Raw genomic sequence first — 55,829 nt, 5'->3', positions numbered from 1 at the left:
TCGCGATCTCTTCGCCCAGCACGTCGCGGATCGCGGGGAGCAGGGCGTTGGCGACGTGCGGATAATGTTCGGGCCGGACGCCGGTTTCGATATGGCGGCTCACCATGCGGGAGACCGCGGGGCCGAGGTTCTGGAGCTTGTCGATATTCTTCGCATAGGCGAGGATCGCCGCGGCGAGCCGCTTCGGCTGTTCGCCGCTCGTCTGCGCGGCGCGGTCGAACATCGCTTCGATCTCTTCATTCCGGAACAGCCGGGCGTACATCGCCGTGGTGATCGCGAGGCCGTGCTTTTCGAGTGCCGGGGCGGTGGCCTTGACGATTTCCATCGCGTGGGCGGACGCAGTGCGCATGACTTTTGGATTCCTGTTCTGGAGGGGAGATGAAAAAAAAGGGGTGGGTTGTGGTTCAGGCGGCGCGGCGGCCGGCGGGGTCGTCGAGCCGGAAGAAGAGCGCCAGCTGGAGGCTTTCGGCGATGCGCGCCGCCTTCGCTTGCATCGCGGCGGCGGCGTCGGGCGCCATGATCTCGGTGGTCGTGTTGCCCCACAGGGCAAGCCAGCGGTCGAACATCGCGGGCGTGATCCGCGCCTTGTGCTTCAGGTGCGCGGCCATCGGGCTGCCCTTGTAGCGGCCGCTGGTCAGCATCACCGACGACCAGAAGGCGACGAGCTTTTCCAGGTGCAGCGGCCAGTCGTCGACCGTCTCGTTGAAGATCGGCCCCAGTTCCGGATCCTGGCGCACGCGCTCATAAAAAAGCGCGACGACGCGCGTAAGGCTGTCTTCGTCGATCTGTGCAGCGTGGGTCACGACTCGCTCCAATGATGTATTTACGGCGCATGTATGTGCGCGATTTGAAACATGCAACAAGAATACATATTATGTCCGCGCCCGACTTTCCAAAGGACTGCAATGCGCCTGACGCGCTACACCGACTATGCGATGCGCGTGCTCCTCTATGTGGGGGCGCGGGAAGACGGGCGGTTGACCCCGATCTCCGAGATTTCGCGCGCCTATGGCATTTCGCAGAACCATCTGATGAAGGTGGTCAACGATCTGGTGAACGCGGGCTATCTGGAGAGCGTGCGCGGCCGTTTCGGCGGGGTGCGCCTTGCACGGCCGGCCACCGCGATCAACGTCGGCGCGGTGGTGCGCCATACCGAAGAGGGCTTCGACCTCGTCGATTGCGGCGGCTGCATCGTCGCGCCCGCCTGCGGGCTGACGGGCGCGCTCGCCGAGGCGCTCGCGGCCTTCATGCAGGTGCTCGACGGTTACAGCCTCGACGATCTGCTGAAAAAGCGACGCGATTTTGCCGCGCTGTTCGGCGTGCCGGAAACTTCGGAAGGTTGAAAAGCATCCGGGGGGCGGGGCCTTTCGGCCGCTCCGCCCCCCGTCTGCGTCGGGGGCAAGTGGGGTTTTCCCGGGTGGGGGCAGGGGGCATCAGGGACCAGACCGATGCCCCCCACCGCTCCAGTTGAGCGGAACACTCGGGAACAGCGAATACCATACAAGCGCCGTGCCAGTTTCCGAGGCTCGCGGATTTTTGCGCGGGACGCTGGTTAGCGATTCCTTACCAGCGGCGGAGTGTGTCAAATATTCCGACAGATGTGATCCTCCCTGTGCCGAAGGCATGGGGAGGGCGCGCCCGCGTAGCGGGTGGTGGAGAGGCTGCGCCTTGGCCCCTCCGTCAGTGCTCCGCGCTGCCGCCTCCCCATCGCTGCGCGACAGGGAGAATCGACCAGCGTTCAGCTTCGTTCAGCAAGCGTTCAGCCGTTTGACTACATTTGTAGTCGTATCAGATCGACGCGCGCCAATGGGAGGGGTCCGCATGGCAGAACGAGCAAGCGATTCGGAGATGCAGGTGCTGGCGGCGCTGTGGGACGAAGCCCCGCAGACCGCCGCCGATCTTGCCCGGCGCATCGGCGCAGTCAACGGCTGGACGCAAGCGACGGTCAAAACGCTGCTCGCGCGGCTGGTCCAGAAGGGCGCGGTGACGGCCGAGGCCGACGGCCGGCGTTATCTCTACAGTCCCGCGATCGAGCGCGCCGAGGCCGTCGGCGAGGAATCGCAGCGGTTCGTCGATCGCCTGTTCGGCGGCCGCGTCAGTCCGCTGATCGCGCATCTCGCCGACCGCGAGGCGCTCTCCGACACCGACATCGCCGAGATCGAGGCGCTCCTGAAGAAGCTCAAGTCATGAGCGCCGCGATGCTGCTGCAGGCGTGGGGCGACACCATGCTCACCACGGCGGTGCTCGTCCTGCTGGTTCTGATCGTCCGCAAGCCCTTTGCGCGGCATTTCGGCCCGCGGTTGACCTATGCCTTGTGGGCGGTGCCCGCGCTGCGGCTGGTGCTGCCGCCGCTGCCGTTCGCCGATCCGGTGATCGTGACGCCCGCGGTCGAGGTCGCGGTGGTGGTGCCGGCCGACTTGCCGGTCGCGGCGCCCGCATCGGCCGCCGAACCGCTCTGGTCGCTCGCCGGGCTGACCCCGTTCCTTTTCGCCGTCTGGGCGGCCGGGATGGCTGCCGTGCTGGTCGCCGCGATCGTCTCGCATCGCCGCTTTCGGCGCGAAGTGCTGAGCGATGCCGTCGAGCTGGAGCCGATCGGAAAAATCCGGCTGATCATGTCCGATGCCGTCGATGGCCCGGTCGCCTTCGGCCTGTGGCAGCGCCATGTCGCGGTGCCGCACGATTTCTTCGCGCGTTATGTCGCCGAGGAGCGCGCGCTGGCGATCGACCACGAGCTGTCGCACCATCGCCACGGCGATCTCTGGGCGAACAGCGCGGCGCTCGTGCTGCTCGCCGCCCAATGGTTCAATCCCTTTGCCTGGCGCGCGATCCGTGCCTTTCGCTTCGACCAGGAGGCCGCGTGCGACGCGCGCGTGCTGAGAATGGGCGACCGGGAGGGGACCGATCGGGCGGCCAGCTACGCCACCGCGATCGTCAAGGCGGCGGTCGGCCCGCGCCTGTCGCTCGCCGCGCCGATGGCGGTGCATGACAATCTGCAGGAGAGGCTGACGATGTTGACGCAGCGAGATATTTCGAAAAAGCGCGGCCTCGCCGGCCGGCTGCTCGTCGGCGGCGCGACGCTGGCCGTGCTTGCGACGACCGCCACGCTCGTTCCGGCGGGGATCGTCGTGGCGAAGGCGCAGACCGCCGACGTGCCGGCGCCGCCGGCTCCCCCCGAAGCGCCGCTGCCGCCCGAAGCGCCCCCCGAAGTGCTCGATGCGCCGGGCGTCATGGTTTTCACCGAACACAACGAGAATGTCACGACCGGCGAGGGCGGCACGCAGCGCGAAGTGCATCGCATCGTAATCCGCGAGGACGGCGAAAAGGCGCCCGCCGCGATGTCCGCGCGCATCGATGGTAAGGACGAGGCGCGCCGCATCGAAATCCGCACGCCCGGCAGCCTGTCCCGCGACGACGTCCTCGCGACGCTCAAGGAGCAGGGCATTTCGGGCAAGCGCGCCGAAGCGATCGCCGACAGGCTGGAGGCGAAACGAAAGGAGCGCATTCGCACCGTCATGGCGCCGCTGCCCCCGATGCCGCCACTCCCGCCGATAGCGCATGGTGCGTGGACAGCGGACGGCAAGACCCGGATCATCAGCAAATGCGGTGACGGCAAGCCGGCGGCGCCGATCGTCAAGCGCGAGGAGGCCGACGGCAGCAAGCGCAGCAGCGTCTATATGTTCTCGTGCGGCGACACGGCGGCGAGCTTGGCGGCACATCTGTCGGCGCTCAAGAAGACGCGCGAGTCCTTCGCTCAAAGCAAATGGGCGCGCGCGATGTCCGAGGACATGCGCGCCAAGATCGCCGCCGACCTCGACAAGGCGATGGCCGATCTGGAGAAATCGGGCCACTAAATTCTCAACTTGGCCCGACCAGCTTCGACGCCGGCTTCTGCTCCCCGGTGGAGCCGGCGGCAGGGGCGGGGAAAGGGGGCGGCCCGTGCCGCTCCCTTTTTCGCGGATGGGGCTATGGAGGCGGCGCCCGCTTTTGGGGTGGATAGCGGACGTTGCGATCCATCAAGCCCCTCCCCTTCAGGGGAGGGGTTGGGGTGGGGGCCATCGGCCTTTGCGCGAGGCCGATAGCCCCCACCCCACGGCGACTAGGCAGCAAGCTGCCAAGTCTGCGTTGCCCCTCCCCTGAAGGGGAGGGGCTTGACTAGGAGAGGGCAACTACCGGTCGAAAGCTATCTTGCCGAAAAAAACTCAAATCCGTGCATTCCGGTGATCTTTCATCGCCACCTCTTTTCCTTCGCGGCGCGCGATGCCACATGAAGGGCATGAGCGAAGAAAAGCCCTGGCCCGACAGCATCCGCGCCGGCGAGTGCGAGCAGCACGAGCCGCTGGTGCGCCGTGTGCTCGCGCCGAACCCGTCGCCCTATACTTTCACCGGGACGCAGACGTGGATCGTCGGCGCGGGTAGCGACGTCGCGGTGATCGATCCGGGGCCGACCGGATCGGGACTCAGCATCGGCGATCCCGCCGACATCAACGGCGCGGGGCATGTCGATGCGATCCTGCGCGCGGTCGAGGGCCAGCGCGTCGCGGCGATCCTCTGCACGCACACCCACCGCGATCATTCGCCTGCCGCCGCGCCGCTCAAGGAAGCGACCGGCGCACCGATCATCGGCTGCGCGCCGCTGGCGCTCAACGACGATGGCCCGCGCGCCGATTCGGCTTTCGACGCCGACTATGCGCCCGACCGCATCCTGACCGACGGTGAGCGGATTTCGGGCGACGGCTGGACGATCGAGGCGGTCGCGACGCCGGGGCACACCTCGAACCACCTCTGTTTCGCGCTGGTCGAGACAGGGGCGCTGTTCACCGGCGATCATGTGATGGCCTGGTCGACCAGCGTCGTCAGCCCGCCCGACGGCGACATGGCGGCCTATATGGCGAGCCTGTCAAAACTCTACGACCGCGATGACCGCGTCTATTACCCCGCGCACGGCCCCGCGGTGACGCGGCCGCGGCAGCTGGTGCGCGGGATGCTCGGCCACCGCAAACAGCGCGAGCGGCAGATCTTGCGGGAACTCGAAAAGGGCACAAGCGTCATCCCCGAGATGGTGAAACATATGTACAAGGGGCTCGACCCGCGGCTGACGGGCGCCGCCGGCCGATCGGTGCTCGCGCATCTGATCGATCTCGAAAATCGCGGCCGCGTCGCGCGCGACGCCGAAAGCTGGCGGCTGGTGGCATGAGCAAGGGCCTGTTCCGCGCCGCGCTCGTTGCGATCCTCGCGCTCGCGCTGTTCTTCGGCTGGCGCGCCTGGCAGGACTGGCAGCGGGGCACTGACCCCGAAACCGTCGTCGCGGCGAGCCTGCAGGGATTGCAGGAACAGAATGTGCTGGTGCCTTTCACCGCGCGCTATGTTGCGGTGGTGACCTCGACGCAGAGCCGGCTCGGGCTCAGCGCGAAGAAGACGCTGATCATGCCGGGCACCGTCCGCTATGAACTCGACCTCGGCAAACTCGAACAGTCGGATCTCGACTGGAACGCGGCGGCGGGTGCGCTGACCGTCACGCTGCCGCCGCTGCGGCTCGCGGGTCCCGAGATCGATATCGATGCGATCAGCGAATATCGCGATGGCGAGATATTGCTGACGCTGACCGATGCCGAGCGGGTGCTCGACGCCGCCAACCGCAAGAATGCGCAGGAGGAATTGATCAAGCAGGCGAAAGGCGCGACGCCGATGCGCCTTGCCCAGGGCGCGGCGCGCACCGCGGTCGAGCAGAGCTTCGCCATGCCGCTCAAGGCCGCCGGCATCGATGCCAAGGTGACCGCGCGCTTCGCCGATCCTGAGTAAAAACCCGGCTTTTCGCGCTTTCGCGGCTGCGTTATCCTCGCGCCGGGTCGGGCAGGGGAAACGGGCATGGCTACAACGGCAGGGGGCGCCGCGCGCGCCGAGCTTTTCTGGCATCGCATGGCGATCGGCCTCGCGGTCTTCATCGTCTTCGGCTTTCTGCAATTCGCGCTCCGGGGCTTCGTCGATCCAGTCGCGGCGCCCTTTTGGGTTCATGTCCATGGCGCCGCGATGCTCGCCTGGCTGGCGCTGCTGATCGCGCAGCCGGTGCTGGTGTCGCGGGGCAATCGGGCGCGGCATCGTCAACTCGGGCGGATTGGCGGGCTGCTGGCGATCTTCATCACCGGCCTCGGCGTCTTCACCGGTGTCGCGTCACTGATGCTGAACCGTTTTCCGCCCTTCTTCACGCCGCCCTATTTCCTCGCGCTGACCGTGACCGAGTCGCTGGTCTTCGGCGCGATGGTCGCCTGGGCGCTCCGGCGGCGGCGCGCGACCGACTGGCACCGGCGGCTGATGATCGGCGCGACGATCGTCATCCTTGAACCCGCGCTGGGGCGGCTGCTCCCCATCCCGCTGATGGGACCCTGGGCGGAACCGGCGGTCGCGCTATGCCAGCTGGCCGCCGTCGCGGTCGTCGCGGCCTATGATCGGCGGACCCGCGGCGCGGTGCATCCGGCGACATGGGCGATCGCGGCGGTTGTCATCGCGACGCGCGTCGCCATATCGCTGCTGTCGATGACGCCCCCCGTCATCGCGCTCACGACGTGGCTGGCCGGCGGTTGAGCCGCGTTGCCCTGCCGCGGGGCAGGGTGTAGGGGGGCGCCAAGGCTAAGCCATATAAGGAAATGCCATGACTGCTCCCATCCGCGAGAATCTCTCGGGCCTCGACCTGCGCGCCGAAATCGAACGCCTCCGCAAGGAGCGCAACGCCGTCATTCTCGCGCATTATTATCAGAAGCCCGAAATTCAGGATCTCGCCGATTTCGTCGGCGATTCGCTCGAGCTGTCGCGCAAGGCGGCGGATACCGACGCCGACGTCATCGCCTTTTGCGGTGTCAAGTTCATGGCCGAGACCGCGAAAATATTGAGCCCCGAAAAGATCGTCGTCCTGCCCGACATGGACGCGGGATGCAGCCTCGAGGACAGCTGCCCGCCCGAACAGTTCAAACGCTTCCGCGAAGCGCATCCCGACCATATCGCGCTGACCTACATCAATTGCTCGGCCGCGGTGAAAGCCTTGAGCGACATCATCGTCACCTCGTCGAGCGCCGAGACGATCATCAGCCAGATTCCGGAAAGCCAGAAGATCATCTTCGGCCCCGACCGTCACCTCGGCGGCTATATGAACCGCAAGTTCGGGCGCGACATGCTGCTGTGGCCGGGCGTGTGCATCGTCCACGAGGCGTTCAGCGAGACCGAGCTGCTGAAGCTGAAGGCGCAGCATCCCGGCGCGCCGGTCGCGGCGCATCCCGAATGCCCGCCGCACATCGTCGACCATGCCGACTATGTCGGCTCGACGAGCGGCATATTGCAGTTCGCCAAGAGCTTCCCCGGCGACACGCTGATCGTCGCGACCGAGCCGCACATCATCCACCAGATGGAGCTCGCGCTGCCCGAGAAGACTTTCATCGGCGCGCCGGGGGCGGACGGCAACTGCAACTGCAACATCTGCCCCTATATGGCGCTCAACACGATGGAGAAGCTCTACCTCGCGCTGCGCGACCTCCAGCCGCGGATCGAGATGGACGAGGAACTTCGCCTCGCCGCGAGGAAGAGCCTCGACCGGATGCTCGACATGGCGTCGGGGACGGTGGGCAAGGGCGACCTGGGCAAGCGATAGGGCGGACGCCCGGGGCTGCGATATTGCATTTCCGGAAAATGATATAAGTTCCGGCTTCTAAGACGTGAGTCTCGCCCCCCGTGCGAGCGTCTGACGGCGAACCCTTGCGTCTGGCAGGAGGATAATCGCATGGCAGAAGATTGGCTGGCGGATGTCAGGAAATATGTCGCGGACGCCGACGAGGCGGTGGTGTCGGCGATCGTCAAATATCTCGGCATCGCGCTTCGGAACCGCGATTCCTCGCTCGTTTCCTTCAGCGACAAAAAGGAGACCGACCGGGTTCGCGAGAATTTCCTCAAAAAGAAGCTTGGATTGACCGACGATGACGCGACGCTCGATGCCGCGATCGCCGGTGTCGGCGAGCGGATGAAGGAAGACCGGACAAAGAACCGCGTCACCGTTTACTATCTTCTCGCGCAGCATTTCGGCCTGCTCGGCCTCTTTGGCGGTGCCGCTGGCGCCGCGGGTGTTGCCGGTGCGGCCGGATTGGCCGCCGCGGGTGGAGCCGGCGATGCCGGCACGAACGAAGGGGAGACCGCGCCCGTCGCGCCGCTCGCCGCAGCGGGCCTGGGGGCCGGCGGTGCGGTCGCCGCGAGTTCCGCGGCCGATCCTGCGCCCGCCGCGCCGCCACCTCCCCCTTCGGCGCCGCAAACCGCCTATTCGAGCGGCGATGATGAAAAGGCCGGTGGCGGCATGGGCTGGCTGGGCTGGCTCCTTCTCGCGCTGGTCCTTGCGGCGTTGATCTTCTTCGGGCTGCGCTATTGCTCGAAGCAGGAAGCCGCCGTGGCGCCGCCGACCGACGAAGCCGCCGTCAGCGAAACCGTCGCGCCGGCCGGCAGCGCGACGGGAACGGCCGCGACCGCCGCCATTCCGGAAGGCGCGGGCGTCGTCGCGGCGGATCGCGAGGGCAAGCCGATGCTGACGGTCTATTTCGACACCGGAAAGTCGGAAGTGTCGAACGACCTGTCCACCGCGGCGGCGGGGGTGAAGGCCTATCTCGACGGCAATCCGGCCGCGACGCTGGCCGTGTCGGGCTATAACGATCCGACGGGCAACGCGGCCGCCAATGCCGAACTGTCGAAGAACCGGGCGCAGAGCGTGAAGGCGGCGCTTGAGAAACTCGGCTTCGCACCGGAAAGGGTGGTGCTCGAGAAACCCGCCGAGGCGACGACCTCCGGCACCGACAATTCGGCGGCGCGCCGGGTCGAGGTGACCGTGAAAGGCTGATACATATTATGTGGCAATCATGGAGAGCGGGTCCTGCGGAGCCCGCTCTCTTTTTTCGCGGCGGGCGAGTCCCGTCCTGCTTCCGTCATCTGGCGCCCCGAGTCGGTTCGGCGAGGGGCTCCAGAAATGCTGCAATGTTGTTGCAATATTGCTGCAACGAATCCGCTTGTTGCTAATGCCGGACTTATCCACAAGCGCGGGCGGTTTCGGGCGGCTTTTGGCGCTTTTTTTGTTGGCGCTCCGAACGCTTCATGTCAGCTTCCAATCATCGGACGACAGAGACGTCGGACCACCGGGACATCAAGGGTAGTTGCAAGACTAGCCGGAAGAGAACGGACGGACGGACGAGGAAATCGACCGATAGCCTGATCACGGAACGTAGCGATTCCCACGAGTTGATACGAACCCGATCGGGTACGGGAAATGCAGTCCATCGCTTGGACAGCGACCGCTTCGGCGGACGCAAGAAGAGATGATGAAGGGCTTTCCAGGTGCGGCCGGCCCCCGAAAGGGGGCCGACCAAACCGTCGCCGGATTGCTCCGGCGGGCGCCGCGACGCATCGTTTTGCGGGCCGCTGATCGCAAGAGAAGCGGACCGGGATGAAGCGGGACGGAGCCGGCAGGGCAAAACCGGATAGTGGGGGTTGGCAGCGATGCCGGCCCCCATTTCGCATGCGCCGGGCGGGCGGGTGCCGGCCCGGCTGCCGCCGGGTGCTCTGGAGTTCGATGATCTTCATTGACGCGTTATCCCGGCCCTTCGACTGCCTTGCAGGCGCTCAGGATAAACTTCCGCCGAAGGCGGAAGGCCGGGATCCCATCGTCTCGTCCTGACGCACCGGCGAGGTCCCGGCCTTCGCCGGGATGACGACATAAGGGGACGGTGCTCCCGTCTGCGCCATCGCGCTATCTCGCGTGCATCCCCGCCTTCTGTCTTCCGGTCCCTCCTTCGCGCGCGCCAATTATTTTCGCGGCGGTGATTTTCGTCACACCAGCGTCAAACGCGGCTGCTTAGTGCCATCTTGCGACCCGGAGACGTTCCCGATCAGGAACCGATCCCCCTTTTCCCGGCCGCGCCCGGACGGGCCGGCCGGGAACCTTTCGAGCCCCGACCGCATTGTTTCGATATCGCTGAAGCGATGTCCGGGTACGACCGGACGTTTCGACAATCGCCGGCCCCCGGCGCGCGCCCGGCCGGTTCAGGGAAGGGAAAATCATGGGTTTGATCATCACATTGATCGTCGGCGGCATCATCGGCTGGCTGGCGAGCATCGTCATGCGCACCGATGCGCAACAGGGCATCATCCTGAATGTCGTCGTCGGGATCGTCGGCGCGTTCCTGGGCAATTTTCTCGGCAGTTTCTTCGGCATGGGGGCGAGCCTCGACACCTTCAGCCCGGTCGGGCTGCTCTGGGCCTTTATCGGCGCGGTGGTGCTGCTCGGGATCATCAACCTGATCCGGCGCGGCAGCGTCCGCTGATCGGAACGGCGGCGGATGGCCGCATTCCGCCGCCGCCATTCCGCTAGGCGATTTCAGATATTTGGGTTACCAAGGACAGGCCTGCAGGGTCAGGCGCCAATACGATCTTAGGGGGTCATATTATGCTTACGTGGATTATCGCAATCATCATGGGCGGCATCATCGGCTGGCTTGCCAGCATCGTGATGCGCACCGACGCGCAGCAGGGGATTTTCCTGAACATCGTCGTCGGCTGTATCGGGTCGATCCTCGGCCGCTTCCTGTTCGGCAGCTTCCTTGGCGGCGGCCATTTGCGCGGCGACGCCTTTGATCCGATGACCTTGCTCACCGCCTTTCTCGGCGCCGTGATCCTGCTCGGGATCGTCAACCTCGTGCGCCGCGGCCGCGTGCGCTGACCGCCGGACGGTCATAGTCGGCCGCATCGGCCGGCGCGAAGAAAAGGGCGGCCGCCGCAAGGGCGCGCCGCCCTTTTTCATGCCCGCAACCACTGGAAATCGCAGGACAAGGCGTCTATGGCGCGCGCTCCGGGGCGCATGGGGGTTGGCGAAGTTTCGCCTCTTGCCAGTGGTGATTTAATTAGGTAATACACCTCGACAGAGGATTGATCCTGTCGTGCGGGATCGAAGGGGGTGGGCGCTCGCGCCTTCCGCATCATGATGCCGCGCAAGGCAGGGAGGATTTTCGGCGTGAACTACGAGCGGAAAGTGGATTCGATGGACAGCCTGGCGGGCACGCAAAGCTTTTATGAAGACGCCGACGACAGCCGGCGCAAGCGCACGCGGCTGATCGTCGCGCTGGTGCTGATCGCGCTCGCGCTCGGCGCGGCCTATTACGCCTTCACCAGCGGCAAGGGCGCGGCTGACGCCGAAGGGGCGGCGGGCGCCGCGGCGGTTCCGAACGTCACCGTGGTCGTTCCCGGCCGCGTGTCGGTCGAGGCGGCGATCGCCGCCAACGGCACGATCGCGGCGCGCCGCGAAATGCCGGTCGGCGTCGCGGGCGAGGGCGGCGAGGTCGTTCGCGTCCTCGTCGAGCCCGGCCAGTGGGTCGGCGCCGGGCAGACGCTGGCGGTGATCGACCGTTCGGTGCAGACGCAGCAGGCGGCGAGCCTCGCGGCGTCGATCCGCGTCGCGCAGGCGGACGCCGAACTGGCGCAGGCCGAACTCGAACGCGCACAGGCGCTCGTCGGCCGCGGCTTCATCTCGAAGGCCGATATGGACCGCAAGCGCGCGACCCGCGACGCCGCCAATGCGCGCGTGCGCGTCGCGCAGGCGCAATATGCCGAGGCGAGAGCGCGCAACGACCGGCTCAACATCGTCGCGCCCGCGGCGGGGCTGGTGCTGACGCGACAGGTCGAGGTCGGCCAGATCGTCGGCGCGGGCAGCGGCGTATTGTTCCGTATGGCGCGCGGCGGCGAGATGGAAATGCTCGCGCAGATGGCCGAGGCCGATCTCGCGCGCATCAAGGTCGGCACGCGCGCGACCGTCACCCCGGTCGGCACCGACGTCCAGATCGCCGGCCAGGTGTGGCAGGTGTCGCCGGTCGTCGACATGGACACGCGCCAGGGCATGGTGCGCATCGCGGTTCCCTATTCGTCGGTGCTGCGTCCCGGCGGTTTCGCCGACGCGCGGCTCGTCTCGGGCACCGCCGAAGCGCCGCTGCTTCCCGAAAGCGCGGTGCAGAGCGGACCCGAAGGCAATTTCGTGCTGATCGTCGGCAAGGACGACAAGATCGAACGCAAGCCGGTCAAGGTCGGCACGGTCAGCGACGCCGGCGTGTCGATCGCCTCGGGCCTCACCGGCAACGAGCGGGTCGTGACCCTCGCCGGCGCCTTCCTCAACGTCGGCGACAAGGTGAAGCCGGTGATGCAGAAAACCCCGCAATGATCCGGTCATCGGCCTCGCATTCGCACAAGGGCGCCTGAGTCATGAGTTTCCGCAATATTTCCGCTTGGTGCATCCGCAATCCGGTGCCGCCGATCGTCCTGTTCATACTGCTGCTGCTCGCGGGGCTCGTCAGCTTCAACCGGATGGACGTCAACGACAATCCCGACGTCGAATTTCCGGCGGTGCAGGTGATCGTCGTGCAGCCGGGCGCCGCGCCGACCGAATTGGAAACGCAGGTCACCCAGCGCGTCGAAGCGGCGATCCGCGGCGTGAGCGGGGTCGACGAAATGTCGTCCTATGTCAGCGAAGGCAACAGCCGGACCTTCGTGCAATTCGCGATCGGTACGCCGATCGACCGCGCCTATAACGACGTCAATCAGGCGATTCAGCAAATCCGCAGCGACCTGCCCGACGGTATTCTCGAACCGCAGGTCGTGCGCGTCGACATCGCGGGCGGCCCGATCACCTATTTCGCGGTCGAGGCGACCGACATGACGCTCGAACAGCTGTCATGGTTCGTCGACAATACGGTCGCGAAGGAGCTGCTCTCGATCCCCGGGATGAGCCAGGTCAGCCGCTCGGGCGGCGTCGACCGCGAAATTCGCGTCATCCTCGATCCCGCGCGGATGCAAAGCTATGGCCTGACCGCGAGTCAGGTGAACCAGCAGTTGCGGCAGGTGAACGTCAACGCCGCGGGCGGGCGCACTGAGATCGCGGGCTCCGAACAAGCGGTGCGCGTGCTCGGCAATGCGGGCAGTGCCTATCAGCTCAGCGAGACGCGCATCTCGATCGGCAACGGCCGCACCATACGCCTCGCCGACGTCGCCAGGGTCACCGACGGCTATGCCGAGCAGCGCAACCTCGCGAAGATCGGCGGGCGTCAGGTGCTCAGCTTTTCGATCGAAAAGGCGAAGGGCGCGTCGGACGTAACGATCCACGACGAGACGATGAAGAAGCTGGAGCAGATCAAGAAGAACAACCCCAAGGTCGACTTCAAGATCCTGTTCACCCGCACCGAATATACCAAGGAACAATATCGCAGTTCGATGCTCGCGATGATCGAGGGCGCGGTGCTCGCGGTCGTCGTCGTCTTCCTGTTCCTGCGCGACTGGCGCGCGACGCTGATCAGCGCGCTCGCGATCCCGCTGTCGGCGATCCCGACCTTCTGGTTCATGGAGATGATGGGCTTTTCGCTGAACGGCCTGTCGCTGCTCGCGCTGAGCCTCGTCGCCGGGGTGCTCGTCGACGACGCGATCGTCGAGATCGAGAATATCGTCCGGCACATGCGCATGGGCAAGACCGCCTATCAGGCGTCGATCGACGCCGCCGACGAGATCGGCCTCGCGGTCGTCGCGACGACGATGTCGATCGTCGCGGTGTTCCTGCCGGTCGCGCTGATGCCCGGCGTGTCGGGGCAGTTCTTTATCCAGTTCGGCATGACCGTCGTCTTCGCGGTGCTGATGAGCCTTGCCGTCGCGCGCATGATCACGCCGATGATCGCGGCCTATTTCCTGTCGGCGCAGGGCGAACAGAGCCACGCCGAAGGGCCGTGGATCGACCGCTATGAACGCGTGCTCGCCTTCACGCTCGACAGCGCGAAGCAGAAGACGGTGAAGGCGCGCTACGAGGCGTTCCCGACGCGGCTGATCTTCTTCCTGGTGCCGTTCATTTTCGCGGGCATCGCGGTGCTTGCGCTGACCTTCCAATATTTCCAGCCGGTGCCGGCGGGACAGGATGCGCCCAACCCCGCGCTGCATTTCCTGCTGATGACGCCGCTGTCGGCGATCATGGTCCTGCTTTTGACCAGCCTGCTGATGATCGTGGGCGGAGCAATCGCACATGCCATGGGCATGCGCCGCTTTGCCTTCACCAATTGGGCGAAGTTCATGGTCCAGCGCGCCTATGCGCGTCTGTTCGACCATCGCGTGTGGATCGTCGGCATCGGCATCCTGGCCTTTCTCTCGAGCCTCGGTCTGTTCGGTATCCTGCCGCAGCAGTTCCAGCCGACCACCAACAGCGACTACAGCCAGATCCGCTATGAGCTGCCGCCGGGCACGACGCTCGCGCAGAGCGAGAAGATCGCCGACCAGATCAACGCGATCCTGCGCGACGATCCCATCGTCGAAAACGCCTTTTACGACGTCAATATCGCCGGCGGGAATGCCTTTCTGACGCTGAAGAAGGACCGGCCGGTCACCAGCGTCGAATGGGAGCGCGGCCTGCAGCCGAAGATGGCGGCGATTCCCGACGCGCGCGTATCGTTCCAGAGCCAGTCGGGCGGTTTTTCGGGCCGCGACATCACCTTCATCATCGGCGGCGACGATCCGGTGGCGCTCGAACGCCATGCGAACAAGATCGTCGGCGAGATGCGTGGGCTCAAGGAACTGCGCGCACCGCGTATCGAGGGCGACATTCCGCGTCCCGAGATCATCGTCAATCCGCGCATGGACCTCGCCGCCGAGCTTGGCGTGACGACCGCGGCGCTCAGCCAGACGATCCGCATCGCGACGCTGGGCGACATCGACCAGAATGCCGCGAAATTCTCGCTGTCCGATCGCCAGATTCCGATCCGCGTGCTGCTGTCCGAGGATTCGCGCCGCAGCCTCGCGACGATCGAGAATCTGCCGGTTCCGACGTCGAGCGGGACGACGGTGCCGCTGAAAGCCGTCGCGGAGATCGGCTTTGGCGCGGGCCCGACCGAGCTTCGCCGTTACAACCAGACGCGGCGTATCGTGATCGGCGCCGACCTCGCGCCGGGGCTGGTGACGGGCGACGCGCAGAAAAAGATCGACGCGCTGCCGTCGATCAAGAATATGCCGCAGGGCATCCGCAAGGTCATCCAGGGCGACGCCAAATGGCAGGCCGAGATGCTGACCAATTTCATGGTCGCGGTCGTTTCGGGCCTACTGCTGGTGTTCGCGACGCTGGTGCTGCTCTATCGCCGCTTCCTGTCGCCGCTCGTCAACATGTCGTCGCTGTTGCTCGCGCCGCTCGGAGGGCTGCTCGGTCTGCTCGTCACGGGCATGGAGGTGTCGATGCCCGTGTTCATCGGGCTGCTGATGCTGCTCGGCATCGTCGCCAAGAATTCGATCCTGCTCGTTGATTTCGCGATCGAGGAAATGGACAAGGGGATCGGCAAGACCGCGGCGCTGATGGATGCGGGCCGCAAGCGCGCGCAGCCGATCGTGATGACCACGGTCGCGATGGTCGCGGGCATGATCCCCACGGCGATCTCGCTGTCGGGCGACGGCGCGTGGCGCGCGCCGATGGGCGTGGTCGTGATCGGCGGGCTGATCCTGTCGACGCTGCTGACGCTGCTGATCGTGCCGGCGGGCTTCAGCCTCGCCGACAGCATCGAGAAGCGCCTCGGCCGCTTCTTCTCGACGAACCTGCTGACCTACAAGGCGGGCGACGACACGCGGCCGCACGCGGCGCCCGCGCCCGATCCGGCGGAGTGACATGAGGAGCGGCCGGCGCGGCGATCGACCGCGCCGGTTGCAACCTTTGCCCCGTTTCGCCATTTGGTTCGCATGACCGACATCGCTTCCAGCCGGCCGATGGGCGTCGCCATCGCGGCGAAAGGCTCCAATATCCGCGTCGTCGCGACCGGCATGCTGATCGTCATGGCGATCGTCTTCGTCGGCGCCAAAACTTATCAGGACGTCCATCCCGCGGTCGGCTTCGTCCGCGCCTTCGCCGAAGCGGCGATGGTCGGCGGGCTCGCCGACTGGTTCGCGGTCACCGCGCTGTTCCGCCACCCGATGGGGCTGCCGATCCCCCACACCGCCATCGTGCCGCGCAACAAGAACCGTATCGGCGACACGCTCGCGCGTTTCCTGCTCACCAATTTCCTGCTGCCGCGCCTGATCGCGCGCAAGATGCAGACGGTCGACGTCGCGGGCGCGGTCGGCAAATTCCTCTCCGAACCGGGCGAGGGCGGTGGGCGGTTGCGCCTCGGCGCGTCGCGGATCATCGCCGACGGGCTCGGCGCGCTCGACCAGCAGCGGCTCGGCGGCATGGTCAAGTCGGCGATCGCCGACCGGTTGCGCGAACTCGACGTCGCGCCGCTGCTCGGACAGGCGCTGCAGGCGGCGCTGGCCGAGGGGCGGCATCAACCCTTACTGGATGCGATGGTCAAATGGGGATCGAAGACGCTCGAACTCAACGAGCATCTGATCCACCAGATGGTCCACGACAATTCGAATGCGATCGTGCGTTTCACCGGGCTCGACGAGAGCATCTCGAACCGCATCGTCGCGGGGCTGTCGAAGCTGCTGAGCGAAATGGCGGTCGACGAGACGCATCCGCTGCGCATCCGCGTCGAGGAAGGGCTCGCCAAGATGGCGCTCGACCTCCAGCACGATCCCGAGGTCAAGGCCAAGGTCGCCAAGGTCCGCGACGAACTGCTCGAGAACAAGGCGGTCAAACGGTGGCTCGACGGCCTGTGGGAGCAGGGCCGCAGTGCGCTGCTCAAGGCGGCGCGCAATCCCGATACGATGCTTGCGGGGCGGATCGGCGAGCTCGTCACCCAGTTCGGCGCGATGCTCGGCGAGGACGCCGCGATCAAGCGCACGCTCAACCGCTATGCGCGCCGCGCGGTGGTCGGCATGGTCGACAGCTATGGCGAGACGGCGCTCAAGCTGGTGTCGGACACGATCCGCGGCTGGGATGCGAAGACGATCACCGACCGGCTGGAAAATGCCGTCGGCGACGACCTCCAATATATCCGCATCAACGGCACGCTCGTCGGCGGGCTGGTCGGTGTGCTGATCCACACGGTGGATGTACTGATCTAGCCCACCCAATTTTTTCCGTCATTCCCGCGAAAGCGGGAACCCAGTTGCAGCGTCTGCTCGCTGGGTTCCCGCTTTCGCGGGAATGACGAGATGGGGTCAGGTCAAACTCGCCAGACCCTCCCGAAACGACGGATAGCGCGGGGCCCAGCCGAGCAGCCGCTTCGCCTTGCCGTTCGCGACGCGGCGGTTTTCGGCGTAGAAGGCGCGCGCGGCGGGCGAGAGGCCGGCTTCGTCGAGCGTCCGGAGCGGCGGCAGCGGCGCGCCGAGCTTCGCGCAGCCCCATTCGACGAGCCGGTTCTGGTGGCACGGCTCGTCATCGGCGAGATTGTAGATGCCTGGCGGGCCCCGGAATGACGCGATCACGCCGCCCGCAATATCGTCGATATGGATGCGGCTGAAGACCTGATCCGGCAGGTCGATCCGGTGCGCGCGGGCTTCGCGGATGCGATCGAGGATCGAACGACCGGGGCCATAGATGCCAGGCAGGCGAAAGACGCGAACATCGCCGCGCAGCGCCTGCCACGCTGCATCGGCGGCGTTGCGATCCGCACGGCGGCCCTTGACCGGCGCGCTTTCATCGACCCACGCGCCGCCGGTATCGCCATAAACGCCGGTCGATGAAAGATAGCCGATCCATGTCGCGGGCGCGAGCGCGATGGCTTCGCCATAGCGCGCGAGCACGGGGTCGCCGCCGTCGGCTGGCGGGACCGACGAGAGGATATACGTCGCGCCGCGCAGCGCCGCATGTACCGCGCGCTCGTCGCTGAAAGCGATGCTGCCTGCACGCCCGCCCTGCGTCGTGCCCTCGACCTCCCACCCGCGCGCGCGCAGGCGCTCGGCGAGGCGGCTCGCGGCATAGCCCATTCCGAAAATCAGCATCTGTGCCATCGCGCGCCTTATTGCGCGTCGGCGGCGTCCTGCCTAGATCGATTGGATGACCGACCTCTCTTCCACCCCCGCCATTCCTGTCACCATCCATCGCGGCGATTATCGCCCGCCCGAATGGCAGGTTCCCGACATCGCGCTCGATTTCGCGCTGGGGCTCGAGGAAACAAAGGTCGCCGCGGCGCTGTCGGTCGTGCGCCATGCCGATGCGCCGACGCCGCTGATGCTGCGGGGCGACGGGCTGACCCCCGCCGCGGTGCGCGTCGACGGCGAGAGCTGGAACGACTGGCGCATGGACGGCGACGACCTGATCGTCGATCTCGGCGTGCCGGTGGAAAACATCTGGGTCCATCAGCACGGTGCGGCCCTCGTACACCACGCCCTCGATGTCGGTGACCCAGATGTTTTCCACCGGCCTGCCTGGACCTGATCGTCGATCTCGGCGAGCGGACCGCGGCGACGGTGGAAATCGAGACGGTCATCAACCCCGCGGCGAACACCCAGTTGATGGGGCTCTATGCGTCGAACGCCATGCTTTGCACCCAGTGCGAAGCCGAGGGCTTTCGCCGCATCACCTTCCACCCCGACCGGCCCGACGTGCTGAGCCGCTACAAGGTTCGCATGGAGGGTGACAAGGCGGCGTTCCCGATCCTGCTGTCGAACGGCAATTGCGTCGAGCGGGGAGAGGGCGAGGATGGCAAACATTGGGCGCTGTGGGAAGATCCGTGGCCGAAGCCTTCCTATCTCTTCGCGCTCGTCGCGGGCGACCTTGTCGTCAACCGGGACAGCTTCACTACCATGTCGGGACGCAAGGTCGAACTCGGCATCTGGGTGCGCGAGGGCGATCTCGATCGCACCGGCCACGCGATGGATGCGCTCAAGAACAGCATGAAATGGGACGAGGCGGTCTATGGCCGCGAATATGACCTCGACCTGTTCAACATCGTCGCGGTCGGCGATTTCAACATGGGGGCGATGGAGAACAAGGGGCTCAACATCTTCAACACCCGCTATATCCTCGCCGACCCGGACACCGCGACCGACCTCGACTATGACGGGGTTGAAGGCGTCGTTGCGCATGAATATTTCCATAACTGGTCGGGCAACCGCGTCACCTGCCGCGACTGGTTCCAGCTCAGTTTGAAGGAAGGCTTCACCGTCTTTCGCGACCAGAGCTTTTCGGCCGACATGGGATCGCCCGCGGTCAAGCGGATCGAGGATGTCCGCCTGCTCCGCGCGGCGCAATTCCCCGAGGATGCCGGGCCGCTGGCGCACCCGATCCGCCCCGACTCCTATCAGGAAATCTCGAATTTCTACACCGCCACCGTCTATAACAAGGGCGCCGAGATCATCCGCATGATGGCGACGATGGTCGGCCCCGAGCGGTTCCGCAAGGGCACCGACCTCTATTTCGAGCGCCACGACGGCGAGGCGGCGACCTGCGAGGATTTCGTCAAGGCGATCGAGGAGGGCGCGGGGCTGGACCTCACCCAGTTCCGCCTCTGGTACGGGCAGGCAGGCACGCCGCGTATCACCGCGCGGATCGACGTTGACGCGGCGACCGGCGATCACACGCTGCATCTGGCGCAGCTCGTCCCGCCGACGCCGGGGCAGCCCGACAAGGCGCCGATGCTGATCCCGCTGCGCATCAAGGCTTATGACCGGGCCGGCGGCGATGGCGAGGGCGAGCGGCTCGTGCTGCTCGACCGCGCCGAAATGGCGGTGCCGCTGGGGCGCTATCGGAGCCGGCCGATGCTTTCGATCAACCGCGGCTTTTCGGCGCCGGTGATCGTCGATTTCGCGCGCGAGGAGGGCGAACTCGCCTGGCTTGCCGCGCACGACGACGATCCCTTCGCCCGCTATGAAGCGTTGCAGCAGCTGATGCTCGACACGCTCGTCGCCGCGGTGTCGGGCAAGGCGGCCGATAATCGCGCCGTGATCGACGCCGTCGGGCAAACGCTTGGCAGCCGCGCGAATGACCCCGCCTTCGTCGCCGAGGCGGTGCTGCTTCCCAGCGAAGCCTTTATCGGCGACCAGATGGTGACGGTCGATCCCGATGCGATCCGCCGCGAGCGGCTGGCGTTGCAGGCGGCGATCGGCGCTGCGCTCGAAGCGGAATGGCGCGCGGTCCTTTCCGGCGATGCCCCGCCGGCGACCGACCTGTCGCCCGGCGCGAAGGGGGCGCGGCGGCTGCGCGGCGTCGCGCTCGCCTATCTGGCGGCGGCGGGTCTCGACGATGCCGCGGCGCTCGCCTTTGGCATTTTCTCCAGTGCCGACGGGATGACCGAGCGGCAGGCGGCGCTCGCGACGCTCGCGCATGGCGACAGCGAAGAGCGTGTCGCGGCGCTCGACATCTTCTATCAACGCTATCGCGACAATCCGCTGGTGCTCGACAAATGGTTCCAGGTGCAGGCCTGGTCACTGCGCCCCGATACGGTCGATGCGGTGAAGGAACTCGCGCGGCATCCCGACTTCACGCTCGCGAACCCTAACCGCGTGCGGTCGCTCTATGGCGCACTGACGGGCAACCAGGCGGCATTCCACCGCGCCGACGGCGCGGGCTATCGGCTGATCGCCGACCTCGTCATCGCGCTCGACCCGAAAAATCCGCAGACCGCGGCCAGGATGATCCCGCCGCTTGGCCGCTGGAAGCGGTTCGACGAGGGACGGCAGGCGCTCATGCGGGCCGAGCTGGAGCGGATATTGGCGCAGCCCGGGCTTTCGCGCGACGTCACCGAGCAGGCGTCGAAGAGTTTGATGGGGTGAGGCGGTTTTGGGGGTGGGGAGCCGAAGGGGTAGCATCCGGCCCTTGGCTGTGTTTCCCCGCTCAACTCGCTGAAAACAGCTTCGTCCCCACGACCCCGATAACGATCAGCGCCATGAAGCCGACTTGCACCGCGCTGACCTTCTCATTGAAGAAGACCATCCCGCCGACGATCACCCCGACCGCGCCCAGCCCGGTCCAGATCGCATAGGCGGTGCCGGCGGAAATGCCGCGCATCGCGAAGGCCAGCAGCGCCATGTTGAGGAAGCTCAGCGAAACGGGAAGGATCGAGGCCTGCCAGGTGCCGATCGTGGCGGCCCATTTGAGGCTGAGCGCCCAGCAGATTTCGGTGAAAACGGCGATCGTGAGGATGATCCATGCCATGGCATGATCCTTTCAAGTCTGCGGGCTCGAAAGGAATAGCGCAGCCGGAAACCCGAAAGAGGCTGCACGAATCGACAGAAAGGGTGTTGTGGGCGCGCGCCTTAGATCAGCTTGTCCGCGGCGGCAAGCACCTCATGCGCTTGCAAGGAACGCGAGCCGCAGGATTGCTATCCGCCCAGCCATCCCGCGACGTCCACCGCGACCCTGTTCGCGGCGCGGGTCAGCGCTTCGCCGACGGGCTTCGCTTCGACCTTGCCGCCGATCGGCTCGCGCACCTCGAAGCGGCGCTGGGTGACCGTCTTGCCCCCCGCCGCCACCAGCATAGCCTGATAGGCGACGACCGCCTCGTTCGTGCGCGCATCGACGCCGAATTCCATCAGCTGGCCCGCGAGCTGCTCGCCCGGCGCGGTCAGATATTGCCCTTCGTCGAGCACGACGCGCGACGTGCGCGCGGCGACGGTTTCGGACACCAGCCGCTGAAACAGGCGCGAGGGCGCCTCGACCCATTGCGCGTCCTTCACATAGGTCACGCTCGCACCGTCCTGTTGCACTGGGATGCGCGTCGTGCGCAATTTTTGCGGCGCGGTCGGGATCAGGATCGTCAGCGTCGCCGCCTCGGCCGCGGTGCGCGCGGCGCCCGCCTGCGGCGCGGTCTCGGGATCGAGCGTCAGCAGGAAGGGAGGCGTCTTGCCGCCGAGCCCGATGCAGCCCGACAGCGTCGCGGCGGCGGCAGCGGCAATCAGCGGGGCGCGAAGTCTACGCATCATGGGCATCCTCATTCCTTGTAATCGGGCAGTTTGCTGCCGCCGAGAATCGCGCCGGCGCCTTGCTGGTCGAGCTTGTCGGTCAGGCTCGACAGCGAGGCCGAAGTGCGGCGCAGATCGCGGATCAGCGCATTGGCTTCGGGGATCGTCGTTTCGCTGAAGGTCTTGAGGCCGGGCCGCGCATCGGCGATCGCCCCCTCGAGCGTCTTCATCGACTCGTTCGCGGAGGCGAGCGTATCGCGCAGGTTGCGCATCGCCGGGTCGACGTTGCGGTCGATCGTCCCCTGCGTCGCGGCGGCGAGGCTGCCGATCTGCTCGGCCGCCTGACCCGCCTGCTGCACCGCGATCCGCGTGTCGGCGAGCGCGCGTTCGAGCGCCGGGCCGTTGCGCGCGAGCGTCGCGGTCGTCGCTTCGATATTGTTCAATATATTGGCGAAGCTTTCCTGATTTTTGTCGTTCGCGAGTTCGGCGAGGCGCTCGCTGAGCGTCGAGAGGCGCTGGAGCAGCTGCGGTGCGGTGTTGAGCAGTTCGCCGAGCCCGCCGACGCGCGTCGGGATCACCGGCTTGCCCGCCGGCCCCTTGTCGGCGATCGGGGGTGCGCCCTTGACCGCGCCATCGAGCGAGATTTGCGACACACCCGTGAAGCCGACGCCTTCGAGCGCGGCAGTCGTGCCCTGGAGGATCGGGACATTCTCGTTGACCTCGATCCGCACGCGCACGAACTGCGGATCGTCGGGCCACAGCGCGATTTCGCGCACCTGTCCCGACGGGACGCCGGAGAACTGCACTTGCGCACCCTTGTTAAGCCCGTCGACCGACTGTTTGAAGAATATGTCATATTCGCGTTTGGCCCCGCCGCTGTCGTTGGCGAGCCATACGACAAAAAAGGCGAGCGCGGCGGTGAAAAGGAGGACGAAAGCGCCGACGAGCACATTGTTCGACCGTGTTTCCATCAGCTTTTCCTATCCTGCCGCCCGGTTGCGACGTTGCAGCCCGCGGCGGCACGGCCGCGCGGTCCGTTGAAATAATCCTGTATCCACGGATGCTCGGTGGCAAGCAGTTCGGGGATGGTTCCGACCGCGATCACCTTCTTTTCCGCAAGCACCGCGACACGGTCGCAAGTGGCGTAGAGCGTATCGAGATCGTGGGTGATGAGAAAGACCGTGAGACCCATCGTGTCGGCGAGTTCGCGGATCAGCTCGTCGAATTTGGCGGCACCGATCGGGTCGAGCCCCGCGGTCGGCTCGTCGAGGAAAAGCAGCGCGGGGTCGAGCGCGAGCGCGCGCGCGAGGCCTGCGCGCTTGACCATCCCGCCCGACAGCTCGGCCGGATATTTGGGTCCCGCGTCGGGCGGCAGGCCGACCATTTCGACCTTGTAGGCGGCGATCTCGTCGAGCAGTTGCTTGTCGAGCCGCGGATAATATTCGCGCAGCGGGACCTGGATATTCTCGGCGACGCTGAGCGTCGAAAACAGCGCGCCGCCCTGGAACATCACGCCCCAGCGCCGGCGCAGGTCGCGCGATTCCTCTTCGTCCGCGATCGTGTCGAGCGTCTTGCCATAGACCTCGATCTCGCCCGCGGTCGGCGTTTGCAGCCCGATGATCGAGCGCATCAGCACCGACTTGCCGGTACCCGATCCGCCGACGACGCCCAATATCTCGCCCGAGCGCACGTCGAGGTCGAGCCCGTCATGGATCACCGCGTCGCCGAACTGGTTCCTGAGGCCGCGGATACATATGGCGCGTTCGAACTTCTCGGGCCGCACCGCATCGGCGGCCGCCAGCTCCTCGCGGATTTCGTTGTCGGTCTCTTCGGCCATCAATTCCATCCGAGCGAAGAGAAGAAGACCGCGAAGAAGGCGTCGAGGACGATGACGAGGAAAATCGCGGCGACCACCGCCGAGGTTGTCCGCTGCCCGACCTCTTCGGCATTCTGGCGCACCTGCATCCCCTCATAGCATCCGGTGACGCCGATCAGGACGCCGAACACCGGCGCCTTGATCAGCATGATCCAGAAATCGGTCATCGGGATGATCTCTCGCAGCCGCTGGATATAGGTGAGCGGCGGGATGTCGAGCCCGACCCAAGAGAAGAGGCCGCCGCCCGCGATCGCGCACAGGCTGGCGTAAAAGCCGAGCAGCGGCATGGTGATCGTCGATGCGGCGACGCGCGGCAGCACGATCGCCTCCATGGGGGAGACCCCGATGGTGCGCATCGCATCGACCTCTTCGGTCAGCTTCATCGTGCCGATCTGCGCGGCAAAGGCCGACCCCGAGCGGCCCGCGACCATGATCGCGGTCATCAGCAGGCCGAGTTCGCGGATCGAGGCGCGGCCGACGAGGTTGATCGTGAACACCTCGAGCCCGAATTGCTCGAGCTGCACCGCGCCCTGCTGCGCGATGACGATGCCGATGAGGAAGCTCATCAGGCCGATGATGGGGAGCGCATCGACGCCGACGGTCTGGAAGCGCGTGACGATGGCGTTCCAGCGCAGGCGGCGGCGGGCGCGAATCTGGTTGAAGATGGCTACGATCATCGCGCCGAAAAAGCCGACGATGCCGAGCAGCTCGTTCCAGATCGCGACGCTCGCGTCGCCGACCTGTTCGAGCATGCGCATCCACGCCGGGCGGCGGTCGCGGTGGACGCGATATTCGCTCTTGTCGCTGGCGAGCGCGTCGAGCAGCCGTTCCGCCTCGGCGCTCGCGCCGATCACCTTCGATCCATGTTCCTTGGCGGTGCGCGTCACGATCCACGCGCCGACCGTGTCGATCCGGTCGATCGCCGACAGGTCGATCGTCGCGATCGGGCCGAGCGCGTCGAGCCGCGCGGGCACGTCGCCGAGGCGGGCGAGCGTCAGCCGGCCGGTGAAGCGGACTTCGGCGCCGCCGGCACCGTCGCTATGTTCGAAATCCGCCCTAGCCACCATCGTGCGGGCGACATTGTCTTATTTGCCCGATGACGGCAAGCGAATCCATGGTCCAGCTTGTCGGGTCTTGGCGGCGGTCAGCCCCCCAACTAAGGAAGAGGGATGGACGACCCGCCCGCCATTTCCGTTCCCGATTATGCGCATCGCGTCGCCATGTACGACATGGACCGGACGATAACGCGTTCAGGCACTTACAGCGGTTTCCTCATCCATGTTGCGCGCCGTCGCCAGCAATGGCGGCTCCTGCTCCTGCCGCTCGTCGGGCTGGCGGGGGCGGCCTATGGGCTGCGGCTGATCGACCGTTCGCGGCTGAAGGCGATCAACCTTCGGCTGCTGGTGGGAAAGCGTTTCCGCCGCGCCGAGATCGCGCCGCTCGCCGAAAGCTATGCCGACAAGGTGGTCGCACGGGGCTTGCATCCGGCGGCGCTCGAGCAGATCGCCGCCGATCGCGAGGCCGGATACCGGCTGCTGCTCGCGACCGCGTCTTTCCATCTTTATGTCGATGCGATCGCGCGGCGGCTGGGGATCGACGACGTGCTCGCGACGCGGCTCGACGAGCCCGATGGCGCGGACCATATCCATGCGCGCCTCGCCGGCGACAATTGCTATGGCGACGCGAAATTCGCGCGCATCTCGGACTGGCTGGCGGCGAACGACATCACGCGCGAGGCGACGCATGTCCGCGCCTATTCGGACCATGTCTCCGACCACCCGATGCTGCGCTTCGCCGACGAGGCGGTGGCGACGACGCCGTCGCGGGGGCTCAAGAAGCTGGCACCGACGATGGGGTGGCAGGTGGTGGATTGGCGGGGGAAGAATTAGAAGTCGTCATTGCGAGCGGAGCGAAGCAATCTCCAGCCATCGTTCCGCCTTGCCGATAGCTGGAGATTGCTTCGTCGCTTCGCTCCTCGCAATGACGAACGGGATCAAACCGCGTCCAGCGCCTGCGCGAAGTCGGCGATCAGGTCGTCCGCGTCCTCGATCCCGATCGACACGCGTACCAGATTGTCGGTGATGCCGAGCGCCTTCTTGCGCTCGTCGGGGACCGACAGGTGGGTCATCGCCGCGGGATGGCTCGCGAGCGTCTCGGTGCCGCCGAGGCTGACCGCGAGCTTCGCGATCTTGAGTGCGTCGAGGAAGCGGAAACTCTCCTCCTCGCCGCCCTTGATGAAGAGCGAGAAGGTCGATCCGGCGCCGGTGCAGTGGCGGTCGTAGATGTCCTTCTGCCGCGCGTCCTGAATAAAGCCGAGATAGCCGAGGCCTTCGACCTTGGGATGGTCGCGGAGGAACGTACAAACCTTCAGCGCATTTTCGCCCGCGCGGCTCATACGCAGTTCGAGCGTTTCGAGGCTGCGAAGCAGCATCCAGGCGGTGTTGGGATCGCAGATCGTACCGATCGTGTTGCGCATCGGGCGGATCGCATTGATCAGCGCCTGATCGCCCGACACGCCGCCCGCGACGAGGTCCGAATGGCCGCCGGCATATTTGGTGAGGCTGTAGACGACGAGTTCGGCGCCTTGTTTGAGCGGCTTCTGCCACAGCGGGCCGAGGAAGGTGTTGTCGATCGCGATCGCGGGTTTCTGATCGCCGGTGAAGGCGGCGTCGCGCGCGGCGCGGACCGCTTCGACATCGACGAGCGCGTTGGTCGGATTCGCCGGGCTTTCGAGATAGACGAGCGCGACCTTGCCGCCTTTTTTGTCCGCCAGCGCCTTCGCGCGGGCAAGGATCGCGTCGATTTCCTCGCGCGTCGCGCCCGCCGGGAAATCGACGAAGCCGATGCCGAAGCGCGACAGGACGCGCGCGATCAGCGTCTCGGTCGCGGCATAGAGCGGGCCCGAATGGACGATCACGTCATTCTGGCCGACGAGCGCGAGGAGCAGCGTGGCGATCGCCGACATGCCGCTTGAAAAGACGAGGCTGTCGTCGGCGCCGTCCCAGACCGCGAGGCGATCCTCGAGAATTTCCTGGTTGGGGCCGTTGAAGCGCGAATAGACGAGGCCGTCGGCGGGGCCTTCGCGCTTGCCGGTGATATGTTCGAAGAAACGCTTGCCCGCCGCCGCGCTTTCGAAAGCGAAGGTCGAGGTCAGGAAGATCGGTGGCTTCAGCGAACCTTCGGACAGCACCGGATCATAGCCGAGCCCCATCATCAGCGTGGCGGGGTTCAACTCCTTGTCGCCGATCTTCTTGCTGTTCGTCCTGGGTTTGCCGCGCATGACCATTGGGTGCTCCTTGAGTATCGCGGCCCTTATAGCGCCCCATGTTTCATTTGAAACTATATTGCGCGGCGTCAGGCGAAGGCGGCGATGGTCCAGATGATCCCGATCAGCAGCGGCGCGCCGATGATGTCGAGCGCGAGCCCCGCCTTCAGGATGCGCGGCAGCGCGATATGGCCCGTCGCCCATGCGAGCGCGTTGGGGCCGGTGCCCGACGGCAGCATGAAGCCCCAGCTCGCCGCCATCGCGACGGGAAGCGCGAGCAGCACCGGATCGACCCCGGTCGCCGCGATCAGCGCCGCGAGCACGGGCATGATCCCGCTCGCGGTCGCGACATTGCTCGCGAATTCGGTGATCAGGATGGTGAGCGCGACGATCGTCGCGGCGAGCAGGATCGTCGGCACGCTGCCGAGCGGCGCGAGCACCGCGCCGAGCCACGCGGCAAGCCCGCTCGCGGTGATCGCGGCGGCGAGCGCGAGCCCGCCGCCGAACATCATGATGACGCCCCACGGCGCGCGGTCCGCCTCTTTCCAGAGCAGCAGCGGGCGGCCGGTACCGTCGGGCAGGATGAAGAGCAGCAGGCTGCCCGCCACCGCGATCGTGCCGTCGGTGAGCGCGCCTTTGGGCAGCATCGGCTCGAGCCACGGCTGCGCGATCCATGCGACGAGGACGAGGAGGAAGATCGGGACGACGCGGCGCTCGGCGGCCGACCAGATCGCCTGATTGCCGAGCGCCGCCGCGGCTGCGGTTCCGTCGAAGGGATGGTCGGCAAGTCGCTGAACACGCGCGAGAATCGCCATCGCGATCGGGATCGACAGCAGCACGATCGGCACTCCGTAGATCGCCCAGTCGAGGAAGGAGATATGCAAGTCGAGCGCCTTTTCGATCAGCCCCGCCGCGATCGCGTTGGTCGGGCTGCCGACGAGGGTGCCGAGTCCGCCGAGCGAGGCGGCGAAGGCGATTCCCATCATCACCGCGCCCGCGAAGCCATCGGTCTCGCCCTCTTGCACGCCGCCGGCTCGAACGACGGCGAGCGCGATCGGGATCATGATCAGCGTCGTCGAGGTGTTCGAGATGAACATGCTGAGCAGCGCGGTCGCCGTCATGAAGGCGAAGAGTAGACCCGATGCGGTGGGGGAGGCGCGTTTGAGCAGTGCGAGCGCGAGGCGGCGGTGCAGCCCGACGCGCTCGATCGCGAGCGCGAGGAAGGCGCCGCCGAGGATCAGGAACAGGATCGGCGAATAATATTCCTTGGCGATGGCGTTGGCGTCCATCACGCCGAAAGCGGGCACGGTGAGGAAGGGGAGGAGCGCGGTGACGGTGAGCGGCAGCGCCTCGGTCATCCACCAGATCGCCATCAACACGGTCAGCGCCGCGACGCGCCACGCGGTGAGTTCCATGCCCGCGGGCGCGGGGAGCAGAAGCATGATGCAGAAGACGACGAGCCCGCCGATCAATCCCAGCCAGCGCGTCCTTGTCATCGCTCCCCCACTTCTCTTCTTCTCCGTCATCCCGGCGTAGGCCGGGATCTCGCCGGTGCGTCGTAACCCGAGGTCGAGATCCCGGCCTACGCCGGGATGACGATCCTTGACTGTCGGTCGTCAGGCGAGACCGATCACCGACAGCTGACGACCATAGGTATTCTCCCCTTTATGGCACGCGCGGCGATAGCTGAAATAGTCTTGGCGGTCGGCATAGGTGTCCTGCCCGCCGATGGCAATTCGCGTGACGCCCGCCGCGGCGAGCCGCGCGGCGACATAGGCGGCGATGTCGAACATCGCGTGGCCGGGCTTGCCCGCGGCGAAGAAGCGTTCGTTCGCGGGATCGTCGCCGACGAAGCGCTGCACGAAACCATCGTCGACCTCGTAGGAGGCGCGGCCGATGCACGGGCCGATCGCGGCGGCGATGTTGGCGCGGCTCGCGCCGAGGCTCTCCATCGCGTCCAGCGTCGCGTCGGTGATCCCCGCGAGCGCGCCTTTCCAGCCCGCATGCGCCGCGCCGGCGACCCCGGCCTCGCGGTCGGCGAACAGCACCGGGACGCAGTCGGCGGTCAATATGCCGAGCAGGATGCCGGGCGCGCGCGTCGCGAGCGCATCGGCCTCGGGCCGCGCGGCGAGGTCGGTGCTTGCATCGACGATGACGCAGCGATGGCCGTGGACCTGATACAGGCCGGCGAGCGTCGCGCCCGGCAAAACCGCCTCGGTGACGCGCCGCCGGTTCTCGGCGATCAGCGCGGGATCGTCGCCCGACCCGAGCCCGCAGTTGAGCGACGCGAGATCGCCTGCCGACACGCCGCCGTGGCGCCCGAAGAAGCCGTGCGCGGTGCCGTCCAGCGTCGGCGCGGTGACGAAGGGCGCGCTCACAGGTCGAGCCTGAAGAAGCGGTCCTCGTCGATATGGTTGCCGACGCGGAAGGCGTTGCGGCCCACGTCGTAAAAGCCATAGCGGCGGTAGAAGGCCTGCGCGCGGTCATTCTCGGTGAAGACGGTGAGGTAGAGGATCGACCCCCGCTCGCGCGCCCAGGCGATGCCCCAGTCCATCAGCGCCGCCGCGACGCCGGTGCCTTTGGCGGCTTCGGCCACATAGAGCTGGTGCAATTCGACCGCGCCACCGGTCGGCTGGTCGGCGGGCAGATCGAAATCGAGCGGACCCATCTTGATATAGCCGAGGATCGCGCCCGCGCCGTCGCGGACGAGCGCGATGTCATGCTCGTCGCTCGCGATCTGCGCGCGGACGCGGTCGGGCGGGTTCCAGCCGGCCAGGAAGGTCGCAAGATCGGCCGGGTCATAGATATGGCCGAAGGTGTGCGTGAACGATCCGTTGGCGAAGGCGGCGATCGCCTCCGCATCGGCCGGTGTTGCCAGTTGCACGGCGGTCATGCGGCGTCTCCTTCAAAGCCTGCGGGCGTGGGCCAGTGCGGTGCGGTGAAGGCCATCGCCTTGAACAGATCGCCCATCGCTTTCGGCTCGACGAGGCGGTCGCGCTGGCCTTGCAATTCGTCGGCGCGGTCGGGGGCGGTGGCGGCCAGCGATTGCAGCCGGGCGTCGATGCCGAGCCGTCGCAGCCACGCGCCCTGGGTCGCGAGCGCGCTCGCGGCCACGCCCGCCCGCCGTGCGACATCGGCGAGCGCGGCGAAATCGACATGCGCGGTCAGGTCGGCCTCGCCCGGATCGGCGAAGGGGTCGGCAAAGCGGTGCGCTTTGACCGCCTGCAGCGTGTCGCCCGCGGCGGGACCCGCATAACCATAGTCGATCGCCAGCATCGCGCCGCCCTGCCGCGCGAGGCGAAAGGCGCATCGCTGCATGATCGCGGCCGATGCCGGGGCGGTTTCGACGATCGTGCCCTCGGGCGTGCCACGGAGCGAAGCGGGCACGGATGTCTCGGCCGGAACCTCGCCCGCGACGGCCCCCAAGGCGCCCTCGCGGCGTTCGACCATGCGCTCGCGCCAGCCGCCCGCCGTGCGGACATATTGATGGACCGGCAGCGCGTCGAAAAACTCGTTCGCGACGATGATCAGCGGCAGGTCGTCGGGCAGCGCGTCGACCTCGTCATGATGTTCGGCGCCGGGCAGGCGCGCGCGCTGGGCTTGGCGCAGCGCCGGGCTCGTCTCGACGAGGTGGACCCCCTGCGGCGCGCAGCCGAAGCGCGCCATGACGCGCAGCGCATCGGCGGCGAGCGTGCCGCGGCCGGGGCCGAGTTCGATATAGCGAAACGCCGGGCTGCCCGCGCGCGACCATAAATCGGCGATCCAGACCCCGATCATCTCGCCGAACATCTGGCTGATCTCGGGCGCGGTGGTGAAGTCGCCGGCGGCGCCGAGCGGATCGCGCGTCGCATAATAATGCGCGTTCGCCGCCGCCATATAGTCGGCGACCGTCGCCGGCCGCGACGCCGCGATTTGGCTTATCAGTTTGTCCGGCGCCGGAGGTGCGTCACGCAACGGCATCGGGTCCGGCGATCGGCTCGACCCGCTGGCGGCGCCCCTTTGCGGTCGCCACGAGCCAGAAACCGGCGAGCAGCATCGGGATGGTCAGCGTCTGCCCCATCGTCAGTCCCCACGGCAAGGTGCCGAGCTGGACGTCGGGTTCGCGCACGAACTCGACCGCGAAACGGCTGAGGCCATAGATGATCGCCGCCATGCCGAAGAGGAAACCCGGCTTGTAGCGCGCGTCGGTGCGCCAGAAGAAGAAGGCGAGGATCGCCATCATCACGACGCCTTCGAGGCCGGCTTCGTAAAGCTGGCTCGGGTGGCGCGGGTCCAGCGTGCCGCTGCCCGGAAAGATGATCGCCCATGGCACGGTCGTCGCGCGGCCCCATAGCTCGCCGTTGACGAAATTGGCGAGGCGGCCGAAGAAAAGGCCGAAGGGGACGACGCAGGCGATATAGTCGCAAAAGCGCAGGAAGCTCAGCTTCTCCTTCCGCGTCACATACCAGATCGCGACCAGCACGCCGATCACCCCGCCGTGCAGCGACATGCCGCCGTCCCACAATTTGAAGATGTCGAGCGGCTTCTGGAGATAGTTGCCGAGATTGTAGAAGAGCACATAGCCGAGCCGCCCGCCAAGGATGATCCCGAGCATGGCATAGAAGATCATGTCGTCGGCGTGACGCCGCGCCATCGGCGCGCCGGGCTGCGCGATCAGCTTGAGCAGATACCAGTAACCGATGAAAATCCCGGCGAGATAGGCGAGCGCATACCAGCGGATGGGAAGGCCGAAGACGCTGAACGCGATCTCGCTGTTGGGCCCCATCAAATCCTGAAAGTTAAGATATTGCGTTGCTTCGGCTAAGGTTGCAAAAAGAAACATATCGTCGCGCTGTCCTTCCCCAGGAGAGGCCTCCCCATAAGGGGTAAGGCGAGCGAGACCAAGAGGAGAGATACACGATGCCATCTGCGCTCGATTTGCGCCTGGAAGCCGCCTATAATCTGATCACCGGTCCGGGCGGACCGATCCAGGTCGGGATCGTCGAACGCTTCGGCCGCGAGCTTCCCTTCATCACCAACGCGCCGACCAATATCGCCGACTATGTCGCCTTTTTCGCGGCGCAGCATGGCGATGCGGCCTTCCTGGTCGAAGGCGGCGAGCGGCTGTCGTTCAAACAGGTCCACGCCGCGGCGCGGCAGGTCGCGGCGGGGCTGGTCGAAGGGTTCGGCGTTCAGCGCGGCGACCGCGTGGGCCTCGCGATGCGCAACGCCAATGCGTGGTGCGTTACCTATCTCGGCATCTTGATGGCGGGCGGCTGCGCGACCTTGCTCAACGGCTGGTGGCAGGGCGGCGAACTCGCGGCCGGGATCGAGGACAGCGAAGCGAAGCTGGTCATCGCCGACGTTCAGCGCGCGGCAAGGCTCGCGGAGCCCGGCGTGCAGCACGGCGCGAAGGTCGTGACGCTCGACATCGCGCAGCCGATCGAGCAGGCGATCGCGCCGATCACCGGCGCGGGCGGCAGTGCCGAGACGGTGCTGCCCGCCCTGACCGGACAGGATCTCGCGACCATCCTCTTCACCTCCGGCTCGACCGGCCAGTCGAAGGGCGCCTATTCGCGCCACGAAGCGGTGTGCCAGGCGATCTTCAACTATGTCACGCAGACCGCGAGTATCGTCCATCTGCTGACCGAGGACGGGCAGATGTCGGACATCCAGCCCGCAACCCTGATCTGCACCCCGCTGTTCCACGTCACCGCGGAAATCCCGGTGTTCCTGCAAAGCTTCGCGCTCGGCCGCAAACTTGTGCTGATGCCGAAATGGAACGCCGAAGAGGCGATGCGGCTGATCCAGGACGAACAGGTCAATTATTTCGTCGGCGTCCCGCTGATGAGCTATGAAATCCTCGTCCACCCGAACCGCAAGAATTACGACCTGTCGACGTGCAAGAGCTACGCCGGCGGCGGCGCGCCGCGCCCGCCCGAGCATGTGAAGCGCCTCGCGACCGAGATGGGCGAGGGCAAGCCCCTGCTCGGCTATGGCCTTACCGAAACCAACGCGGTCGGCTGCGGCATCATCAACGAAAATTACCTCGCCAAGCCGCTGTCGACCGGGCCGGCGTCGAAGCCGCTCGTCGATCTCGCGATCCTCGACGACAACGGCAACGAAGTGGCGCAGGGCGGCGTCGGCGAAGTGTGTATCCGCTCGGTGTGCAATTTCGAGGGCTATTGGAACAATCCCGAAGCGACCAGGGCGGCCTTCTTCGACAATGGCTATTTCCGTTCGGGCGACCTCGGCTATCTCGACGAGGACGGCTATCTGTTCATCGTCGACCGCAAGAAGGACATCATCATCCGCGGCGGCGAGAATATCAGCTGCCAGGAGGTCGAGGCCGCGATCTACGAGCATCCCGACGCGAACGAATGCGCCGTGTTCGGGCTTCCCGACGAGCGGCTCGGCGAGTGCGTCGGCGCGGTGGTCTGGATGAAGCCCGGCAGCGGCGCGACCGCCGACGATCTGGCCGCCTTCCTCGGCGCGCGCCTCGCGCCCTATAAGGTGCCGTGCAAGATCTGGATGTCGAACGACGCGCTGCCCAAGCTCGGCAGCGAAAAGATCGACAAGGTCAGCTTGCGCACTCGTTATCGCGAAGAATATGCCGCACAGGTCGTCGCGTAACCAGACGGTGCCGGGCACCGAACCCTCTAAGCCCCTCCCCTGAAGAGGAGGGGCTTGAAGGGTGTGCCGGAAACGATGACCGATCTTGCTCCCGCGACGCCGCCAGCGCGTGTCTATCGCCACCGGCTGCCGGTGCGCATCTGGCATTGGGTGAATGCCGCCGCCTTGCTCGTCCTCCTGATGAGCGGGCTGATGATCTTCAATGCACACCCGCGCCTCTATTGGGGCGAATATGGCGCCAATTTCGATCGCGCCTGGCTGGCGATCGGGTCGACCGCCGATACGGGCTATCTGCGGGTCGGTAACTGGAAGGTCGACACGACGGGCGTGCTCGGCCGATGGACCGACGCGCAAGGGGCGACGAAGACCCGGGCGTTTCCGGGCTGGGCGACGATCCCGACGCGTTACAGCCTCGCCGACGGGCGGCGCTGGCACCTGCTGTTCGCATGGCTGTTGTCGGTGGGGCTGGCGCTCTACATGCTCTGGACGCTCTTCGGCGGGCATTTGCGCAAGGATCTGCACGTCCGCCGCGCCGAATGGTCGCCGCGCCACATCTGGCGCGACGTGAAGGATCATGCGCGGCTGCGCTTTCCGAAGGGCGAGGCCGCGGCGCGCTACGGCATATTGCAAAAGCTCAGCTATATCGGCGTCATCTTCGTCGCGTTGCCGCTGATGATCGCGACGGGCCTCACCATGTCGCCCGGGATGAACGCGGCCTGGCCGTGGCTCACCGACATTTTCGGCGGGCGCCAGTCGGCGCGCTCGATCCATTTCATCACCGCCTGGGCGCTGGTCGCCTTCTTTTTCGTCCACATCGCGATGGTGCTGCTCGCCGGGCCGGCCAACGAGCTGCGGTCGATGATCACCGGCTGGTTTCGCCTGCCGCCGGAGAAGGGCGCGCGCGCGTGAGTAGCCTCATCCTTCCGCGCCGCGAACTGATCGCACGCGCCGGCGGGCTCGTCGCCGCGGCGGGGGCGCTGCCGCTGCTTTCGGGCTGCGACGCGATCAACGAGGCGCCCGTAGTGCGCACAATCCTGTCGATGGGCGAGGAAATGAACCGCGCGAGCCAGCGCGCGCTGATCGACCGCGACGCGCTCGCGCGCGAATTCACCCGCGCCGACCTGTCGCCTTATTTCCGGCCGAACGGCACGCGCCTGCCCGCGGGCTCCGATTATGCCGCGCACGCCGCGAGCGGTTTCGTCGACTGGCGCGTCAAGGTCTCTGGCCTCGTCGCGCGGCCGCTGTCGCTGTCGCTGGCCGACATCCGCGCGATGCCGCAGCGCACGCAGATCACGCGCCACGACTGCGTCGAGGGCTGGAGCGCGATCGGCGGGTGGACCGGCGTGCAGCTTCGCCGGATCCTCGCAGCGGCCGGTGTCAAGGACAGCGCGCGCTATATCGTCTTCCGCTGCGCCGACCGGCTCGGCGACGCGCTCTATTATGAAAGCTGCGACATGGTCGATGCTTTGCATCCGCAGACGATCCTAGCCTGGGCGCTGGGCGATGCGGTGCTGCCCATCGCCAACGGCGCGCCGCTGCGCCTGGCTGACTTGAACCCGTATTTCGCTGGCGCTGCTGGTGTTCGGCGTGTACGGCAAGGTGCTGCCCAACCAGAACGGCGCGCCGCTGCGCCTGCGCATCGAGCGCCAGCTCGGCTACAAGCACGCCAAATATGTGAACGCGATCGAGGCGGTCGCGAGCCTCGACCATATCGGCGCGGGCAAGGGCGGCTATTGGGAGGACCGCGTCGATTATGAATGGTATGCGGGAATTTGATCGCAACCTTTTTCCGAGATAGATATTTGGTCGATAGAATGTCGATCCTGCGTCCATTTCTCTCCCGCGTCATCCATCAGGGGCGGCTCACGATCGTGGCGCCCGATGGCGCGCGCGAGGAATTCGGCCAGCCCGCGCCGGGTTTCCCAGAGGTTACCGTCCGCTTCACCAGCCGCAAGGGTATGCGCCGCATCATCCTCGACCCGCGTCTCGGCGCCGCCGAGGCGTTCATGGATGGCGAGATGGAGCTGGTCGAGGGCGACATCATGGAGCTTGTCGGCCTCATCCGCATGAACACGCCGTGGGATCGCGGCGCGACGCTCAAGGATAGGACATGGGCCGGCGAGCAGGTCGACTGGCTGAAAACGCGGATCGGATCGATCAACCGCCGGCGCCGGTCGCGCGCCAACGTCAAGCATCATTACGACATCGGCAACGCCCTCTACCGTCTCTTCCTCGACGAAGACATGCAATATAGCTGCGCTTACTGGCCGCGGCCCGGCATGACGCTGGAGGAAGCGCAGGCCGCGAAAAAGGCGCATATCGCGGCGAAGCTCGCGCTCGCGCCGGGACAGCGGGTGCTCGACATCGGTTGCGGCTGGGGCGGGATGGCGATCACGCTCGCGAAGCTCGAAAAGGTCGAAGTGCTCGGCATCACCCTGTCCGAGGAGCAGCTCGCGCTCGCGCGCGAGCGCGCCGCGGCGGCGGGAGTCGCCGACCGGGTGAAATTCGAGCTGATCGACTATCGCGACCTTGCCGCGCGCGACGCGGGGCGCTTCGACCGCATCGTTTCGGTGGGCATGTTCGAGCATGTCGGCGCGCCCAATTTCGAGACTTTCTTTCGCGCCGCCGCGAACCTGATGACCGCCGACGGCGTGATGCTGCTCCATACGATCGGCCGCTTCGGACGGCCAGGGTCGACCGACGCCTTCACCCGCAAATATATCTTCCCCGGCGGCTATATCCCGGCGCTCAGCGAGACGCTGGCGGCGAGCGAGAAGAGCCGGCTGATCGTGACGGATGTCGAGACGCTGCGGCTGCATTATGCGCTGACCCTGCGTCAATGGTATGCGCGGACGCTCGCGCATGAAGCGGAGATCGTCGCCATGATGGGCGATCGCTTCTTTCGCATGTGGTGCTTCTACCTCGCCGGCGCGACAGCGGCGTTCGAGAGCGGCGGGATGGGCAATTACCAGATCCAGTTCGCGCGCAGCCGCCACGCGCTGCCGCTGACGCGCGACTATATGGGTGATGCGGAGGGACGTTACGTCGGGTAACGCTCGTTCATCACGTCCCAGCTCAACCTGACGAGCTGTTCGAGTATATCCATATCCACGTCGGCAAGCTTGTTGATGTAAAGACAGGATTTGCCGTTCCTGTATTTGCCGAGCTTTTCGAGCAGCGCGTCGGCCTCGGGCTGGCGGTCGCAATAATGGCCCATCAGATAGAGTGTCATCGCGGCCTTGCGGGGCGAGAATCCGGCGCGGCACATGGTGCCCGACCGGCCGCTGTTATAACTATACTCATAGCTGCCATAGCCGATGATCGAGGGGCCCCACATCCTGGGCTCGAGGCCGGTGACCCGGCGGTGCATGGCGTCGACCACCGAGGCCTCGTCGCGGCGTCGCGCGTCGGGCACCGCGGCGATGAAGTCGGCGACCGGGAGGCCGGTTGCCTTGGTCTTGATTTCGGCTTTGGCTATGGCTTTTCTCCCGGCCGCCGACGATAGCCTGCGGGCGAACGCGCGCCAAGCCGGTTGCGCCTCGGGCGGCTCCCTGCTAGCCGCGCCCGCGTCTTTCCCTCGCCAAAGGTACAGCCATGTCCGAGTCCATCAAGCGCGTCGTCCTCGCCTATTCGGGCGGCCTCGATACCAGCGTCATTCTGAAGTGGCTGCAGGTCACCTATGGCTGCGAGGTGGTGACCTTCACCGCCGACCTCGGGCAGGGCGAGGAACTCGAGCCTGCGCGCGCCAAGGCCGAGCTGATGGGGATCAAGCCGGAGCACATCTATATCGACGATCTGCGCGAGGAGTTCGTGCGCGACTTCGTCTTCCCGATGATGCGCGCCAATGCCCGCTACGAGGGCGATTATCTGCTCGGCACCTCGATCGCGCGCCCGCTGATTTCGAAGCGGCTGGTCGAGATCGCGAAGGAAACGGGCGCCGACGCGGTCGCGCATGGCGCGACGGGCAAGGGCAATGACCAGGTGCGTTTCGAACTCTCGGCCTATGCGCTCAACCCCGACATCAAGGTGATCGCGCCGTGGCGCGAGTGGGAACTGACCAGCCGCACCGCGCTGATCGACTTCGCCGAGAAGAACCAGATTCCCGTGCCGAAGGACAAGCGCGGCGAAAGCCCGTTCAGCACCGACGCAAACCTCCTCCACACCTCGTCCGAGGGCAAGGTGCTCGAGGATCCGTGGGAAGAAACCCCCGACTATGTCTATTCGCGCACGGTCAATCCCGAAGACGCGCCCGACACGCCCGAATATATCACGATCGATTTCGAGCGCGGCGATGGTGTCGCGCTCAACGGTAATGCGATGTCGCCCGCGACCTTGCTCGCGGCCTTGAATGATCTCGGCCGCAAGCATGGCATCGGCCGCCTCGACCTTGTCGAGAACCGCTTTGTCGGCATGAAGTCGCGCGGCATGTACGAGACGCCGGGCGGCGAAATCTATGCGCGAGCTCATAGGGGAATCGAAAGCATCACGCTCGACCGCGGCGCGGCGCATCTCAAGGACGAGCTGATGCCGAAATATGCCGAGCTCATCTACAACGGCTTCTGGTTCGCGCCCGAGCGCGAGATGCTGCAGGCCGCGATCGACCACAGCCAGACGAACGTCACCGGCACCGTCCGCCTCAAGCTCTACAAGGGCAATGCCAGCGTCGTCGGCCGCAAGTCGCCGTTCAGCCTCTACAGCGAACGCCATGTGACCTTCGAGGACGATGCCGGCGCCTATGACCAGAAGGACGCGGCGGGCTTCATCAAGCTCAACGCCTTGCGCTTGAAATTGCTCGCGAAACAGGGTCAATAGAGCGGCCGGGCACGGGCCCGGCTTCGGCAGGAGCTTGGTCCATGTTCTCCCTTCTGCTGGCTGCCGCCAGCCTGACGCCCGCGTTCAACGATGCCTCCTACGCCGAGCTCGGCTATGCGAACCGCACCGTGGGCGAATGCACCGCGCGTTTCGGCGGCGGATCGATCGAGATTCGTCAGGCCTTCAACGAGGCCGACCGCACGATGATCAATGTCGCGGTGGTGACGGGCAAGCCGACGCGCGCGCTTCCCGTCGGCACGAAATTGTGGGTGAAGTCGAGCTATGGCCCCGCATGGCGCGCGCTGGTGATCGAATCGGCGCCGGATCGGCTGAGCTTCGCAGCGCATAACCGCTTCGTCGGCGACCTGTTCGTGGAGGATTCGCTGACCATCGCACTCCATGAGCGGATCGATGCGGGCTCGGTCGGCGATGCCGTGCTCGTCGACGTGGGGTCGGACGTTTCGGGCTTCCGCGAAAAGCTCGCTTCGGCCTTCGACTGCGCGGATTCGCTCGGCATTTGACGCCAACGAACCGCCGCGAAAATGAGGGGTTAGCAAGCGGCGCGCACCTGCGCTAAGGCGCGTCGATGACCGCGACCCGCTTCTTCTCCGACAATGCCGCAACCGTCCATCCGGCGGTGATGGAGGCGATGGCCGCGGCCAACCGGGTCGATACGGCCTATGACGGCGATGCGCTCAGCCAGTCGCTCGACGCGGCCTTTTCCGACCTGTTCGAGACGACATGCGAGGTCGTGTGGATTCCTACCGGGACCGCCGCGAACAGCATCATCCTCGCGCATTTCGTGCGGCCGTGGCAGGGCATTCTCTGCTATGAAGAGGCGCATATCGAGGTCGACGAATGCGGCGCGCCGAGCTTCTATTCGGGCGGCGCGAAGCTGATGCCGCTGCCGGGGCGCGGCGCGAAGATCGACGCTGCGGCGCTGAAGGCGCGGATCGCGGGAATCCGGCAGGATGTACATCAGGTCCAGCCGGCGGCGGTCAGCATCACCAACGCGACCGAATATGGCCTCGCGTGGCGCGCCGGCGAGATCGGCGAGATCAGCGAGATCGCGAAGGGCAAGGGGCTGAAGCTGCACATGGACGGCGCGCGCTTCGCCAACGCCGTCGCATTCCTCGGCTGCGCTCCCGCCGACGTGACGTGGCGCGCCGGGGTCGATGCGCTGTCGTTCGGCTTCACGAAAAATGGCGCGATGATGGCCGAGGCGATCGTCTTTTTCGGCGGCAGCGGCGGCGCCGGGGTGCGCGAACTCAAGAAGCGCGGCGGGCATCTGCTCAGCAAGGGGCGCTTCGTCGCGGCGCAAATCCGCGCGATGCTGAAGGACGATCTGTGGCTCGCCAACGCGCGCGCCGCCAATGCCGGCGCGGCGAAGCTCGCGGCGGCGTGCGGCGATCGGCTGATGTATCCGGTCGAGGCGAATGAATTGTTCGTCCGCCTGACCGCCGCGGAAGCCGCGAAGTTGCGCGCGGCCGGGTTCGATTTCTACGACTGGGGCGAGGGCGCGGCGCGCCTCGTCGTCAGCTGGGATCAGGACGCGGAAGCGGTCGCGCCGCTGGCCGCCGCGATCGGCGCGCTGTGAGCGGCGCGGCGCCGACGCTGCTCAGCCCGCGCGTCCTGCTGCCCTTCGCGCTGGTCACGCTGATATGGGGATCGACCTGGATCGTCATTAAGGGGCAGCTCGGCGTCGTTCCGCCGAGCTGGTCGGTGACCTATCGCTTCGCGGTCGCGGCGATCGCGATGTTCCTGTTCGCCGCGATGCGGCGCGAGCGGATATGGATCGGGCCGCGCGCGATGGCCTTTGCGGCGGTGCTCGGCATCGCGCAGTTCGCGCTCAACTTCAACTTCGTCTATCGCGCCGAGCAGCATATCACCTCGGGGCTGGTCGCGGTGCTGTTCGCGCTGCTGATCGTGCCCAATACTTTGCTGGGGCGGGCCTTTCTGAAGACACCGCTCGAGGGGCGCTTTCTCGCCGGGGCGGGCATCGCGATCATCGGCGTGGGGCTGATGATCCTCCACGAATATCGCGCGGCGGCGGTGGGCGCGCACGAAGTGCTGCTCGGCACCGCGTTGACGCTCGCGGGGGTGATGAGCGCATCGACCGCCAATGTCATGCAGGGGACGAAGATCGCGCGCGCGCAGTCGATGGTGGTGATGATCGCCTGGGCGATGGCGTTCGGCGCGCTCGCCGACGGTAGCTATGCGTGGATCACCACCGGCCCGCCGGCGATCGAGCCGACCGCCGTCTATCTGGGCGGCGTGCTCTACCTCGGCATCATCGCGAGCGCGGTGACCTTTCCGCTCTATTTCAATGTCATCCGCGCGGTCGGGCCGGGGCAGGCGGCCTGGTCGAGCGTGCTGATCCCGATCATCGCCATGGGCTTTTCGACCGCGTTCGAGGGCTATCGCTGGGCGATGCTGTCGGTTGCGGGCGGCGTCGTCGCGCTGACCGGACTGGTGATCGCGGTCGCGAAACGGCCCGAGCGGCCATCGGTCAGCGGGAATACGGTTTCGATGCCGGTGCGGTGCGAGGAAGAGTTGCCATAGCTGTATTGTCTATATAATACGGTAACATGAAGATATTCGCCAGCACGCTTTTGCTCCTCGCCGCGCTTCCGGGCGCACCCGCCCTCGCGCAGACCGCCTGTCAGCCCGGCACCTATGCCGCTCCCGACGGCGATTTCGTCGTGCTGGTCGTATCGCCTGCGGTTGCGGCGCCCGCGCTGCGCTATCAGTTCCGCGACGGGCGGCGCGGCGCGACGTCGGAAGCGGGGGCGCCGCTGGCCTGCGGCGGCGCTCAGGTAACGGTGAAGGGGGAGGCGTGGAGTCCGATCGCCTTCCGCGAAACGCCCGCGCGCTTCGACAGCGCGGGCACGCAGATGAACGGCATGCTGATCGAGCCCCCAGGCAATGATGCGAAGCGCCCGCTCGTCGTGATGGTGCATGGATCCGAACGCACGTCGCCGATCGGCGGCCTCTATGGCTATGCGATGGCGGCGCAGGGGATTTCGGTCTTCGTCTACGACAAGCGCGGCACCGGCGGATCGGAGGGCGAATATACGCAGAATTTCGAACTGCTCGCCGCCGATGCCGCGAAGGCGCTCGACACGGCGCGCGGGCTCGCGGCGGGCCGCCATGGCCGCGTCGGCTTTTTCGGCGGCAGCCAGGGCGGCTGGGTCGCCCCGCTCGCCGCGACGCGGACCAAGGCCGATTTCGTCGCGGTCGGCTTCGGCCTCGTCGCCTCGCCGATCGAGGAGGATCGCGAGCAGATGGTGTCCGAAGTGCGCGCGGCGGGACTGGGCAAGGATGCCGAGGCGCTGGTCACGCGCCTGTCGGCGGCGACTGCGGGGTTGCTGCTGTCCGATTTCCACACCGGCTATGACGCGCTCGACGCGGTGCGGCGCGACATGGCGGACAAGCCGTGGGCGGCGAAGATCGAGGGCGAATATAGCGGCGCGATCGCGCGCATGCCGAACGACGAACTCCGGCGGATCGGTCGCGCGCGTTTCGACAATCTCGAACTGATCTGGGATTATGACGCGGTCGCGGCGCTGCGGAAGCTCGACACGCCCTTGCTCTGGGTGCTGGCGGGCGAGGATCGCGAGGCGCCGATCGAAACGACGCGCGCCGCCTTGCGCGGCCTCCAGGCCGCGGGCAAGCCGATCGATACCTATCTGTTCCCCGGCACCGACCACGGCATGTGGGAATATGTCGATAAAGCCGACGGGACGCGCGATTATACCCGCCTCACCGACGGCTATCTCAAGCTGCTCGGCGACTGGATCAAGGGCGATGTGCGCGGGGCCTATGGCCGCGCGGAGAAGCTTACCCCGCGCTGATCCGTTCGATGTCGGCGCCGACGGCCTGGAGCTTTTCCTCGAGCCGTTCGTAACCGCGGTCGAGGTGATAGACGCGGTTGACCTCGGTCTGCCCCTCGGCGGCGAGCCCGGCGATGATCAGGCTCATCGAAGCGCGCAGGTCGGTCGCCATCACCGGCGCGCCGACCAGATGCTCGACGCCGCGGACGACCGCGGTACGGCCCTTGACCTGGATGTCGCAGCCCATGCGCGCCAGCTCGGGGACGTGCATGTAGCGGTTTTCGAAGATCGTCTCGGTGAACAGCGACGCGCCCTTGCCGAGCGTCGCCATCGCCATGAACTGCGCCTGCATGTCGGTCGCGAAGCCGGGATAGGGCGCGGTCGACAGCGTGACGGGTTCGGCGCGGCCCGACATGGCGACGCGAATGCCCGCCTTGGTCTCCTCGATCGTCGCGCCGGCTTCGCGCAGCGCGGCGAGCGTCGCGTCCATTTCGTCGGCCTTGGCGCCCACGAGTTCGACATCGCCCTGGGTGATGACCGCGGCGCAGGCGTAGCTGCCCGCCTCGATGCGGTCGGCCATGACGCGATAGGTCGCACCGTGCAGGCGTTGAGCGCCCTCGATCGTCAGCGTTTCGGTGCCGATGCCGTCGATATGCGCCCCCATCGCGACGAGGCAGTTGCACAGGTCGACGATCTCGGGTTCGCGCGCCGCGTTTTCGAGCACGCAGGTGCCGTTCGCGAGCACCGCCGCCATGACGGCGTTTTCGGTCGCGCCGACCGACACGACGGGGAAGGTGAACTTGCCGCCCTTGAGGCGTCCGCCCGGCGCGACGGCCTTCACATAGCCCGACGCCAGCTCGATCTCGGCGCCGAAGGCTTCGAGCGCCTTCAGGTGGAGGTCGATCGGGCGGTTGCCGATCGCGCAGCCGCCGGGCAGCGAGACGGTCGCCTCGCCCGCGCGCGCGAGCAGCGGGCCGAGGACGAGGATCGACGCGCGCATCTTGCGCACGATGTCATAGGGCGCGACGGCCGAGGTCAGCGTCGTCGTGCGCGCGGTCATCACGCGGCCGAAATCCTCGGGCCGCGATCCCTCGATCGTCGTCGAGCAGCCGAGCTGGTTCAAGAGGTGGCCGAACCCGTCGACGTCGGCGAGGCGCGGCAGGTTGCGCAAGGTCAGCGGCTCGTCGGTGAGCAGCGCGCACGGCAACAGGGTGAGCGCCGCATTCTTGGCACCGGATATGGGGATACGGCCCTTGAGTCGCTGGCCGCCGCGAATGACGATTTGATCCATCGGCTGTCTTTAGCGCATGCGCGATGCCACGCAAGCAGGCTGGTCGTGCCGGCGACCATGGTCGCCGGAGGGCGCCGCGATCATGGTTAAGGTTCGGCTGAACCGCGCGGCTTTGATCGTGGCTTTCCCAATGAGAATATGAGACTGTTCCTATCGGTATCGGGGCCAGCAAGCGGAACATTCACGTAAACGACTTTTCACAGGGGAGAAGGTCATGCGGAATCATGTCGTCACGATCGCAACCACCGCCGCGTTGATCGCCAGCCAGCTTGCCGTTCCCGCGATGCCGCAGGCCACGACCTTGCCCTATCCGCCGCCGGGCGGGCCGCAGATCCAGCCGCCGCGTCCCGGGTATGGCGACGGCTATGCCGGAACGATCCGCTGCGAATCGCGAAACAACAAGATCAAGCGTTGCAATGTCCGCACGAACAATCGCGTCGAATTGACGCGCGTCATCGGGGGACGCTGTTCGAAAGGGCGCGACTGGGGTTTCACCGCGACACAGATCTGGGTGTCGGGCGGATGCCGCGCCGAGTTTCGCTATGGTTACGCCAATAATGGCGGCAACCCGGTGCCGCTGCCGCAGCCGGTCGACGATTATGCGGGGACGATCCGCTGCGAGTCGCGCAGCAATCGCTATCAGCAGTGCAATGTCGCGACCAACGACCGCGTCGAACTGGTGCGCCGGCTCGGCGGCCGTTGCAACGCCGGGCGGCAATGGGGCTATACGTCGAGCTATGTCTGGGTGAACGACGGATGCCGCGCCGACTTCGGCTATGGCTATCGCAACGTCCGGCCGCCCGAAAAGGACAAGGACAAGGGGCCGAGTACCGGCCTCATCATCGGCGGCATCGTCGTCGCGGGCGGGCTGCTCGCCTTGCTCGCGAGCCAGAGCAAGAAGAAGAAGGCCGAAGCCGGCGAGCCGGTCCAGGACGACGCGGCAACGCCGACCTATCCCGCGGGGCCGCCGGCGACGCTGAGCGCCGATCTGTCGGCCTTGCCGAGCGCCGCGCGGCCATCAGTGCAGAATTGCATGAACGACGCGGCGCGCCAGATCGGAGTGACCGGCGGCACGCGGCTGTCCTACGACCGGCTGGTCCACCTCGAGAAGGGCAACGGCGGCTGGCGCATCCGCGCGGCGATGACCGCGGCCTATCCCGACGGCGCGCGTTCGATCGAGATGTATTGCCGCGCGACGCCGACGCAGATCATCCAGCTCGACTTCAGTTAAGGGGAGTCTTTCGTCTGGCGACGCGTGGGCCGCGATGCGTCGGTTTACGTCGGTTTTGGGGTGGGTAGCGGACACACCCAATATTCGTCATTCCCGCGAAAGCGGGAACCCAGTCTGGGGTCAGCCTACGCATGCTCTGGGTCCCCGCTTTCGCGGGGATGACGAAGTAAAAGGTGGGCGACGGCAGCTTCCGGCCGAAACCCGCCGCTTATGTCCTCCTTCCGATTGCATCTTTCGGCCAAGCCGTGAATGAGAGAGTCGGCGCGGTGCAAGCGGGACGGAATGATGAAAGACGGTGGCCCGTTCGCGGCGCTTTGGAAACGGGCTTATCCGCTGCTCACGGTGACGGCGCTGTTCTGGGCGGGCAATTCGATCGTCGGGCGTGCGGCGCGCGATCTCGTGCCGCCCGCGGCCCTGTCCTTCTGGCGCTGGACGTTCGCGCTTCTTCTTCTGCTGCCGCTCGCCTGGCCGCATCTGAAACGCGACTGGCCGGTGCTGCGCGCGAACTGGCAGATCGTCGCGTTGCTCGGCGCGCTCGCGATCGGGTCGTTCAACATCCTGCTCTATACGGGCCTGCAAAGCACCACCGCGCTCAATTCGATGCTGATCCAGTCGGCCCAGCCCACGCTTGTGCTGATCGCCGGAGCGCTGGTGATGGGCGATCGCACCAGCCTACGGCAGATTGCGGGGGTGCTGATCTCGCTCGCCGGCGTGCTCGCGATCATCGGGCGCGGCGATCCTGCGATGCTATGGGGCCTCCGGCTCAATATCGGGGATGCGATCATCAGTGTGGCGGTCCTGCTCTGGGCGCTTTATTCGGTGCTGCTCCGCCGCCGCCCCGCGGTGCATCCGCTAAGCTTTCTCGCGGCGTCGATCGTCGTCGGCATCGCGGTGATCGCGCCCTTCTACGCTCACGAACTCTGGTCGGGGCGGCTGATCGTCCCGGTAATGGGGAGCGCGCTCGCGATCGCTTATGTCTCGATCTTTCCGTCCTTCCTCGCCTATCTCTTCTTCAATCGCGGGGTGGAACTGATCGGCTCGGCGGCGACCGGGCAATATATGAATGTGATGCCGCTGATGGGCGCGGGGCTCGCGATGCTGTTCCTCGGTGAGGCGCTGCACCTGTTTCATGTTGCCGGGCTGGCGCTGATCGTCGCGGGCATCTTCGTTGCGGGTCGTCCGCCGGCTGCGGCGCAAGCCTAGGCAAGCGCCTCCTCGACCTGTGCCAGGCGGTCCTTGCCGAAGAACATCTCGCTGCCGACGAAGAAGGTCGGGATGCCGAACACGCCGCGCGCGACCGCGGCTTCGGTGTTTTGGACCAGCTTCGCCTTGATCTCGGGTTCCTGCGTGCGCGCGAGCAGCGCGGGGCCGTCGAAACCGTTCGCCGAGAGGAAGGGTGCGATCACCTCGGGATCGTCCATCTTGAGGCCATCCTCCCACATCGCGCGGTTCACCGCGTCGACATAATCGTCGAGATTGCCCTCATCCTCGGCGACGATCGCGCCGCGCATGATGAGCAGCGTGTTGACCGGAAAATGCGGGTTGATACGGAACTTGACGAGGCCGTGCTTCGCGATGAAGCGGCGCATTTCGAGATTCTCATAAGCGAGCTTCGCCGGCGCATCGGCATATTGGATCATCGGCGCCTTGTTGCCCGTCGCCTTGAAGATCCCGCCCAAAAGACACGGCGTGATGACGAGATCGGCGCCCGTGCGATCGAGCAGATCGGGGAGCGCCTTCATCGAGAGATAGGCGTTGGGACTACCGAAATCGAAGATGAGTTCGAGCGTTTTGGTCACCATTTTTCTCCCCACGGGCGAAGGTCGAGTTCGTGCGTCCACGCGCTCCTGGGCTGTTTGTGGAGCATCACATAATTGGCGGCGATGGCATCGGGATTGAGGATCAGGTCCCGCGCCTTCGCATTGTCGAAATCGGGGTGGCGGCCCTTGATGAATTCGGTGTCGATCGCGCCGTCGATGATCGTGTGCGCGACATGGATGCCCCGCGGCCCGAGCTCGCGCGCCATCGACTGCGCCAGCATGCGCAAGCTCGCTTTGGCGCCGGAGAAGGCCGAAAAGCCCGATCCGCCGCGCAAGGAGGCCGTGGCGCCGGTGAAGATGATCGTGCCGCGGCCGCGCGGTGCCATGCGTTTCGCCGCCTCGCGGCCCATCAGGAAGCCGCCGAGGCACGCCATTTCCCAGACCTTGGTATAGACGCGCACCGTCGTCTCGGCGATCGGGAAGTGGACGTTGGCGCCGATGTTGAACACCGCGACCTCGACCGGACCGACTTCGGCCTCGACCCGGTCGAACAGCGCGATCATCGCTTCTTCCTCGCGCGCGTCGGCGGGGAAGGCGCGCGCCTGATGCCCGTCGTCGCGGATCGACTGCGCGAGGGCTTCCAGCTGCTCGGCGTTGCGTTCGCGGCGGTTGACGCAGGCGGTGAGGCCCTCGGCGGCAAAGGCGCGGGCGATCGCGCCGCCGGTGGCGTCGCCGGCTCCGATGATGACGGCTGCGGGGTTGGGCATCGGCGATTCTCCTCTTGCGCCACATCGTAACTATGATAATCATAGTGACAAGAGGGAAATTCATTCGTCATTCCCGCGAAAGCGGGAACCCAGCGAACCAGCGCCGGAACTGGGTTCCCGCTTTCGCGGGAATGACGAGGAAGGGGAAGTGCTGGAACAATGCCCAAACGCGCGGATTTGTCGGATACGTTCTGCCCCGTCGGCCGGTCGGCGGAATTGCTCGGCGACCGCGCGGTGCTGCTGATCCTGCGCGATCTGTTCTTCGGGCGGCGGCGCTTCGAGGCCATCGCGGCGCACACCGGGCTCGGCCCGCAACTCGTCTCGGCGCGGCTCAAGCTGATGGAAAAGGAGGGGGTGGTCGCGCGCCATGCCTATCAGGCGCGCCCGCCACGCCATGAATATCGCCTGACCGCGAAAGGCAAGGATCTGTTCGACGTCCTCTATGCGATGCGCAACTGGGCCGAACGCTGGGCTTATGAGGAGGGGGAGAAGGGCGCGGGTCCGGCGATGCGCTACACCCACCGCGCTTGCGGCGCCGACGTCGGCACTGCGACCGTTTGCCCCGGGTGCGGCGAGCTATTGCGCTATGGCGATCTGAAAGGGGAGCCGTCGGCGGCGCTCAAAGCCGAGCAGGCGGCCAAGGCTGGCTGATCAGGCCTTTTCCAGCGTGCATTGCAGCGGGTGCTGGTTCTGCCGCGCGGCGTCCATCACCTGGTTCACCTTGGTCTCGGCGACCTCGTAGCTGAACACGCCGCACACGCCGACGCCCTGCTGGTGGACGTGCAGCATCACCTGCGTCGCCTGTTCGATATCCATGTTGAAGAAACGCTGGAGCACCATCACGACGAATTCCATCGGCGTATAATCGTCGTTGAGCAGCAGCACCTTGTACATCGAGGGCTTTTTCGCCTTGGCGCGGGTGCGCGTCGCGATGCCGACGCCGGGGCTGCCGGGCGAGCCGTCGTCCTTGTCCGCCATGGCGCGGACATTCTTTGACTCCGCCATGGCGCGGACCGGCTGGATGGTCGAAACTGGAAACATCATCGCAGGAATATCGCAAGCCGCGGCCGAAGCGCAAGGGGCGCGGTCGCGGATTTTAACCTCTTGTTCGCCAGCGGGCGGCGCCAAAACAAGAACCGCCCGCTTCCGGGGAAGCGAGCGGCCCTGAGGTGTCGGCGCAGGCGGGGAGAGGGAGGGGAGTTGCCCGCGCCAACGATGGAAGAGAGGGCGCTTAGGCGGCCTTCATCTTCGAAGTGATGACCGAAACGCGGTTCGAGATCGGCGCGAAGCTGTCGTTCGTCAGCTTGACGACGAGTTCGCTGGTCTTCGAGGTCTGCGCAACGGCGGCGTCGAACGCCTTCTTGCTGTTTTCGGCGTAGAGCTTGAAGAAGTCGGCCGGGGTCTTGACGGCGGTATAGCCCTTCAGCGCGGCGGTCGTGTCTTCGAAGCTCTTGCGGGCGAAGCTCACGCCTTCCTGGCCGAGCGTTTCGATGCCCTTGGCAGCGATCTTGCCCGATTCGACGAGGGCTTCGACGTTCGCCTTGTTGAACTCGACGGCTTCTTCGGCGAGCTTGCTCGACTTCGCGAACGCTTCCTTGGCCTTCTCGTTGAAGTCGGCGGTCAGGGCTTCGGCGCGGGTCTTCGCTTCGTCGGCGAACTTCTTGACGGTGTCGTTCATGGTCTTCAGTCCTTTGGTGGCGAGAGCGGCCGGCTTCGGCGCGGCTTTCGCGGGCTTGGGGGCAATGGTCTTCGCAGCCGCCTTCTTGGGGGCGACCTTTTTGGCTGCCGGCTTTGCGGCTTTCTTTTGGACCGGCTTGGCCTTCGCCGCGACAGTCTTGGTTTTCACGGGCGCCGGGACCGGCGCTGCGGGCGCAGCCTCGACCGGAACGGCGGGAGCAGCCGGCTTGGCGGCGGTTTCCAGCGTCGCGGCTTCGAAAGCCTTTTCGGCACTATCCATCTTGGTAGCCATCGGACAACTCCTTTATGTTGCACTGCACAATATAGGAGCGGATCGGCGATTTCAAGCAAAAATTTGTGCAATGCACAAAAATTGCTGCAAGGCCGGTCCGATGCGAGTATATTTCCCCGATATTACCGCTGTTTGACGTAACGGCCGGGCGCGTCCTCGATCGCCTTTTTCTTGCCCTTTCCGGGGATGCGTGCGCCTTTGGCGGCGGTTTTCGCGTCATCCTGCTGTGCGATCCAGCCAATCCAGTGCGGCCACCAGCTGCCCTTGGTCTCGGTCGCGCCCGCAACGAAATCGTCGAGCGTCGCGGCCGCATCGTCGCCGGTCCAATATTGATATTTGCCCGCAGCGGGCGGGTTGACCACGCCAGCGATATGTCCCGACCCCGCGAGGACAAAGGTTTTGCGGCCCGACAGATGATCCATCAGCCGCCAGACGCTGGCGAGCGGCGCGATATGGTCCTCGCGCCCGGCCTGGATATAGGCGGGGGTCTCGATCTTCCTGAGGTCGATCGGCGTCCCCATCACCGACAGGCTGTTCGGGATCACCAGCCGGTTGTCGCGATAGAGATCGACCAGATATTGCCGGTGCCATTTCGCGGGCAGATTGGTGACGTCGCCGTTCCAATAGAGGAGGTCGAAGGGCGGATAGTCGTTGCCGAGCAGATAATTGCTGACGACATAATTCCAGATGAGGTCGCGCCCGCGCAGGCTGTTGAAGGTCGCCGCCATATAGCGCCCGTCGAGGAAGCCGCCGGCCGACAGCTGCTGGAGCAAAGTCAGATAGCTGTCGTCGACGAACATCTTGAGGTCGCCCGCCAGCTCGAAATCGACCTGCGCGGTGAAAAAGGTCACCGACTTGACCTTGCCCGCCTCTTCGCGCGCCGCGAGCATCGCCAGCGTGGCGGCGAGCGTGGTACCGGCGACGCAATAGCCGATCGTGTGGACGTGCGGCACGTCCAGCAACTCGCGCACCGTATCGATCGCATCGACCTGCGCCGCGACATAATCGTCCCACACGACCTCGCTCATCGACGCGTCGGCCGACTTCCACGACACCATGAAGACCGAAAGGCCTTGTTCGACCGCCCAGGCGACGAAGCTTTTCGCTGGATTGAGGTCGAGGATGTAGAAGCGGTTGATCCACGGCGGGAAGATGACGAGCGGGACGGCGAACACCTCCTTCGTCGCCGGCGCGTAGTGGATCAGCTGATAGAGATCGGTCTCGTGGATCACCTTGCCCGGCGTCGTCGCGATATTGACCCCGACCTCGAAGGCGTCGGGATCGACATGCGAAAGCTGCCCGCGCGACAGGTCGGCGAGCATATGCTTGAGGCCTTTTAGCAGGCTTTCGCCGCGCGTCTCGACCGCGCGCTTGATTACTTCGGGATTGGTGATCGCGAGGTTCGAGGGCGAGAGCGCCTCGGTCATGCTCTTCGCCGCGAATTCCATCTTCGCGCGCGCGTTCTCGTCGAGCCCCTGCATCGTGCGGGTGGTCGTGAGCAATTGTTCGGCGAGCAGTCCATAGGTCTGACGGATCAGCGCGAAGACGGGGTTTTCCGTCCAGTCGGGATCGGCAAAACGCTTGTCTTTCCGCGGGTCGGCATCGGGCGCGAAAGAGGGCTGGATCGTCGCGAGCGAGGTCCAGAAGGCGACGCCCTGCTCCCACAGTTTCGACGATTGCTCGGCCCACGCTTGCGTCGTCGGATTCTGCAGCCAGTGCGCGGGGTCGAACAGGCTCGCCGCGGCACTGTTGCCATCGTTCGCCTGGCCCAGCGCATATTCGAGCATCATCTGCTGCGCGCGGCCCATCACGCTCGCCCAATGCTGGATGTCGTCGGGCGACGGCATGAAGGGATTCGGCGCTTCTCTCGTGTCGTTCTTGGCCGTGTCGCTCATGCTCGTTCCTGCTGGTCAGTGCGGATATAATGCCTATAACAAGCCGCGACGCGGCTGGCGAGATTGCCGCTCGCGTCAATCAAACGCACACGAAAAGGAGTTGTTCTAGTTTCCCATGTCCGAAGATGAATTCTATCGCATCAAGCGCCTGCCGCCCTACGTCATCGCCGAAGTGAATGCGATGCGTGCGGCCGCCCGCGCCGCGGGAGAGGACATCATCGACCTGGGGATGGGCAACCCCGACCTGCCGCCGCCCGCGCATGTGATCGAGAAGCTCTGCGAAGTCGCGATGAAGCCCGACGCGCACGGCTATTCGCAGTCGAAGGGCATTCCGGGCCTCCGCCGCGCGCAGGCCAATTATTACGGCCGCCGCTTCAACGTCGACCTCGATCCCGAGAGCGAGGTCGTGGTGACGATGGGGTCGAAGGAAGGGCTCGCCAGCCTCGCGACCGCGATCACCGGCCCCGGCGACGTCGTGCTCGCGCCGAACCCCAGCTATCCGATCCACACCTTCGGCTTCATCATCGCCGGCGCGACGATCCGCAGCGTTCCGACGACCCCCGACGAGAATTACTGGCGCGCGCTCGACCGCGCGATGGCCTTCACCGTGCCGCGACCGTCGATCCTCGTCGTCAACTATCCGTCGAACCCGACCGCCGAGGCGGTAGACCTTGCCTTTTATGAGCGGCTCGTCGCCTGGGCGAAGGAGAATAAGGTCTGGGTGCTGTCGGACCTCGCCTATTCGGAGCTTTATTACGACGGCAATCCGACCCCCTCGATCCTGCAGGTTCCGGGCGCGAAGGACGTCGCGGTCGAATTCACCTCGATGTCGAAGACCTATTCGATGGCGGGCTGGCGCATGGGTTTCGCGGTCGGCAACAAGCGGCTGATCGCGGCGATGACGCGCGTCAAATCCTATCTCGACTATGGCGCCTTCACCCCGATCCAGGCCGCGGCCTGCGCGGCGCTCAACGGCCCGCAGGACATCGTCGCCAGGAACCGCGAGCTTTACCAGAAGCGCCGCGACGTGATGGTCGAAAGCTTCGGCCGCGCGGGCTGGGAGATTCCGAGCCCGCCCGCGTCGATGTTCGCCTGGGCGCCGCTGCCCCCCGCACTCAAGGACATGGGAAGCCTCGAATTTTCGAAGCAGCTTCTGACCCATGCCAAGGTCGCGGTCGCGCCGGGCGTCGGCTATGGCGAGGACGGCGAAGGCTATGTCCGCATCGCGATGGTCGAGAATGAGCAGCGCATCCGCCAGGCGGCGCGCAACGTGCGCAAATTCCTGGCGATGCATGGCGTGAACACGCCGTCGGTCGCGACGGGGGGATGATGGACCTCGACGCCGGCGCGATTGCGCAGACGATCCAGCTGTCGGTCACGCCGGTGTTCCTGCTGGTGGCGACCGGCAGCCTGCTCAACGTCATCGCGGGGCGGCTGGCGCGCGTCGTCGATCGCTCGCGCCATCTGATGCAACGCTGGGCCGATACCGAAGGCGTCGAGCATGAGCGCATCGTCGCCGAACTGCGCATCGCCGACCGGCGGATGAAGATCATCAACAATTCGATCCTCTCCGCCGTGGCGTGCGGGATCGTCGTCTGCCTGCTCGTCGCCTTGCTGTTCACCCAAGCCTTTACAGGCGCCAATCTGGGCGTCGCGGCGTCCTGGGCCTTTGCCGTTGCAATGCTGTTGCTGCTCGTCTCGCTGATCCTCTTTCTCGTCGAGGTGCGGCTTGCGGTGCGCGCGATCCACGTGCCGATGGAATTGCTCGAGCTGGAAGACAGGGACTGGAAGCAGCGGCGCGACCGGCGCTGACCAGCCGAAAATTTTTTCCATGCGTCGCGCGGCGGTGGCCGTAGCGGCAATTGGCCGCGCGCATTTTCGGCGCGCTCGAACGGCGTTGACACCTCTCCCTCTGGTCTGCTCCCTTGGCGGCGGGAGATAGGAATGACCGATAAAGCCGCCTTGTCGCAGGGCCTTGCCGCGCCGGCCACCGGCGTTTCCGCGCAGACGCGGACGATGCTGTGGATTCTGCTGATCGTCTATATCTTCAATTTCCTCGATCGGCAGATCGTCAACATCCTCGCCGAGCCGATAAAGGCCGATCTCGGGCTTTCGGACACCCAGCTCGGCCTGCTCGCCGGTCCCGCGTTCGCCGTCTTCTATGCGCTGCTCGGCATCCCGATCGCGCGCTACGCCGACAAGGAGGGGACGAACCGCGTGCGGCTGATCGCGCTCGCGCTCGCCATCTGGTCGGCGATGACCGCGGTGTGCGGGCTCGCGCAGAATTTCGTCCAACTGCTGTTCGCGCGCATCGGCGTCGGCGTCGGCGAAGCAGGGTGTACTCCTTCGGCGCACTCGTTGATCTCGGACAGCGTCGCGCCCGAAAAACGCTCGTCGGCGATCGCCTTCTACGGGCTCGGCGTGCCGATCGGCTCGCTGCTCGGGCTGATCATCGGCGGGATCGTCAACGACCTCTATGGCTGGCGCATCGCGCTGATGCTCGTCGGGGCACCGGGGTTGCTGCTCGCGCTCGTCGTGCTGTTCGCGATGCGCGAGCCGCGGCACAGCCGCCCTGCCGCAACCGCGGCCGATGGGGCACCCGCGGCGCGGCTTTCGACCGGCGAGGCGATGCGCGAAATCTTCGCCTCGCGCGCGTTCGTCTATATATTGATCGCCTCGTCGGTCGTCGCTTTCCTCGGTTACGGCAAGGCGCTGTGGACGATCAGCTTCTTCATCCGCAGCCACGGGCTGTCGACGACCGAGGCGGGGCTGTCGATGGCGGTCGTGCTGGGGTTGGCGGGCGTGTTCGGCACCTGGCTCGGCGGCAAGGCGGCGGACAGGTTCGGGCCGCGCGACAAGAAGCATATATTGACCTTGCCCGCCTATGGCATGGCGCTTGCGGCGCCGGTGCTGTTCCTCGGCTATTATATGGACAATTGGATGATCGCCGTCGCGCTGCTGATCGTCCCGACGATTCTCAACTCGGCCTATTACGGGCCCGCCTATGGCTGTGTGCAGGGGCTGGTGCGACCGCAGGCGCGCGCCGTGGCGGCTTCGATCATGCTGTTCGGCCAGAATCTGATCGGGCTGGGGTTCGGGCCGTTCCTGTTCGGCGTCCTTTCGGATGCGCTGGCGCCGGCCTATGGACAGGAAAGCGTGCGCTACGTCCTCTATGGCGCGGCGTGGCTAGGCCTTATCCCCGCCTTCTTCTTCTGGCGCGCCAGCCTCCGGCTCAGCCGCGAACTCAAGTCGGGTTAATAGGGCGGGGCGACCTTCGCGCGCTGCGCCCTCGCGGCGTCGATCCACCAGTTGAGGTCGTCGGCGAAGCGCGGGAATAGCCGTTCGAGTTGCTTGCCTTCGTCGCCCGTGGGCTGGCCTTCGGCATCGAAGGTCTTGCCGATGCGCGCGACGGGCAGGATCGACGAAATCACCGCCATGCCCATTTCGCCCAATATGTCGCGCCACCCCATCATCGAACGCACTCCGGCGAAGGATCCCGCCGAGTAGCAGGCGATCGCCGCGGGGCGCCAGAACCATTCCTCAAGAAAATGATCGGTGAGATTCTTGAGCCCCGGTTGCGGCCCCCAATTATATTCGCCGGTGACGAACAGAAATCCGTCGGCGGCGCGGATTTTACCGGCAAGTTCCTCCATCGCCGCCGGCGCCTCGCCCTTCGGATATTCCTTGTACATCCGGTCGAGCATCGGCAGGCCGACCGCCTTCGCATCGATCAGTTCGGCGCTGTCCCCGCGCGCCGCGATGGCCTCGACGAGCCAGCGCGCGAGCTTGATGCCCTGCCGGTCGCGGCGATAGCTGCCGTAGAAGACGAGAATGTTTCGGGCCATGCCGCTAGGTGGCACGGCTTGCACCGAAACGGAAGTGTCCTAAGCTATCGCGGGAAAAACCTTGGGGGAGGGATTTATGCGCGTCTATCGCACGCCGGACGACTATTTTTCGGAACTGCCGGACTGGCCCTATGCGCCGAAATATGTCGAGGTCGCGGACGGGCTTCGCGTCCATTATGTCGATGAGGGCGCGGCCGGGGACCAGCCGGTGTTGATGCTGCACGGCGAACCGACCTGGGCCTATCTCTATCGCAAGATGATCGGCCCGGCGGTTGCAGCGGGGTTTCGCGTCGTCGCGCCCGATCTGATCGGGTTCGGCCGGTCGGACAAGCCGCTTGACCGTGACGCTTACAGCTATGCGGCGCAGGTCGCATGGATGCGGCAATGGATCGAGGCGCTCGACCTCAAGGATATGATCCTCGCCTGTCAGGATTGGGGTTCGCTGATCGGCTTGCGCCTCGTCGCGGAAATGCCCGAACGCTTTGCCGGGGTGGCGCTGTCGAACGGGGGATTGCCCGAGGGGCAGCCGGCGCCGCGCGCCTTTGCGATCTGGCGTGCTTTTTCGCGCTATAGTCCGCTCTTTCCGATCGGGCGGATCGTCAATGCCGGGGCGCAAAAGCGGCTGACACCGGCGGAAATCGCGGCCTATGACGCGCCCTTCCCGACGCGCGCCTCCAAGGTTGCGGCGCGGGTGTTCCCGTCCTTCGTCCCGCTGGGCGACAATGTCGCGGTGCCCGACCAGAAGCGCGCCTGGGCGGCGCTCGAGGCGTTCGACAAGCCCTTCCTCTGTTGCTTCACCGACGGCGACCCGATCACGCGCGGCGGCGATGCGCTGTTCACGAGCCGCGTTCCCGGCGCGCGCGGCATGGCGCATC

53 protein-coding genes and 1 pseudogene (2 of these 54 only partly in view) are annotated in these 55,829 nt (G+C 66.1%); 32 read left to right on the top strand and 22 right to left on the bottom strand.

Features of this window, described 5'->3' with window-relative positions; translation table 11 throughout:
• Positions 1–349: the 5' portion of a globin domain-containing protein gene (locus tag QZL87_RS13115; RefSeq protein WP_295320086.1), read on the bottom strand. The gene continues 101 nt to the left of window position 1, outside the view; the window shows 349 of its 450 coding nt (coding positions 1–349); it begins with the start codon at positions 347–349; its stop codon lies beyond the left edge, outside the window.
• Between the two features lie 55 nt (positions 350–404).
• Positions 405–803: a group III truncated hemoglobin gene (locus QZL87_RS13110; protein WP_295320085.1), complete on the bottom strand. Its 399-nt coding sequence runs from the start codon at positions 801–803 to the stop codon at positions 405–407.
• Between the two features lie 102 nt (positions 804–905).
• Between QZL87_RS13110 and QZL87_RS13105 the strand changes: the two genes are divergently transcribed.
• The 13 genes from QZL87_RS13105 to QZL87_RS13045 all read left to right on the top strand — a co-directional run bounded on the left by QZL87_RS13105 (position 906) and on the right by QZL87_RS13045 (position 17,019).
• Positions 906–1,343 (top strand): Rrf2 family transcriptional regulator, encoded by a 438-nt coding sequence (locus QZL87_RS13105; RefSeq protein ID WP_295320083.1) that lies wholly within the window; start codon positions 906–908, stop codon positions 1,341–1,343.
• 478 nt (positions 1,344–1,821) lie between these two features.
• The gene (locus tag QZL87_RS13100) at positions 1,822–2,190 is read left to right on the top strand and encodes a BlaI/MecI/CopY family transcriptional regulator (protein ID WP_295320081.1); all 369 of its coding nucleotides are present in this window, start codon (positions 1,822–1,824) and stop codon (positions 2,188–2,190) included.
• Positions 2,187–3,851: a M56 family metallopeptidase gene (locus tag QZL87_RS13095; RefSeq protein ID WP_295320079.1), complete on the top strand. Its 1,665-nt coding sequence runs from the start codon at positions 2,187–2,189 to the stop codon at positions 3,849–3,851. Before QZL87_RS13100 ends, QZL87_RS13095 begins: the two co-directional genes overlap by 4 nt.
• A gap of 422 nt (positions 3,852–4,273) precedes the next feature.
• Positions 4,274–5,194, top strand: a complete 921-nt coding sequence (locus QZL87_RS13090; protein ID WP_295320077.1) for an MBL fold metallo-hydrolase — start codon at positions 4,274–4,276, stop codon at positions 5,192–5,194.
• A complete protein-coding gene (locus tag QZL87_RS13085; RefSeq protein ID WP_295320075.1) occupies positions 5,191–5,799 on the top strand; it encodes a DUF4230 domain-containing protein in 609 nt (202 codons plus the stop codon). The genes QZL87_RS13090 and QZL87_RS13085 overlap by 4 nt, the downstream gene beginning before the upstream one ends.
• Positions 5,800–5,865: 66 nt before the next feature.
• Complete coding sequence (locus QZL87_RS13080) at positions 5,866–6,579, top strand: adenylate cyclase (protein WP_295320073.1); 714 nt, start codon at positions 5,866–5,868, stop codon at positions 6,577–6,579.
• 67 nt (positions 6,580–6,646) lie between these two features.
• Entirely contained in the window at positions 6,647–7,636 is a 990-nt protein-coding gene (gene nadA, locus QZL87_RS13075; RefSeq protein ID WP_295320071.1) for a quinolinate synthase NadA, read from the top strand.
• Between the two features lie 129 nt (positions 7,637–7,765).
• A complete protein-coding gene (locus QZL87_RS13070; RefSeq protein ID WP_295320069.1) occupies positions 7,766–8,863 on the top strand; it encodes a DUF2853 family protein in 1,098 nt (365 codons plus the stop codon).
• A gap of 1,213 nt (positions 8,864–10,076) precedes the next feature.
• Positions 10,077–10,340, top strand: coding sequence for a GlsB/YeaQ/YmgE family stress response membrane protein (locus QZL87_RS13065; protein ID WP_037555527.1), 264 nt, complete (start codon positions 10,077–10,079; stop codon positions 10,338–10,340).
• 122 nt (positions 10,341–10,462) lie between these two features.
• Positions 10,463–10,735, top strand: coding sequence for a GlsB/YeaQ/YmgE family stress response membrane protein (locus QZL87_RS13060; protein ID WP_295320067.1), 273 nt, complete (start codon positions 10,463–10,465; stop codon positions 10,733–10,735).
• Positions 10,736–11,053: 318 nt separating this feature from the next.
• Positions 11,054–12,223: an efflux RND transporter periplasmic adaptor subunit gene (locus tag QZL87_RS13055; protein WP_295320064.1), complete on the top strand. Its 1,170-nt coding sequence runs from the start codon at positions 11,054–11,056 to the stop codon at positions 12,221–12,223.
• 41 nt (positions 12,224–12,264) lie between these two features.
• Positions 12,265–15,681, top strand: coding sequence for an efflux RND transporter permease subunit (locus tag QZL87_RS13050; RefSeq protein WP_295320062.1), 3,417 nt, complete (start codon positions 12,265–12,267; stop codon positions 15,679–15,681).
• A gap of 72 nt (positions 15,682–15,753) precedes the next feature.
• Positions 15,754–17,019: a DUF445 domain-containing protein gene (locus QZL87_RS13045; protein ID WP_295320059.1), complete on the top strand. Its 1,266-nt coding sequence runs from the start codon at positions 15,754–15,756 to the stop codon at positions 17,017–17,019.
• A 96-nt stretch (positions 17,020–17,115) separates the two neighbouring features.
• Here QZL87_RS13045 and QZL87_RS13040 read toward each other — a convergent pair whose 3' ends face one another.
• Positions 17,116–17,907, bottom strand: coding sequence for an SDR family NAD(P)-dependent oxidoreductase (locus QZL87_RS13040; RefSeq protein ID WP_295320056.1), 792 nt, complete (start codon positions 17,905–17,907; stop codon positions 17,116–17,118).
• 46 nt (positions 17,908–17,953) lie between these two features.
• Between QZL87_RS13040 and QZL87_RS13035 the strand changes: the two genes are divergently transcribed.
• Together QZL87_RS13035 and pepN are read left to right on the top strand one after the other, a co-directional pair.
• Complete coding sequence (locus QZL87_RS13035; RefSeq protein ID WP_295320054.1) at positions 17,954–18,334, top strand: hypothetical protein; 381 nt, start codon at positions 17,954–17,956, stop codon at positions 18,332–18,334.
• A complete protein-coding gene (pepN, locus tag QZL87_RS13030) occupies positions 18,325–20,670 on the top strand; it encodes an aminopeptidase N (protein WP_295326886.1) in 2,346 nt (781 codons plus the stop codon). Before QZL87_RS13035 ends, pepN begins: the two co-directional genes overlap by 10 nt.
• Positions 20,671–20,731: 61 nt before the next feature.
• On the opposite strand, the gene QZL87_RS13025 is transcribed toward pepN, so the two are convergent.
• From QZL87_RS13025 to QZL87_RS13005, 5 genes are all read right to left on the bottom strand, one after another.
• On the bottom strand, positions 20,732–21,052 hold the full coding sequence (locus QZL87_RS13025; RefSeq protein WP_295320052.1) for a multidrug efflux SMR transporter: 321 nt from the start codon (positions 21,050–21,052) through the stop codon (positions 20,732–20,734).
• A 167-nt stretch (positions 21,053–21,219) separates the two neighbouring features.
• Complete coding sequence (locus tag QZL87_RS13020) at positions 21,220–21,819, bottom strand: ABC-type transport auxiliary lipoprotein family protein (protein WP_295320050.1); 600 nt, start codon at positions 21,817–21,819, stop codon at positions 21,220–21,222.
• An 8-nt stretch (positions 21,820–21,827) separates the two neighbouring features.
• A complete protein-coding gene (locus tag QZL87_RS13015) occupies positions 21,828–22,769 on the bottom strand; it encodes an MlaD family protein (RefSeq protein WP_295320048.1) in 942 nt (313 codons plus the stop codon).
• Positions 22,769–23,635, bottom strand: a complete 867-nt coding sequence (locus QZL87_RS13010) for an ABC transporter ATP-binding protein (protein WP_295320046.1) — start codon at positions 23,633–23,635, stop codon at positions 22,769–22,771. Before QZL87_RS13010 ends, QZL87_RS13015 begins: the two co-directional genes overlap by 1 nt.
• Positions 23,635–24,741, bottom strand: a complete 1,107-nt coding sequence (locus QZL87_RS13005; protein ID WP_295320045.1) for an ABC transporter permease — start codon at positions 24,739–24,741, stop codon at positions 23,635–23,637. Before QZL87_RS13005 ends, QZL87_RS13010 begins: the two co-directional genes overlap by 1 nt.
• Positions 24,742–24,843: 102 nt before the next feature.
• On the opposite strand from QZL87_RS13005, the gene QZL87_RS13000 reads away from it, so the two are divergent.
• Positions 24,844–25,563 (top strand): HAD-IB family hydrolase, encoded by a 720-nt coding sequence (locus tag QZL87_RS13000; protein ID WP_295320044.1) that lies wholly within the window; start codon positions 24,844–24,846, stop codon positions 25,561–25,563.
• Between the two features lie 104 nt (positions 25,564–25,667).
• Here the strand turns inward: QZL87_RS13000 and QZL87_RS12995 are convergent, their stop codons facing one another.
• The 6 genes from QZL87_RS12995 to lgt form a co-directional block, all read right to left on the bottom strand.
• Positions 25,668–26,960: a cystathionine gamma-synthase family protein gene (locus QZL87_RS12995; protein ID WP_295320042.1), complete on the bottom strand. Its 1,293-nt coding sequence runs from the start codon at positions 26,958–26,960 to the stop codon at positions 25,668–25,670.
• Positions 26,961–27,028: 68 nt separating this feature from the next.
• A complete protein-coding gene (locus QZL87_RS12990) occupies positions 27,029–28,435 on the bottom strand; it encodes a DASS family sodium-coupled anion symporter (RefSeq protein ID WP_295320040.1) in 1,407 nt (468 codons plus the stop codon).
• 120 nt (positions 28,436–28,555) lie between these two features.
• A complete protein-coding gene (pgeF, locus tag QZL87_RS12985; protein ID WP_295320038.1) occupies positions 28,556–29,317 on the bottom strand; it encodes a peptidoglycan editing factor PgeF in 762 nt (253 codons plus the stop codon).
• Positions 29,314–29,832 (bottom strand): GNAT family N-acetyltransferase, encoded by a 519-nt coding sequence (locus tag QZL87_RS12980; RefSeq protein WP_295320036.1) that lies wholly within the window; start codon positions 29,830–29,832, stop codon positions 29,314–29,316. Before QZL87_RS12980 ends, pgeF begins: the two co-directional genes overlap by 4 nt.
• A complete protein-coding gene (locus QZL87_RS12975; protein WP_295320035.1) occupies positions 29,829–30,899 on the bottom strand; it encodes an SAM-dependent methyltransferase in 1,071 nt (356 codons plus the stop codon). Before QZL87_RS12975 ends, QZL87_RS12980 begins: the two co-directional genes overlap by 4 nt.
• Complete coding sequence (gene lgt, locus QZL87_RS12970; RefSeq protein WP_295326884.1) at positions 30,886–31,704, bottom strand: prolipoprotein diacylglyceryl transferase; 819 nt, start codon at positions 31,702–31,704, stop codon at positions 30,886–30,888. Before lgt ends, QZL87_RS12975 begins: the two co-directional genes overlap by 14 nt.
• Positions 31,705–31,838: 134 nt before the next feature.
• Between lgt and QZL87_RS12965 the strand changes: the two genes are divergently transcribed.
• The 4 genes and pseudogenes from QZL87_RS12965 to QZL87_RS12950 all read left to right on the top strand — a co-directional run bounded on the left by QZL87_RS12965 (position 31,839) and on the right by QZL87_RS12950 (position 36,604).
• Positions 31,839–33,551 (top strand): class I adenylate-forming enzyme family protein, encoded by a 1,713-nt coding sequence (locus tag QZL87_RS12965; RefSeq protein ID WP_295320034.1) that lies wholly within the window; start codon positions 31,839–31,841, stop codon positions 33,549–33,551.
• A 75-nt stretch (positions 33,552–33,626) separates the two neighbouring features.
• Complete coding sequence (locus tag QZL87_RS12960) at positions 33,627–34,460, top strand: cytochrome b/b6 domain-containing protein (protein ID WP_295320033.1); 834 nt, start codon at positions 33,627–33,629, stop codon at positions 34,458–34,460.
• Positions 34,457–35,327 (top strand): annotated as a pseudogene (locus QZL87_RS12955) (molybdopterin-dependent oxidoreductase). Before QZL87_RS12960 ends, QZL87_RS12955 begins: the two are co-directional and overlap by 4 nt.
• A 38-nt stretch (positions 35,328–35,365) precedes the next feature.
• A complete protein-coding gene (locus tag QZL87_RS12950) occupies positions 35,366–36,604 on the top strand; it encodes a cyclopropane-fatty-acyl-phospholipid synthase family protein (protein WP_295326882.1) in 1,239 nt (412 codons plus the stop codon).
• Here the strand turns inward: QZL87_RS12950 and QZL87_RS12945 are convergent.
• The gene (locus QZL87_RS12945) at positions 36,592–36,966 is read right to left on the bottom strand and encodes a DUF1801 domain-containing protein (RefSeq protein WP_362987400.1); all 375 of its coding nucleotides are present in this window, start codon (positions 36,964–36,966) and stop codon (positions 36,592–36,594) included. The two genes, QZL87_RS12950 and QZL87_RS12945, sit on opposite strands and share 13 nt — an antisense overlap.
• A gap of 179 nt (positions 36,967–37,145) precedes the next feature.
• Between QZL87_RS12945 and QZL87_RS12940 the strand changes: the two genes are divergently transcribed.
• From QZL87_RS12940 to QZL87_RS12920, 5 genes are all read left to right on the top strand, one after another.
• On the top strand, positions 37,146–38,363 hold the full coding sequence (locus QZL87_RS12940) for an argininosuccinate synthase (protein ID WP_295320032.1): 1,218 nt from the start codon (positions 37,146–37,148) through the stop codon (positions 38,361–38,363).
• A 41-nt stretch (positions 38,364–38,404) separates the two neighbouring features.
• Positions 38,405–38,884, top strand: coding sequence for a hypothetical protein (locus tag QZL87_RS12935; protein ID WP_295320031.1), 480 nt, complete (start codon positions 38,405–38,407; stop codon positions 38,882–38,884).
• A 65-nt stretch (positions 38,885–38,949) separates the two neighbouring features.
• Entirely contained in the window at positions 38,950–39,960 is a 1,011-nt protein-coding gene (locus QZL87_RS12930) for a beta-eliminating lyase-related protein (RefSeq protein ID WP_295320028.1), read from the top strand.
• Positions 39,957–40,925 (top strand): DMT family transporter, encoded by a 969-nt coding sequence (locus QZL87_RS12925; RefSeq protein ID WP_295320026.1) that lies wholly within the window; start codon positions 39,957–39,959, stop codon positions 40,923–40,925. The genes QZL87_RS12930 and QZL87_RS12925 overlap by 4 nt, the downstream gene beginning before the upstream one ends.
• 26 nt (positions 40,926–40,951) lie before the next feature.
• Entirely contained in the window at positions 40,952–42,217 is a 1,266-nt protein-coding gene (locus tag QZL87_RS12920; RefSeq protein WP_295320024.1) for an alpha/beta hydrolase, read from the top strand.
• On the opposite strand, the gene murA is transcribed toward QZL87_RS12920, so the two are convergent.
• Entirely contained in the window at positions 42,204–43,487 is a 1,284-nt protein-coding gene (gene murA, locus QZL87_RS12915) for a UDP-N-acetylglucosamine 1-carboxyvinyltransferase (protein WP_295320021.1), read from the bottom strand. The genes QZL87_RS12920 and murA overlap by 14 nt on opposite strands.
• A gap of 214 nt (positions 43,488–43,701) precedes the next feature.
• Between murA and QZL87_RS12910 the strand changes: the two genes are divergently transcribed.
• Together QZL87_RS12910 and QZL87_RS12905 are read left to right on the top strand one after the other, a co-directional pair.
• Positions 43,702–44,718, top strand: coding sequence for a DUF3011 domain-containing protein (locus tag QZL87_RS12910; protein WP_295320019.1), 1,017 nt, complete (start codon positions 43,702–43,704; stop codon positions 44,716–44,718).
• Between the two features lie 282 nt (positions 44,719–45,000).
• Positions 45,001–45,921 (top strand): DMT family transporter, encoded by a 921-nt coding sequence (locus QZL87_RS12905; RefSeq protein ID WP_295320017.1) that lies wholly within the window; start codon positions 45,001–45,003, stop codon positions 45,919–45,921.
• Here the strand turns inward: QZL87_RS12905 and QZL87_RS12900 are convergent.
• Both QZL87_RS12900 and QZL87_RS12895 read right to left on the bottom strand, forming a co-directional pair.
• A complete protein-coding gene (locus tag QZL87_RS12900) occupies positions 45,918–46,520 on the bottom strand; it encodes a 2-hydroxychromene-2-carboxylate isomerase (protein WP_295320015.1) in 603 nt (200 codons plus the stop codon). The genes QZL87_RS12905 and QZL87_RS12900 overlap by 4 nt on opposite strands.
• Entirely contained in the window at positions 46,514–47,245 is a 732-nt protein-coding gene (locus QZL87_RS12895; protein ID WP_295320013.1) for an SDR family oxidoreductase, read from the bottom strand. The genes QZL87_RS12900 and QZL87_RS12895 overlap by 7 nt, the downstream gene beginning before the upstream one ends.
• A gap of 177 nt (positions 47,246–47,422) precedes the next feature.
• Here QZL87_RS12895 and QZL87_RS12890 point away from each other — a divergent pair, with 177 nt between their 5' ends.
• Entirely contained in the window at positions 47,423–47,896 is a 474-nt protein-coding gene (locus QZL87_RS12890; protein WP_295320011.1) for a helix-turn-helix domain-containing protein, read from the top strand.
• On the opposite strand, the gene clpS is transcribed toward QZL87_RS12890, so the two are convergent.
• From clpS to phaC, 3 genes are all read right to left on the bottom strand, one after another.
• On the bottom strand, positions 47,897–48,223 hold the full coding sequence (clpS, locus tag QZL87_RS12885; RefSeq protein ID WP_235211521.1) for an ATP-dependent Clp protease adapter ClpS: 327 nt from the start codon (positions 48,221–48,223) through the stop codon (positions 47,897–47,899).
• Between the two features lie 253 nt (positions 48,224–48,476).
• The gene (locus QZL87_RS12880; RefSeq protein WP_295320009.1) at positions 48,477–49,214 is read right to left on the bottom strand and encodes a phasin family protein; all 738 of its coding nucleotides are present in this window, start codon (positions 49,212–49,214) and stop codon (positions 48,477–48,479) included.
• A gap of 122 nt (positions 49,215–49,336) precedes the next feature.
• Entirely contained in the window at positions 49,337–51,109 is a 1,773-nt protein-coding gene (gene phaC / locus QZL87_RS12875; protein ID WP_295320007.1) for a class I poly(R)-hydroxyalkanoic acid synthase, read from the bottom strand.
• A 115-nt stretch (positions 51,110–51,224) separates the two neighbouring features.
• On the opposite strand from phaC, the gene QZL87_RS12870 reads away from it, so the two are divergent.
• From QZL87_RS12870 to QZL87_RS12860, 3 genes are all read left to right on the top strand, one after another.
• Positions 51,225–52,439 carry an LL-diaminopimelate aminotransferase gene (locus tag QZL87_RS12870; RefSeq protein WP_295320004.1) on the top strand — a complete coding sequence of 405 codons (1,215 nt, stop codon included), beginning with the start codon at positions 51,225–51,227 and terminating at the stop codon, positions 52,437–52,439.
• Entirely contained in the window at positions 52,439–52,921 is a 483-nt protein-coding gene (locus tag QZL87_RS12865) for a DUF2721 domain-containing protein (protein ID WP_295320002.1), read from the top strand. The genes QZL87_RS12870 and QZL87_RS12865 overlap by 1 nt, the downstream gene beginning before the upstream one ends.
• Positions 52,922–53,053: 132 nt before the next feature.
• Positions 53,054–54,367: an MFS transporter gene (locus tag QZL87_RS12860; protein WP_295319999.1), complete on the top strand. Its 1,314-nt coding sequence runs from the start codon at positions 53,054–53,056 to the stop codon at positions 54,365–54,367.
• Here the strand turns inward: QZL87_RS12860 and QZL87_RS12855 are convergent.
• Positions 54,364–54,954, bottom strand: a complete 591-nt coding sequence (locus QZL87_RS12855) for an NADPH-dependent FMN reductase (RefSeq protein WP_295319997.1) — start codon at positions 54,952–54,954, stop codon at positions 54,364–54,366. The two genes, QZL87_RS12860 and QZL87_RS12855, sit on opposite strands and share 4 nt — an antisense overlap.
• A gap of 76 nt (positions 54,955–55,030) precedes the next feature.
• Between QZL87_RS12855 and QZL87_RS12850 the strand changes: the two genes are divergently transcribed.
• Positions 55,031–55,829, top strand: partial view of a haloalkane dehalogenase gene (locus tag QZL87_RS12850; RefSeq protein WP_295319995.1) — the 5' portion only. Its footprint extends 95 nt past the window's final position; the window shows 799 of its 894 coding nt (coding positions 1–799); the start codon lies at positions 55,031–55,033; the stop codon falls past the right edge of the window.

Origin of the sequence: uncultured Sphingopyxis sp., assembly GCF_900078365.1 — a bacterium.
In the GTDB taxonomy this organism is placed as follows: domain Bacteria; phylum Pseudomonadota; class Alphaproteobacteria; order Sphingomonadales; family Sphingomonadaceae; genus Sphingopyxis.
The sequence above is the reverse complement of the archived record's forward strand: the minus strand, read 5'-3'. Positions and strand labels throughout refer to the sequence as shown.

Bases quoted from the DNA above. Each gene is read 5' to 3' on its own strand.
- QZL87_RS13105 (WP_295320083.1), top strand. From the start codon at position 906: ATGCGCCTGACGCGCTACACCGACTATGCGATGCGCGTGCTCCTCTAT.
- QZL87_RS13100 (WP_295320081.1), top strand. From the start codon at position 1,822: ATGGCAGAACGAGCAAGCGATTCGGAGATGCAGGTGCTGGCGGCGCTG.
- QZL87_RS13095 (WP_295320079.1), top strand. From the start codon at position 2,187: ATGAGCGCCGCGATGCTGCTGCAGGCGTGGGGCGACACCATGCTCACC.
- QZL87_RS13090 (WP_295320077.1), top strand. From the start codon at position 4,274: ATGAGCGAAGAAAAGCCCTGGCCCGACAGCATCCGCGCCGGCGAGTGC.
- QZL87_RS13085 (WP_295320075.1), top strand. From the start codon at position 5,191: ATGAGCAAGGGCCTGTTCCGCGCCGCGCTCGTTGCGATCCTCGCGCTC.
- QZL87_RS13080 (WP_295320073.1), top strand. From the start codon at position 5,866: ATGGCTACAACGGCAGGGGGCGCCGCGCGCGCCGAGCTTTTCTGGCAT.
- nadA (WP_295320071.1), top strand. From the start codon at position 6,647: ATGACTGCTCCCATCCGCGAGAATCTCTCGGGCCTCGACCTGCGCGCC.
- QZL87_RS13070 (WP_295320069.1), top strand. From the start codon at position 7,766: ATGGCAGAAGATTGGCTGGCGGATGTCAGGAAATATGTCGCGGACGCC.
- QZL87_RS13065 (WP_037555527.1), top strand. From the start codon at position 10,077: ATGGGTTTGATCATCACATTGATCGTCGGCGGCATCATCGGCTGGCTG.
- QZL87_RS13060 (WP_295320067.1), top strand. From the start codon at position 10,463: ATGCTTACGTGGATTATCGCAATCATCATGGGCGGCATCATCGGCTGG.
- QZL87_RS13055 (WP_295320064.1), top strand. From the start codon at position 11,054: ATGGACAGCCTGGCGGGCACGCAAAGCTTTTATGAAGACGCCGACGAC.
- QZL87_RS13050 (WP_295320062.1), top strand. From the start codon at position 12,265: ATGAGTTTCCGCAATATTTCCGCTTGGTGCATCCGCAATCCGGTGCCG.
- QZL87_RS13045 (WP_295320059.1), top strand. From the start codon at position 15,754: ATGACCGACATCGCTTCCAGCCGGCCGATGGGCGTCGCCATCGCGGCG.
- QZL87_RS13040 (WP_295320056.1), bottom strand. From the start codon at position 17,907: ATGGCACAGATGCTGATTTTCGGAATGGGCTATGCCGCGAGCCGCCTC.
- QZL87_RS13035 (WP_295320054.1), top strand. From the start codon at position 17,954: ATGACCGACCTCTCTTCCACCCCCGCCATTCCTGTCACCATCCATCGC.
- QZL87_RS13025 (WP_295320052.1), bottom strand. From the start codon at position 21,052: ATGGCATGGATCATCCTCACGATCGCCGTTTTCACCGAAATCTGCTGG.
- QZL87_RS13020 (WP_295320050.1), bottom strand. From the start codon at position 21,819: ATGATGCGTAGACTTCGCGCCCCGCTGATTGCCGCTGCCGCCGCCGCG.
- QZL87_RS13015 (WP_295320048.1), bottom strand. From the start codon at position 22,769: ATGGAAACACGGTCGAACAATGTGCTCGTCGGCGCTTTCGTCCTCCTT.
- QZL87_RS13010 (WP_295320046.1), bottom strand. From the start codon at position 23,635: ATGGCCGAAGAGACCGACAACGAAATCCGCGAGGAGCTGGCGGCCGCC.
- QZL87_RS13005 (WP_295320045.1), bottom strand. From the start codon at position 24,741: ATGGTGGCTAGGGCGGATTTCGAACATAGCGACGGTGCCGGCGGCGCC.
- QZL87_RS13000 (WP_295320044.1), top strand. From the start codon at position 24,844: ATGGACGACCCGCCCGCCATTTCCGTTCCCGATTATGCGCATCGCGTC.
- QZL87_RS12995 (WP_295320042.1), bottom strand. From the start codon at position 26,960: ATGGTCATGCGCGGCAAACCCAGGACGAACAGCAAGAAGATCGGCGAC.
- QZL87_RS12990 (WP_295320040.1), bottom strand. From the start codon at position 28,435: ATGACAAGGACGCGCTGGCTGGGATTGATCGGCGGGCTCGTCGTCTTC.
- QZL87_RS12980 (WP_295320036.1), bottom strand. From the start codon at position 29,832: ATGACCGCCGTGCAACTGGCAACACCGGCCGATGCGGAGGCGATCGCC.
- QZL87_RS12975 (WP_295320035.1), bottom strand. From the start codon at position 30,899: ATGCCGTTGCGTGACGCACCTCCGGCGCCGGACAAACTGATAAGCCAA.
- lgt (WP_295326884.1), bottom strand. From the start codon at position 31,704: ATGGGGCCCAACAGCGAGATCGCGTTCAGCGTCTTCGGCCTTCCCATC.
- QZL87_RS12965 (WP_295320034.1), top strand. From the start codon at position 31,839: ATGCCATCTGCGCTCGATTTGCGCCTGGAAGCCGCCTATAATCTGATC.
- QZL87_RS12960 (WP_295320033.1), top strand. From the start codon at position 33,627: ATGACCGATCTTGCTCCCGCGACGCCGCCAGCGCGTGTCTATCGCCAC.
- QZL87_RS12950 (WP_295326882.1), top strand. From the start codon at position 35,366: ATGTCGATCCTGCGTCCATTTCTCTCCCGCGTCATCCATCAGGGGCGG.
- QZL87_RS12940 (WP_295320032.1), top strand. From the start codon at position 37,146: ATGTCCGAGTCCATCAAGCGCGTCGTCCTCGCCTATTCGGGCGGCCTC.
- QZL87_RS12935 (WP_295320031.1), top strand. From the start codon at position 38,405: ATGTTCTCCCTTCTGCTGGCTGCCGCCAGCCTGACGCCCGCGTTCAAC.
- QZL87_RS12930 (WP_295320028.1), top strand. From the start codon at position 38,950: ATGACCGCGACCCGCTTCTTCTCCGACAATGCCGCAACCGTCCATCCG.
- QZL87_RS12920 (WP_295320024.1), top strand. From the start codon at position 40,952: ATGAAGATATTCGCCAGCACGCTTTTGCTCCTCGCCGCGCTTCCGGGC.
- murA (WP_295320021.1), bottom strand. From the start codon at position 43,487: ATGGATCAAATCGTCATTCGCGGCGGCCAGCGACTCAAGGGCCGTATC.
- QZL87_RS12910 (WP_295320019.1), top strand. From the start codon at position 43,702: ATGCGGAATCATGTCGTCACGATCGCAACCACCGCCGCGTTGATCGCC.
- QZL87_RS12905 (WP_295320017.1), top strand. From the start codon at position 45,001: ATGATGAAAGACGGTGGCCCGTTCGCGGCGCTTTGGAAACGGGCTTAT.
- QZL87_RS12900 (WP_295320015.1), bottom strand. From the start codon at position 46,520: ATGGTGACCAAAACGCTCGAACTCATCTTCGATTTCGGTAGTCCCAAC.
- QZL87_RS12895 (WP_295320013.1), bottom strand. From the start codon at position 47,245: ATGCCCAACCCCGCAGCCGTCATCATCGGAGCCGGCGACGCCACCGGC.
- clpS (WP_235211521.1), bottom strand. From the start codon at position 48,223: ATGGCGGACAAGGACGACGGCTCGCCCGGCAGCCCCGGCGTCGGCATC.
- QZL87_RS12880 (WP_295320009.1), bottom strand. From the start codon at position 49,214: ATGGCTACCAAGATGGATAGTGCCGAAAAGGCTTTCGAAGCCGCGACG.
- phaC (WP_295320007.1), bottom strand. From the start codon at position 51,109: ATGAGCGACACGGCCAAGAACGACACGAGAGAAGCGCCGAATCCCTTC.
- QZL87_RS12870 (WP_295320004.1), top strand. From the start codon at position 51,225: ATGTCCGAAGATGAATTCTATCGCATCAAGCGCCTGCCGCCCTACGTC.
- QZL87_RS12865 (WP_295320002.1), top strand. From the start codon at position 52,439: ATGGACCTCGACGCCGGCGCGATTGCGCAGACGATCCAGCTGTCGGTC.
- QZL87_RS12860 (WP_295319999.1), top strand. From the start codon at position 53,054: ATGACCGATAAAGCCGCCTTGTCGCAGGGCCTTGCCGCGCCGGCCACC.
- QZL87_RS12855 (WP_295319997.1), bottom strand. From the start codon at position 54,954: ATGGCCCGAAACATTCTCGTCTTCTACGGCAGCTATCGCCGCGACCGG.